General features: G+C 74.4%; 50 protein-coding genes (2 of these 50 running past the window's edge). 16 read left to right on the forward strand and 34 right to left on the reverse strand.

Features of this window, described 5'->3' with window-relative positions:
- Together KKR89_RS11025 and dusB are read right to left on the reverse strand one after the other, a co-directional pair.
- Positions 1-833: the 5' portion of a carboxylate-amine ligase gene (locus tag KKR89_RS11025; protein ID WP_208195744.1), read on the reverse strand. It extends 262 nt beyond the left edge of the window; the window shows 833 of its 1,095 coding nt (coding positions 1-833); it begins with the start codon at positions 831-833; the stop codon falls past the left edge of the window.
- Between the two features lie 73 nt (positions 834-906).
- On the reverse strand, positions 907-2,100 hold the full coding sequence (gene dusB / locus KKR89_RS11030; protein ID WP_251140855.1) for a tRNA dihydrouridine synthase DusB: 1,194 nt from the start codon (positions 2,098-2,100) through the stop codon (positions 907-909).
- 116 nt (positions 2,101-2,216) lie between these two features.
- On the opposite strand from dusB, the gene KKR89_RS11035 reads away from it, so the two are divergent.
- The gene (locus tag KKR89_RS11035) at positions 2,217-2,543 is read left to right on the forward strand and encodes an ArsR/SmtB family transcription factor (protein WP_208195388.1); all 327 of its coding nucleotides are present in this window, start codon (positions 2,217-2,219) and stop codon (positions 2,541-2,543) included.
- Complete coding sequence (locus tag KKR89_RS11040) at positions 2,540-3,064, forward strand: SRPBCC domain-containing protein (protein WP_208195389.1); 525 nt, start codon at positions 2,540-2,542, stop codon at positions 3,062-3,064. The genes KKR89_RS11035 and KKR89_RS11040 overlap by 4 nt, the downstream gene beginning before the upstream one ends.
- A 37-nt stretch (positions 3,065-3,101) precedes the next feature.
- Here KKR89_RS11040 and KKR89_RS11045 read toward each other — a convergent pair whose 3' ends face one another.
- The gene (locus tag KKR89_RS11045) at positions 3,102-3,803 is read right to left on the reverse strand and encodes a TetR/AcrR family transcriptional regulator (protein WP_251140856.1); all 702 of its coding nucleotides are present in this window, start codon (positions 3,801-3,803) and stop codon (positions 3,102-3,104) included.
- Between the two features lie 107 nt (positions 3,804-3,910).
- Here KKR89_RS11045 and KKR89_RS11050 point away from each other — a divergent pair, with 107 nt between their 5' ends.
- Positions 3,911-4,957 carry an NAD(P)-dependent alcohol dehydrogenase gene (locus tag KKR89_RS11050; protein ID WP_208195390.1) on the forward strand — a complete coding sequence of 349 codons (1,047 nt, stop codon included), beginning with the start codon at positions 3,911-3,913 and terminating at the stop codon, positions 4,955-4,957.
- 66 nt (positions 4,958-5,023) lie between these two features.
- Here KKR89_RS11050 and KKR89_RS11055 read toward each other — a convergent pair whose 3' ends face one another.
- Entirely contained in the window at positions 5,024-6,412 is a 1,389-nt protein-coding gene (locus KKR89_RS11055) for a glycine--tRNA ligase (protein WP_208195391.1), read from the reverse strand.
- Positions 6,413-6,561: 149 nt separating this feature from the next.
- Here KKR89_RS11055 and KKR89_RS11060 point away from each other — a divergent pair, with 149 nt between their 5' ends.
- From KKR89_RS11060 to KKR89_RS11075, 4 genes are read left to right on the forward strand one after another with little or no spacing between them, the layout of a single operon-like run.
- A complete protein-coding gene (locus KKR89_RS11060; RefSeq protein WP_208195392.1) occupies positions 6,562-7,461 on the forward strand; it encodes a metal ABC transporter substrate-binding protein in 900 nt (299 codons plus the stop codon).
- Positions 7,458-8,228, forward strand: coding sequence for a metal ABC transporter ATP-binding protein (locus KKR89_RS11065; RefSeq protein WP_208195393.1), 771 nt, complete (start codon positions 7,458-7,460; stop codon positions 8,226-8,228). The genes KKR89_RS11060 and KKR89_RS11065 overlap by 4 nt, the downstream gene beginning before the upstream one ends.
- Positions 8,225-9,190, forward strand: coding sequence for a metal ABC transporter permease (locus tag KKR89_RS11070; protein ID WP_251140857.1), 966 nt, complete (start codon positions 8,225-8,227; stop codon positions 9,188-9,190). Before KKR89_RS11065 ends, KKR89_RS11070 begins: the two co-directional genes overlap by 4 nt.
- A gap of 30 nt (positions 9,191-9,220) precedes the next feature.
- Entirely contained in the window at positions 9,221-9,823 is a 603-nt protein-coding gene (locus tag KKR89_RS11075; protein ID WP_208195394.1) for a DedA family protein, read from the forward strand.
- A 14-nt stretch (positions 9,824-9,837) separates the two neighbouring features.
- On the opposite strand, the gene KKR89_RS11080 is transcribed toward KKR89_RS11075, so the two are convergent.
- The 19 genes from KKR89_RS11080 to KKR89_RS11170 all read right to left on the reverse strand — a co-directional run bounded on the left by KKR89_RS11080 (position 9,838) and on the right by KKR89_RS11170 (position 36,997).
- Entirely contained in the window at positions 9,838-10,197 is a 360-nt protein-coding gene (locus tag KKR89_RS11080; protein WP_208195395.1) for a VOC family protein, read from the reverse strand.
- A 35-nt stretch (positions 10,198-10,232) separates the two neighbouring features.
- Positions 10,233-11,027, reverse strand: coding sequence for an isoprenyl transferase (locus tag KKR89_RS11085; RefSeq protein WP_208195396.1), 795 nt, complete (start codon positions 11,025-11,027; stop codon positions 10,233-10,235).
- Positions 11,028-11,061: 34 nt separating this feature from the next.
- Positions 11,062-11,793 carry a DNA repair protein RecO gene (recO, locus tag KKR89_RS11090; protein WP_208195397.1) on the reverse strand — a complete coding sequence of 244 codons (732 nt, stop codon included), beginning with the start codon at positions 11,791-11,793 and terminating at the stop codon, positions 11,062-11,064.
- Between the two features lie 69 nt (positions 11,794-11,862).
- Complete coding sequence (gene leuA / locus KKR89_RS11095) at positions 11,863-13,650, reverse strand: 2-isopropylmalate synthase (protein WP_208195398.1); 1,788 nt, start codon at positions 13,648-13,650, stop codon at positions 11,863-11,865.
- 168 nt (positions 13,651-13,818) lie between these two features.
- Entirely contained in the window at positions 13,819-15,276 is a 1,458-nt protein-coding gene (locus KKR89_RS11100) for an outer membrane protein assembly factor BamB family protein (protein ID WP_208195399.1), read from the reverse strand.
- Positions 15,277-15,320: 44 nt separating this feature from the next.
- Positions 15,321-15,698: a VOC family protein gene (locus KKR89_RS11105; protein WP_208195400.1), complete on the reverse strand. Its 378-nt coding sequence runs from the start codon at positions 15,696-15,698 to the stop codon at positions 15,321-15,323.
- A gap of 104 nt (positions 15,699-15,802) precedes the next feature.
- The gene (locus tag KKR89_RS11110) at positions 15,803-17,023 is read right to left on the reverse strand and encodes an FHA domain-containing protein (RefSeq protein WP_208195401.1); all 1,221 of its coding nucleotides are present in this window, start codon (positions 17,021-17,023) and stop codon (positions 15,803-15,805) included.
- On the reverse strand, positions 17,020-19,410 hold the full coding sequence (locus KKR89_RS11115; RefSeq protein WP_208195402.1) for a DUF3488 and transglutaminase-like domain-containing protein: 2,391 nt from the start codon (positions 19,408-19,410) through the stop codon (positions 17,020-17,022). The genes KKR89_RS11110 and KKR89_RS11115 overlap by 4 nt, the downstream gene beginning before the upstream one ends.
- A gap of 19 nt (positions 19,411-19,429) precedes the next feature.
- Positions 19,430-20,578 (reverse strand): DUF58 domain-containing protein, encoded by a 1,149-nt coding sequence (locus KKR89_RS11120; protein ID WP_208195403.1) that lies wholly within the window; start codon positions 20,576-20,578, stop codon positions 19,430-19,432.
- A gap of 3 nt (positions 20,579-20,581) precedes the next feature.
- Positions 20,582-21,538, reverse strand: a complete 957-nt coding sequence (locus KKR89_RS11125) for an AAA family ATPase (RefSeq protein WP_208195404.1) — start codon at positions 21,536-21,538, stop codon at positions 20,582-20,584.
- A gap of 49 nt (positions 21,539-21,587) precedes the next feature.
- Positions 21,588-27,752, reverse strand: a complete 6,165-nt coding sequence (locus KKR89_RS11130) for an Ig-like domain-containing protein (RefSeq protein ID WP_251140858.1) — start codon at positions 27,750-27,752, stop codon at positions 21,588-21,590.
- Entirely contained in the window at positions 27,749-29,248 is a 1,500-nt protein-coding gene (locus KKR89_RS11135; RefSeq protein ID WP_208195405.1) for a serine/threonine-protein kinase, read from the reverse strand. The genes KKR89_RS11130 and KKR89_RS11135 overlap by 4 nt, the downstream gene beginning before the upstream one ends.
- Positions 29,245-30,678, reverse strand: coding sequence for an FHA domain-containing protein (locus tag KKR89_RS11140; protein WP_208195406.1), 1,434 nt, complete (start codon positions 30,676-30,678; stop codon positions 29,245-29,247). Before KKR89_RS11140 ends, KKR89_RS11135 begins: the two co-directional genes overlap by 4 nt.
- Positions 30,675-31,568: a PP2C family protein-serine/threonine phosphatase gene (locus tag KKR89_RS11145; RefSeq protein WP_208195407.1), complete on the reverse strand. Its 894-nt coding sequence runs from the start codon at positions 31,566-31,568 to the stop codon at positions 30,675-30,677. Before KKR89_RS11145 ends, KKR89_RS11140 begins: the two co-directional genes overlap by 4 nt.
- Before the next feature lie 88 nt (positions 31,569-31,656).
- Positions 31,657-33,246 carry an alpha/beta hydrolase family protein gene (locus KKR89_RS11150; protein WP_208195408.1) on the reverse strand — a complete coding sequence of 530 codons (1,590 nt, stop codon included), beginning with the start codon at positions 33,244-33,246 and terminating at the stop codon, positions 31,657-31,659.
- Between the two features lie 7 nt (positions 33,247-33,253).
- Positions 33,254-34,174 carry a GTPase Era gene (gene era / locus KKR89_RS11155; protein ID WP_208195409.1) on the reverse strand — a complete coding sequence of 307 codons (921 nt, stop codon included), beginning with the start codon at positions 34,172-34,174 and terminating at the stop codon, positions 33,254-33,256.
- Positions 34,171-35,550, reverse strand: a complete 1,380-nt coding sequence (locus tag KKR89_RS11160) for a hemolysin family protein (RefSeq protein ID WP_208195410.1) — start codon at positions 35,548-35,550, stop codon at positions 34,171-34,173. The genes era and KKR89_RS11160 overlap by 4 nt, the downstream gene beginning before the upstream one ends.
- Positions 35,547-35,999, reverse strand: a complete 453-nt coding sequence (ybeY, locus tag KKR89_RS11165; RefSeq protein ID WP_191782013.1) for an rRNA maturation RNase YbeY — start codon at positions 35,997-35,999, stop codon at positions 35,547-35,549. The genes KKR89_RS11160 and ybeY overlap by 4 nt, the downstream gene beginning before the upstream one ends.
- Positions 35,996-36,997 carry a PhoH family protein gene (locus tag KKR89_RS11170; protein WP_208195411.1) on the reverse strand — a complete coding sequence of 334 codons (1,002 nt, stop codon included), beginning with the start codon at positions 36,995-36,997 and terminating at the stop codon, positions 35,996-35,998. The genes ybeY and KKR89_RS11170 overlap by 4 nt, the downstream gene beginning before the upstream one ends.
- 231 nt (positions 36,998-37,228) lie before the next feature.
- Between KKR89_RS11170 and ppdK the strand changes: the two genes are divergently transcribed.
- Positions 37,229-39,943, forward strand: a complete 2,715-nt coding sequence (gene ppdK, locus KKR89_RS11175; protein WP_208195412.1) for a pyruvate, phosphate dikinase — start codon at positions 37,229-37,231, stop codon at positions 39,941-39,943.
- 83 nt (positions 39,944-40,026) lie between these two features.
- Here the strand turns inward: ppdK and KKR89_RS11180 are convergent, their stop codons facing one another.
- The 3 genes from KKR89_RS11180 to hrcA all read right to left on the reverse strand — a co-directional run bounded on the left by KKR89_RS11180 (position 40,027) and on the right by hrcA (position 43,016).
- Positions 40,027-40,785, reverse strand: coding sequence for a 16S rRNA (uracil(1498)-N(3))-methyltransferase (locus tag KKR89_RS11180; protein WP_208195413.1), 759 nt, complete (start codon positions 40,783-40,785; stop codon positions 40,027-40,029).
- Positions 40,782-41,906, reverse strand: a complete 1,125-nt coding sequence (gene dnaJ, locus KKR89_RS11185; protein WP_208195414.1) for a molecular chaperone DnaJ — start codon at positions 41,904-41,906, stop codon at positions 40,782-40,784. Before dnaJ ends, KKR89_RS11180 begins: the two co-directional genes overlap by 4 nt.
- Positions 41,907-41,993: 87 nt before the next feature.
- Positions 41,994-43,016 (reverse strand): heat-inducible transcriptional repressor HrcA, encoded by a 1,023-nt coding sequence (gene hrcA, locus KKR89_RS11190; protein WP_208195415.1) that lies wholly within the window; start codon positions 43,014-43,016, stop codon positions 41,994-41,996.
- A 184-nt stretch (positions 43,017-43,200) separates the two neighbouring features.
- On the opposite strand from hrcA, the gene KKR89_RS11195 reads away from it, so the two are divergent.
- A complete protein-coding gene (locus tag KKR89_RS11195) occupies positions 43,201-44,070 on the forward strand; it encodes a DUF3097 domain-containing protein (RefSeq protein ID WP_208195416.1) in 870 nt (289 codons plus the stop codon).
- Between the two features lie 55 nt (positions 44,071-44,125).
- Here the strand turns inward: KKR89_RS11195 and KKR89_RS11200 are convergent, their stop codons facing one another.
- Positions 44,126-45,106, reverse strand: a complete 981-nt coding sequence (locus tag KKR89_RS11200; RefSeq protein ID WP_208195417.1) for a hypothetical protein — start codon at positions 45,104-45,106, stop codon at positions 44,126-44,128.
- 207 nt (positions 45,107-45,313) lie between these two features.
- Between KKR89_RS11200 and KKR89_RS11205 the strand changes: the two genes are divergently transcribed.
- Together KKR89_RS11205 and KKR89_RS11210 are read left to right on the forward strand one after the other, a co-directional pair.
- The gene (locus KKR89_RS11205) at positions 45,314-45,691 is read left to right on the forward strand and encodes a DUF4870 domain-containing protein (protein ID WP_208195418.1); all 378 of its coding nucleotides are present in this window, start codon (positions 45,314-45,316) and stop codon (positions 45,689-45,691) included.
- Positions 45,688-46,068, forward strand: a complete 381-nt coding sequence (locus tag KKR89_RS11210; RefSeq protein WP_208195419.1) for a DUF4870 domain-containing protein — start codon at positions 45,688-45,690, stop codon at positions 46,066-46,068. Before KKR89_RS11205 ends, KKR89_RS11210 begins: the two co-directional genes overlap by 4 nt.
- 36 nt (positions 46,069-46,104) lie before the next feature.
- Here KKR89_RS11210 and hemW read toward each other — a convergent pair whose 3' ends face one another.
- On the reverse strand, positions 46,105-47,343 hold the full coding sequence (gene hemW, locus KKR89_RS11215; RefSeq protein WP_208195749.1) for a radical SAM family heme chaperone HemW: 1,239 nt from the start codon (positions 47,341-47,343) through the stop codon (positions 46,105-46,107).
- A gap of 31 nt (positions 47,344-47,374) precedes the next feature.
- Positions 47,375-49,276: a translation elongation factor 4 gene (gene lepA / locus KKR89_RS11220; protein ID WP_307802205.1), complete on the reverse strand. Its 1,902-nt coding sequence runs from the start codon at positions 49,274-49,276 to the stop codon at positions 47,375-47,377.
- Between the two features lie 161 nt (positions 49,277-49,437).
- On the opposite strand from lepA, the gene KKR89_RS11225 reads away from it, so the two are divergent.
- Together KKR89_RS11225 and KKR89_RS11230 are read left to right on the forward strand one after the other, a co-directional pair.
- A complete protein-coding gene (locus KKR89_RS11225; RefSeq protein ID WP_208195420.1) occupies positions 49,438-50,175 on the forward strand; it encodes a maleylpyruvate isomerase family mycothiol-dependent enzyme in 738 nt (245 codons plus the stop codon).
- Between the two features lie 58 nt (positions 50,176-50,233).
- On the forward strand, positions 50,234-51,115 hold the full coding sequence (locus KKR89_RS11230) for a class I SAM-dependent methyltransferase (RefSeq protein WP_208195421.1): 882 nt from the start codon (positions 50,234-50,236) through the stop codon (positions 51,113-51,115).
- Here the strand turns inward: KKR89_RS11230 and KKR89_RS11235 are convergent.
- From KKR89_RS11235 to KKR89_RS11245, 3 genes are read right to left on the reverse strand one after another with little or no spacing between them, the layout of a single operon-like run.
- Positions 51,099-51,938, reverse strand: coding sequence for a transglutaminase family protein (locus KKR89_RS11235; protein WP_208195422.1), 840 nt, complete (start codon positions 51,936-51,938; stop codon positions 51,099-51,101). The two genes, KKR89_RS11230 and KKR89_RS11235, sit on opposite strands and share 17 nt — an antisense overlap.
- Complete coding sequence (locus KKR89_RS11240; RefSeq protein ID WP_191781985.1) at positions 51,935-52,864, reverse strand: alpha-E domain-containing protein; 930 nt, start codon at positions 52,862-52,864, stop codon at positions 51,935-51,937. The genes KKR89_RS11235 and KKR89_RS11240 overlap by 4 nt, the downstream gene beginning before the upstream one ends.
- A complete protein-coding gene (locus KKR89_RS11245; RefSeq protein ID WP_208195423.1) occupies positions 52,858-54,438 on the reverse strand; it encodes a circularly permuted type 2 ATP-grasp protein in 1,581 nt (526 codons plus the stop codon). The genes KKR89_RS11240 and KKR89_RS11245 overlap by 7 nt, the downstream gene beginning before the upstream one ends.
- Positions 54,439-54,573: 135 nt before the next feature.
- On the opposite strand from KKR89_RS11245, the gene KKR89_RS11250 reads away from it, so the two are divergent.
- Together KKR89_RS11250 and rpsT are read left to right on the forward strand one after the other, a co-directional pair.
- On the forward strand, positions 54,574-55,092 hold the full coding sequence (locus tag KKR89_RS11250; protein WP_251140859.1) for a type II toxin-antitoxin system PemK/MazF family toxin: 519 nt from the start codon (positions 54,574-54,576) through the stop codon (positions 55,090-55,092).
- Positions 55,093-55,236: 144 nt separating this feature from the next.
- A complete protein-coding gene (gene rpsT, locus KKR89_RS11255; RefSeq protein WP_191781979.1) occupies positions 55,237-55,497 on the forward strand; it encodes a 30S ribosomal protein S20 in 261 nt (86 codons plus the stop codon).
- A gap of 107 nt (positions 55,498-55,604) precedes the next feature.
- Here the strand turns inward: rpsT and KKR89_RS11260 are convergent, their stop codons facing one another.
- Together KKR89_RS11260 and KKR89_RS18480 are read right to left on the reverse strand one after the other, a co-directional pair.
- Positions 55,605-56,933 (reverse strand): helix-turn-helix domain-containing protein, encoded by a 1,329-nt coding sequence (locus tag KKR89_RS11260; RefSeq protein ID WP_208195424.1) that lies wholly within the window; start codon positions 56,931-56,933, stop codon positions 55,605-55,607.
- A gap of 159 nt (positions 56,934-57,092) precedes the next feature.
- Positions 57,093-57,221 (reverse strand): hypothetical protein, encoded by a 129-nt coding sequence (locus tag KKR89_RS18480; protein ID WP_013117450.1) that lies wholly within the window; start codon positions 57,219-57,221, stop codon positions 57,093-57,095.
- Between the two features lie 194 nt (positions 57,222-57,415).
- Here KKR89_RS18480 and KKR89_RS11265 point away from each other — a divergent pair, with 194 nt between their 5' ends.
- Positions 57,416-57,671: the 5' end (the start) of an EAL domain-containing protein gene (locus KKR89_RS11265; protein WP_208195425.1), read on the forward strand. 473 nt of this gene lie beyond the right edge of the window; 256 of the gene's 729 nt are visible here — the first part of the coding sequence; the start codon lies at positions 57,416-57,418; its stop codon lies beyond the right edge, outside the window.

Genomic DNA, 57,671 nt, shown 5'->3' on the forward strand with positions numbered 1-57,671 from the left:
GTCGCCGCGCGCAGCGGTTCGACCCGCGTGAGGACGGGCCGCACCCCCTGCGTCGCCTGCCGTGCCGCCGTCTCGACGAGCCCCCGCGCGAGTGCCGCGACGAGCACGGCGTCGTCGGCTCGCAGGCAGACGTCAGCGACCCGGATCTCGACCGTGGGGTACCGCGGCGAGAGCCGCGCGTCGAAGTAGATCATCGCGGGGTCGAGCGCCGCGCCCGTCGCCACGAGCCCGGCGACCGTGTCCCGGTACGCCTGGGCCGACCCGAAGGGCGCGGTCGGGCCCGCCGTCGGCCAGCGGTTCCACAGCTGCGAGCGGATCGAGGCGTACCCCGTGTCCTCGCCGCGCCAGTAGGGCGAGTTCGCGCTCAGCGCGAGCAGCACCGGCAGCCACGGTCCGATGCCGTCGAGCACCGCGACGCCCTCGTCGTCGTCCTCGACGGACACGTGCACGTGGCACCCGCTCGTGAGCTGCTCACGGACGGTCAGCGCGTAGGTCTGCGCCATCGCCTCGTAGCGCGCACCACGGGACAGCGTCGTGGGGCCCGGTACGGGCGACGTGGCGACGGCGACGAGCCGCCCGCCGGCCTGCTGCGCGGCACCCGCCGCGCGACGGCGACCCTCACGCACCTCCGCGGCGAGCTCGGACAGGTCGACGCACGGGTGCGTGCCGGTCTCGATCTGCTGCTCCTGCAGCTCGTGCTCGAGCCCCCCGCCGGGCTCGCCCTCGTCGGCGGGCTCACCACCGCCGCGCTCGTACGCGCGCACCGCCGCGTCGGCCACACCGGTCGGGACGCCCTCGGCGTCGACCAGCAGGTACTCCTCCTCCACACCCATGGTTCGCACGCGCAGAAGTCTGCAGTGCGACGGCCGGACGCGCCCGTCGAGGACGCGCGACGACGGACCGCCGTCAGCCGCCCGAGACCGAGAGCTCCGCCTCGTGCAGGTCGCGGCGGAAGTCCTCGGACAGCTCGCGGGAGTCCAACCAGCCGTACGGGAGGATCGGGCGCTTGGGCGACCCGGCGCGTCCCCGCGGACCCTCGGAGGCCTCGCCCGGGTACGGCTGGTCGAGGTCCAGCTGTCCGAGCAGGTCGTCGAGCTGCGTGAGGGACGACACCAGGCCCAGCTGCGCGCGCAGCTCGCCACCGACCACGTACCCCTTGAAGTACCAGGCCATGTGCTTGCGCATCTCGCGCAGCGCCTTGTCCTCGTCGCCGAAGTGGTCGACCATCAGCTCGGCGTGGCGCCGCACGACGCCCGCGACCTCCCGCAGACCGGGCCGGATGCGCGCGTCCGACCCCGCGAAAGCCGCGGCCAGGTCGGCGAAAAGCCACGGCCGCCCCTGGCAGCCGCGCCCGACGACGACGCCGTCGCAGCCGGTGTGGGCGACCATCGCCAGCGCGTCCTCGGCCGACCAGATGTCGCCGTTGCCGAGCACGGGGATGTCGGTGACGGCCTGCTTGAGCGTCGCGATCGCGTCCCAGTCGGCCGTGCCGGAGTAGTAGTCCGCCGCGGTGCGGCCGTGCAGCGCGACGGCCGCGACACCCGCGTCCTGCGCCGTCAGGCCCGCCTCGACGTACGTCAGGTGGTCCTCGTCGATGCCCTTGCGCATCTTGACGGTCACCGGCACGCCCGCCGGCTGTGCCGCGCCGACGGCGGCCCGCACGATCGACGCGAACAGGTCCCGCTTCCACGGCAGCACCGCACCGCCGCCGCGACGGGTCACCTTGGGCACCGGGCAACCGAAGTTGAGGTCGACGTGGTCCGCCCGGTCCTCCTCGACGAGCAGGCGCACGGCGGCTCCGACGGTCGCGGGGTCGACGCCGTAGACCTGGACGGAGCGCGGCACCTCGTCGGGCTCGAACGAGATGATCCGGAACGACTCCGGGCTGCGCTCGACGAGCGCCCGGCTCGTCAGCATCTCGGCGACGTACAGCCCGGCACCCGACTCGCGGCACAGCCGGCGGAAGGCGGCGTTGGTCACGCCGGCCATGGGCGCGAGCACGACCGGCGTGTCGACGGTGATGGGACCGATGCGCAGGGGCGGCAGGACCGCGGAGGTCGTCCGCGGGCTCTCGTGCGGCGTCGTGGTCGTCTCGGGCACCGCCCCATTGTCCACCGGCCCGGCGACACCTGGCTCCCCCGCCGCCGTCCACGCACCGCGCGAGGCGTCGGACTCATGCCTTGCGGGATATATGTCCGTCTGGGCATGATTCGTGGATGAACGTCTTCGAGGTCGTCGCCGAACCGCGGCGCCGGCAGATCCTCGACGAGCTGCGCGCGGGCGAGCGTTCCGTCGGCGACCTCGTCGACACGCTCGGGATGACCCAGCCGGCCGTCTCCAAGCACCTGCGCACCCTGCGGACCGCCGGGCTCGTCGACGTCCGCCCGGACGGACGGCTGCGTTGGTACCGCCTGCGCCCGCGCCCGCTCGCCGAGCTCGACGCGTGGCTCCTGCCCTACCGAGCCGCGTGGGCGGACGCCTTCGATGCCCTCGCGGAGCACCTCGACGCCCTGCCCTCCCACACCTCCGAGGAGCACCCATGAGCACCACCGACCCCCGGCTCGGGACCGTCCTGCGCGACGAGGACCGCTGCGGGCTGCGCTTCGTCCGGACGTTCCCGCACCCGCAGGAGACGGTGTGGGCCGCGCTCACCGAGTCGCGGCACCTGCGGCACTGGTTCCCCGCCGACCTCGTCGGTGAGCGCCGCCCCGGCTCCGCGCTGCGCCTGCCGTTCTGGCCCGAGCACGTCGCCCGGTACGCGATCGCCGACGCGGTCGTGGACGGCACCGTGCAGGCGTGGGACCCACCCTCCCGCGCGTCGTGGACGTGGGGTGGCGACCTGCTGGTCTTCGAGCTCGAGGAGGCCGACGACGGCACGCGGCTGACGTTCACCACCTGGCTCGCCCCGACGTCGGCCGAGGACGTGACCGGCACGGCGGCCGGCTACCACGTGTGCCTCGACCTGCTCGAGGCGCTTCTCGCCGGGAGGCCGCAGCCGCCGGGCGGGGCACCCGCGGAGGTGGCGGTCGCGACGCGCGCGCGCTACCGGGACGCCGTCGGCTGACACGCAGGGGCGGCGGACCGGCGCTCCGCCAGGAACGTCAATCCGCGGCCGACGATCCGCGGGCGAGACGGTCGAGACCGTCGAGGACGAGGTCGAGACCGAACTCGAACTCGGTCTGGTCGTCGCACCACCCGAGCGTCGTGGCGCCGTCGTGCGCGACCTCGGCGAGCATGGCGGCGAGGTGCGGCACCAGCTCGGCCATCCCGGCGAGGGCCTCCGCGCCCTGCTCGTCACCGGCGTCGGGCTCGGCGATCTCGGGGCTGAACCCGAACATCCGGCTGCCCAGCGCGTGCAGCCCGTGGTGCACGAGGTCGTACGACAGCCCGCCGGCACGCATGAGGCCGACGACGGCGTCGACGTGCCGCGCCGCGCCCACGGTCATGACGCTGCGCGCCGCCATGACGTCGGGCGCCCACGGGTGACGCAGCATGACCGTGCGCGCGGCGACGAGCCGGGCACGCACCGCGGCGCGCCACCCGCCGTCCTCGGGCGGCACCGCGCTCGCGTCGGCTGCGGCGGCCAGCTCGTCGAGCACGAGCTCGACGGCGCCGTCGAGGATGCCCCCCTTGCCGCGCACGTGGTGATACAGCGACATGGCCTCGACGCCGAGCTCGTCGGCGAGCCGCCGCATCGTCAGGGCCTCGACGCCCGCGGCATCGGCGATGTCGACGGCGCGGCGCAGCACGCGCTCACGCGTCAGCCGCGGACGCGACGCGCCGGCGGCGGGAGCCTCGACCACGCCACCACCCTCTCACCGCCCCGGCCGACCGTTGACGCGCCGCACCGACGCATGCCACCCTTACAGCGTAAGGCTTACGCCGTGAGGCCCGACCCCCGGAGGCGACCGTGCCGACCACGCCCCACCGCAGCGACCCCACGAACCCGACCGCCTCCGGCGTCGGCCACCGCATGCGCGCCGCGGTGTACGAGCGCTACGGCGGGCCGGAGGTCGTCCGCCTCGCCGACGTCCCGGTGCCCGCACTTGGCCCCGGTGACCTGCTCGTGCGCGCGTACGCCTCGGACGTGAGCGTCGCGGACCACCGGTTGCGCGCGCGAGACCTGCCCCGCGGCATGGGCGCGCTCGCCGGCCCCGTCGTCGGCTTCCGTCACCCGCGGCGGCAGGTGCTCGGCATGGAGGTCGCCGGCGTCGTCGCCGCCACCGGCCCCCGGGTGACGGGCTTCCGCCCCGGCGACCGCGTCGTCGCGGCGACGGGGTCCGGGTTCGGCGGCCACGCCGAGCTCGTGCGGGTGCCCGCGTCCGGCGTCGTCGCGCACGTCCCCGACGCCCTGCGGCTCGACCAGGCCGTCGCGCTCGTCTTCGGCGGGCTCACGGCTCACAAGTTCCTGCGCCGCGCCGACGTGCGGCCCGGCGTCGAGGTGCTCGTCAACGGCGCGTCGGGCGCCGTCGGGACGATGGTCGTCCAGCTCGCCGCCGCCAGCGGCGCACGCGTCACCGCGGTGTGCAGCGCACCGAACGCCGACCTCGTGCGCTCTCTCGGGGCCACCGACGTCGTCGACCACCTCACGCAGGACGTCACGGCACTCGGACGGCGCGTCGACGTCGTCGTCGACTGCGTCGGCACGCTGCCCGTCGCTCGAGCCCGCCGCGTGCTGCGACGCGGCGGAACGCTGCTGCTCGTCGTCGCCGACCTGGCCGGCACCGTCGGGACGCCGTTCGCCCGGCTCCGCGGCGTCCGAGCCGTCACCGGCGACCTGCCGACGTCGGCCGCCGACCTCGACGAGCTCCTCAGGCTCGCGGCCGAGGGCGCCGTGCGGCCGGTCGTCGACCGGACGTACGCGTTCGAGGACGTCGTCGAGGCTCACCGCTACGTCGACACCGGTCGCAAGCGCGGCACGGTGGTGCTGCGGATCCGTGCCGAGGAGCAGTCCTGACGGGACCGGCACGAACGGCCGCGGGCCCGGGTGCCGAAGCACCCGGGCCCGCGGTCGTGGGACGCCTCAGGCGCCGACGAGGCGCTGCGCGAGGTACCCGGTGACCTGGTCGAGCGCGACACGCTGCTGCGACATGTCGTCGCGGTGGCGGATCGTCACGGCCTGGTCGTCGAGCGTGTCGAAGTCGACCGTGATGCAGAAGGGCGTGCCGATCTCGTCCTGACGGCGGTAGCGCCGGCCGATGGCACCCGCGTCGTCGAACTCCACGTTCCAGCTGCCGCGCAGCTCCGCGGCCAGGTCCCGGGCCTTGGGGCTGAGCTGCTCGTTGCGCGACAGCGGCAGGACGGCCGCCTTGACCGGCGCCAGCCGCGGGTCGAGCTTCAGCACGGTGCGGGTGTCGACGCCACCCTTGGTGTTGGGTGCCTCGTCCTCGGTGTAGGACTCGACGAGGAAGGCCATGAGGGAGCGCGTCAGGCCTGCGGCCGGCTCGATGACGTAGGGCACGTAGCGCTCGTTCTTGGCCTGGTCGAAGAACGACAGGTCCTGGCCGGAGTGCTCGGAGTGCGTCCCGAGGTCGAAGTCGGTGCGGTTGGCGATGCCCTCGAGCTCGCCCCACTCGCTGCCGCTGAAGCCGAACTTGTACTCGATGTCGACCGTGCGCTTGGAGTAGTGCGACAGCTTCTCGGCCGGGTGCTCGAAGAGCCGCAGGTTGTCGCGCTGGATCCCCAGGTCGACGTACCAGTCGGTGCGGCGGTCGATCCAGTACTGGTGCCACGTCTCGTCGGTGCCCGGCTCGACGAAGAACTCCATCTCCATCTGCTCGAACTCGCGCGTGCGGAAGATGAAGTTGCCCGGCGTGATCTCGTTGCGGAACGACTTGCCGATCTGGCCGATGCCGAACGGGGGCTTCATGCGGGCGGCCGTGTAGACGTTCTTGAAGTTCACGAAGATGCCCTGCGCGGTCTCGGGCCGCAGGTAGTGCAGCCCGGACTCGTCCTCGACGGGGCCGAGGTACGTCTTGAGCATCATGTTGAAGTCGCGCGGCTCGGTCCACTGGCCACGCGTGCCGCAGTTGGGGCACGCGATGTCGGCCAGTCCGTTCTCCGGCGCGCGGCCCTTCTTCGACTCGAAGTCCTCGAGGAGGTGGTCCTCACGGAACCGCTTGTGGCAGGACAGGCACTCGGTCAGCGGGTCGGTGAAGACGCCGACGTGACCGGAGGCGACCCAGACCTGCCGGGGCAGGATGACCGACGAGTCGAGACCGACGACGTCGTCGCGGCTCGTCACCATCGCGCGCCACCACTGGCGCTTGATGTTCTCCTTGAGCTCGACGCCCAACGGTCCGTAGTCCCACGCGGAGCGGGTGCCCCCGTAGATCTCGCCGCTCGGGAAGACGAACCCCCGGCGCTTGGCGAGGGAGACGACGGCGTCGAGACGGGAAGGTGCGGCAGCCACGGTGGATCTCCTGGGTCGAGGAAGTCCGCGGCTGGGTGCCGCGGGACACAACGGCCCAGGCTATCGGTCGTCGGCGGACCGCGGGCCCGGGTGTGCACGGGACGCGCCCGTGTTGACAACGGTTCTCGGAGTCATTGAGAATTGCTCTCATGTCCAGGTCTCCCCGCCGCTCCCGCCTGCTCGCCGCCGTCCTGGCCCTGCCGGTGCTGGTGACCGCGGCGTGCTCGGCGAGCCCCGGCGAGGACGGCACGGTGCAGGCACTCGCGTCGTTCTACCCGCTGCAGATGGTGACGCAGGAGGTCGGGGGCGACCGCGTGACCGTCAGCTCCCTGACCCCTCCCGGTGCCGAGCCGCACGACGTCGAGCTCTCCCCCGCCCAGGTCGCGTCCGTCGGCGCCGCCCAGCTCGTCGTCCACCAGTCCGGCTTCCAGCCGGCCGTCGACGACGCCGTGGCCCAGGCGTCACCCGAGCACGTCGTCGACGCCGCCGTGCACGCCGACCTCGCGGACGACGCCGAGGACGTGGACGACCACGGCGCCGACCCCCACTTCTGGCTGGACCCCACGCGCCTGGCCGCGGTCGCCGACGACGTGGCCACCGCGCTCTCCGAGATCGACCCCGACGGGGCCGACGTCTACCGGGCCAACGCCGACGCCCTCACCGCGCGCCTCACCGCCCTCGACGAGGCGTACACGGCCGGGCTCGCCACGTGCGAGCGCCGCGTCGTCGTCACGTCGCACGAGGCGTTCGGCTACCTCGCGGACCGCTACGACCTCGAGCTGGTCGGCATCTCGGGCGTCGACCCCGAGACCGAGCCGTCGCCCGCACGGTTGCGCGAGGTGGGGGACGTCGTGCGCGACGAGGGGGTCACGACGATCTTCTTCGAGACGCTCGTCTCGCCCAAGGTCGCGCAGACGCTGGCCGCGGACCTCGGGGTCGAGGCGGCGGTCCTCGACCCGATCGAGGGGCTCAGCGACGACACCCAGGACTACTTCTCGATCGCCGAGGCCAACCTCGAGGCCCTGCGCGTGGCATTGTCCTGCTCGTGAACGCGATCGAGGCCACCGACGTCCACGTGACGCTCGGCGGTCAGCCCATCGTGCGGGGCGTGGACCTGACGGTCCCCACCGGCCAGGTGCTCGCGCTGCTCGGCGCGAACGGGTCCGGCAAGTCGACGCTCGTGCGCGCCCTGCTCGGCGTCGTGCCGCACGTGTCGGGCAGCGTGCGCCTGCTGGGCCGGCCCCTGGGCCGCGACGTGCCCTGGCGGCGCGTCGGCTACGTGCCCCAGCGCATGGCCGCCGGCGGCGGCGTGCCCACGACGGCACTCGAGGTCGTGGTGTCCGGGCTGCTGGACGGCCGCCGCCTGCGCCCCCCGCGCGACGCGCGGGCGCGCGCACTGGCCGCGCTCGACGCCCTCGGCGTCGCCGACCTGCACGACCGCCGGGTGCAGGACCTGTCCGGCGGGCAGCAGCAGCGCGTCCTGATCGCACGGGCGCTGGTGCGCGAGCCGTCCCTCCTCGTGCTCGACGAGCCGACGTCCGGGATCGACCTGCCCACGCAGGACACGTTCGTCACCGCGCTGTCGTCCCTGCGCGACGCCGGGACCACCGTCGTGGTGATCCTGCACGAGATCGGGCCGTTCGCGCCGCTGATCGACCGTGCCGTCGTCCTGCGGCACGGGCGTGTCGTGCACGACGGCGCCCCACCGCCCGCACGCGGCGAGCACGGGGAGGCCGGGCACGACCACACCCACCCGCACGCCGACCCCGAACCGCCGTCCGAGGGACCCGACCTGACGCTGGAGGTGACCCGGTGACCGGGTGGGAGCAGGTCGTGGAGCTGCTGACGTCGCCGCTCATGCAGCGCGCGCTCGTCGCGGCCGTCCTGGTGGGTGCCGCCGCGCCCGTCGTCGGCACGTTCCTCGTGCAGCGCCGCATGGCCCTCATGGGCGACGGCATCGGCCACGTCGCGCTCACGGGCGTCGCCCTGGGCTGGCTCGTGGGCAGCTGGGCCGCGGTCGCGCCCGCCGACGCGCTCGCCGTGCCCGGCGCCGTGCTCGCCGCCGTCGTCGGCTCGGTCGTCATCGAGCTCGTCCGCGAGCGCGGCCGGACCAGCGGTGACCTCGCGCTGGCCATCATGTTCTACGGCGGCATCGCCGGCGGCGTCCTGCTCATCAAGGTCGCGGGCGGCACCAACGCGAACCTCATGAGCTACCTCTTCGGCTCGATCTCGACCGTGTCGACCACCGACCTGTGGTGGACGGCGGCGCTGGCCGTCCTCGTCCTCACCGTCGGGGTCGGCCTGCGCTGGGCGCTGTTCGCGGTGAGCCACGACGAGGAGTTCGCCCGCGCCAGCGGCGTCCCCGTCCGCGCGATGTCGATGGTCATCGCCTGCCTCGCAGCGCTCACGGTCACCATCTCCATGCGCGTCGTCGGCCTGCTCCTGGTCAGCGCGCTCATGATCGTGCCGGTCGCCGTCGCACAGATCTTCGCCCGCTCGTTCGGACGCACCATGGTGATCGCCAGCGCCCTCGGGGTCACGGTCAGCGTCGTCGGACTGGTCATCACGTACTGGAACGACGTGCCGCCCGGCGCGACGATCGTCGTGCTCGCGATCGCGCTGTACGCGGCGGCGGCAGTCGTGCACCCGGTGATCGCGCGGCGGCGCGCCGCCCACGACCCGCACCCCGACCTGTCCGACGACGTGCTGGTCCCTGCCACCGACGCCGGCTGCGAGGACGCTCTGCCCGCCGTGCGGGCCGCCGGCGACCACCGGTAGGGCGCCTCACCCCCGGCGTAGGATCAGGCGGTGTCGTCGAGCGAGGTGCTGGCCGTGTACGGCCTCGACGGTCTGCCCGTCGCGGTCGCGCTGGCGTGCCTCTTCACGATCGTCATGGCGCGCTCGCACCTGACCTACTGGGCGGGGCGAGCGGTCCAGCGCGGAGCCCGGTTCGAGGGTGAGCGCCGGCACGGTCCGCGCTGGTGGCAGCGGACCGTCGAGCGCACCGCCCGCCTCGCGTCGACGCCGTCGGCGCGCCGCGGCGTCGCGCTCGTGCACCGCTGGGGGCCGCTCGCGGTCACGCTGGCCTACGCGACCGTCGGCATCCAGACCGCCGTCTTCGCCGGCGCCGGGCTCGTGCGCATGCCGTACCTGCGCTTCACGGTCGCCTCGATCCCCGGCGCTGCCCTGTGGGCGGTCATCTGGGGCACCGTCGGCGCGGGCGCGGTGTGGGGCGCGGTCACGCTCGCCGCGGGCTCCGCATGGGCGCTCGCCACGATGGCGCTCGTCGCCGTGCTCCTCGCCGTCGTCGTGGTCGCCGCAGTGCGACGTCGCCGCGCGGCAGAACCGCACCTGGCGATCACGGCGCGCGACGCCCGCACCGAGCGGACGACGTCCGGCGAGCGCGGCTGAGGGCACCTCGCACGTCACGCGGCGTGGGTCGCCGACACGCAGAACTGGTTGCCGTGCGGGTCCGCCAGCACCGTCCACGCGAACCCGTCCGGGAGCGTGTGCTCCGCCACCCTCGTCGCCCCGGACGCCACGAACTCCTCGACGGCTCGCGCCGGGTCGTCCGCGCCCAGGTCCACGTGGACCCGGTTCTTGCCCGGCGTGGGGTCGTCGACGCGCTGGAAGCCGAAGGCCGGCAGGCCGGGCCCACCGGGCAGCACCATCACGAACTCGTCCTCGTGGCCCTGCACCTGCCCACCGAGGTGTCCCGCCCACCAGGCCGCCAGCGCGGGGGCGTCGTGCGTGTCGAAGGTCACCATGCTCACCGTCAGTCCCATGGCGGGAACCTAGCGCCCGCCTCGGACGTCCGGCATCAGCTCCCGGCGGGGACGTCGACCGCCCCGCCGTAGCGCCGGTCACGCCGCGCGTACGTCTCGACCGCGCGCCACAGGTGCCGCCGGTCGACGTCCGGCCACGGCTCCTCGAGGAAGACCATCTCGGCGTACGCCGACTGCCACAGCATGAAGTTCGAGATCCGCTGCTCCCCCGAGGACCGCAGGAAGAGGTCGACGTCCGGCAGGTCCGGCTCGTCGAGGTACTTCTGCACGGTCTTCTCGTTGACCCGCTCGGGCTTGAGCCGGCCCGCGGCGACCTCGCGCGCGATGGCCTGCGCGGCGTCGGCGATCTCGGCGCGGCCGCCGTAGTTGACGCACATCGTCAGCGTGCAGGTCGTGTTGTCGACGGTCTGCCGCTCCGCCTCCTCGAGCTCGGCGATCACCGAGCGCCACAGCCGGGGTCGCCGGCCGGCCCAGCGCACCCGCACGCCCCACGAGTCCATGAGGTCGCGCCGCCGACGCAGGACGTCGCGGTTGAAGCCCATGAGGAAGCGGACCTCCTCGGGCGAGCGCGACCAGTTCTCGGTCGAGAACGCGTACGCGGACACGTGCTGCACACCGATCTCGATCGCGCCGGCCACGACGTCCAGGAGCGACGCCTCACCCGCACGGTGGCCCTCGACACGGGGCAGCCCCCGCGCGTTGGCCCAGCGGCCGTTGCCGTCCATCACGACCGCGACGTGACGCGGCACGAGGGCCCGTGGGATCTGGGGCGGCCGGGCGCCGGACGGGTGCGGGTAGGGCGGGACGGTCTCGCGTGGCACGTCCCACATCGTGCCACCCGGTGCGCGCACCGGTGCCCGTCCGTCAGACGCGTTCGACCATCGGGAGCGAGCGCAGGCGCCGCTCGAGGTGGAACTGGCAGAACACCGCGACCAGGCCGTTGCCCTCGGCCCGGTGCCGCTCGGCGCTCGCGTCGGCGACGCCCCAGTCGCCCGAGAGCAGCGCGGCGAGCAGCGTGAACGTCTCCGGCGCCGGGGCTGCGGCGCCCGGCGGCCGGCACGCGCCGCACACCGCCCCGCCGACCGCGGGCGCGAACGCGTGGTGCGGCCCGGGCGCACCGCACCGCGCGCAGTCGGTGAAGCTCGGCGCCCACCCCGCGACCGCGAGCGCGCGCAGCAGGTAGGAGTCCAGGACGAGACCCGGTGCGTGGGCGCGCGTGGCGAGCGCGCGGACCGCACCGACCAGCAGCCGGTACTGCTGGACCGACGGCTCGCGCTCCGCCTCGACGAGCCGTTCGGCCGTCTCGAGCATCACCGTGCCGACGGTGTACAGCGCGTAGTCCTCGCAGATCTGGCGACCGTACGACCCGAGCGCCTCGACCTGCGTGACGACGTCGAGGTTGCGTCCCGTGCTCAGCTGCACGTCGATGTGCATGAACGGCTCGAGCCGGGAGCCGAACCGGGACGTCGTGCGGCGCACGCCCTTGCCGACGGCGCGCACCTTGCCGTGCTCGCGCGTCAGGAGGGTGACGATGCGGTCGGCCTCCCCCAGCTTGTGGGTGCGCAGGACGATCGCCTCGTCGCGGTAGAGGCTCACGGTGCCATTGTCCCCCGCGGCACCGACAGGTGGGCCGCGGCGCGCACGTGGCGCACCGCGGCCCGTCCCTCAGCGCTCGTGCCGGTTGACCGCCGAGACGATCGCCTTGAGCGACGCCGTCGTGATCGACGGGTCGATGCCGACGCCCCACAGGATGTCGTCGCCGATGGCGCACTCGACGTAGGCGGCGGCCGTCGCGTCACCGCCGGCGGACAGCGCGTGCTCGGCGTAGTCGAGCACCGCGACGTCCACCCCCGTGCTGCGCAGGGCCGCGACGAAGGCCGCGACGGGGCCGTTGCCGGTGCCGCTCAGGGTCTTCTCGACCCCGCGGTCCACCACGTCGACCTCCAGCGTGTCCTGACCGCCCTCGGTGCTCGTGGCCCGTGTGCCGCGCAGCGCGAACCGGCCCCACGGCTCCAGGGGACCCTCGGGCGGCGCGGGCAGGTACTCGTCGCTGAAGATCGACCAGAGCTCGTCGGCGGTGACCTCGGTGCCGTGCTGGTCGGTGTGCTGCTGCACGACCTGCGAGAACTCGATCTGCAGGCGCCGCGGCAGGTCCAGGTCCTTCTCGGACTTCAGCAGGTAGGAGATCCCGCCCTTCCCGGACTGGGAGTTCACCCGGATGATCGCCTCGTAGGAGCGGCCCACGTCCTTGGGGTCGATCGGCAGGTACGGCACCGCCCACTCGACGTCGGCGACGTCCTTGCCGGCCGCGGCGGCGCGGACCTCCAGGGCGTCGAGGCCCTTCTTGATCGCGTCCTGGTGCGAGCCGGAGAACGCCGTGAACACCAGGTCCCCGCCGTACGGGTGGCGCTCGTGCACGGGCATCTGGTTGCAGCGCTCGACGGTGCGGCGGATGCGGTCGATGTCGGAGAAGTCGATCTGCGGGTCCACGCCCTGGCTGAACAGGTTGAGGCCCAGCGTGACCAGGTCGACGTTGCCGGTGCGCTCACCGTTGCCGAACAGGCAGCCCTCGATGCGGTCCGCACCGGCCAGGTAGCCCAGCTCGGCGGCCGCCACCGCGGTGCCGCGGTCGTTGTGCGGGTGCAGCGAGAGCACGACCGACTCGCGGTGGTGCAGGTGGCGGCTCATCCACTCGATCGAGTCGGCGTAGACGTTGGGGGTCGCCATCTCGACGGTGGCCGGCAGGTTGATGATGACGGGGCGCTCGGGCGTCGGCTCCAGCACGTCGAGCACCGCGTTGCAGACCCGCACCGCGTACTCCAGCTCGGTGCCGGTGTACGACTCGGGGCTGTACTCGTAGAGCACCTCGGTGTCCGGGACCAGCTCCTCGTACTTCTTGCAGTAGCGCGCTCCCGACACGGCGATGTCGGCGATGCCGTCCTCGTCGGACCGGAACACGACCTCGCGCTGCAGCACGGAGGTGGAGTTGTACAGGTGCACGATCGCCTGCTTCGCACCCGCGATCGCCTCGTAGGTCCGCTCGATGAGGTGCTCACGGGCCTGGGTCAGCACCTGGATCACGACGTCGTCGGGGATGCGACGCTCCTCGATGAGCATCCGCACGAAGTCGTAGTCCGTCTGCGAGGCCGAGGGGAACCCGACCTCGATCTCCTTGTAGCCCATGTCGACCAGCAGCTCGAACATCTCGAGCTTGCGGGCGGGGCTCATGGGCTCGATCAGCGCCTGGTTGCCGTCGCGCAGGTCGACCGCGCACCACCGGGGCGCCCGGGTGATGCGCTGGTCCGGCCATGTGCGGTCGGGCAGGTCGACGCGGATCTGCTCGTGGAACGGGCGGTACCGGTGCACGGGCATGCCCGAGGGCTGCTGCGGGTTGCGCTCGGCGGCCGGCGCCTGGGTGATCGGCGCGGGGGTGGCGGGGCTCTGGCTGCTCATCGGGTGGTCCTTCATCGCGGGTCTCGGCGGGCATCAGCCGGGCACGACACACACCGCGACGAGGAGCCGGCCTAGAGGGCCTCGTCGCGGCGACGAAGAAGCAGCGAGCGTGCGCGCACGGGACGACCTTACCCCCGCGGGCACCTGCCGCGGCAACCCGCGGCGGGATCACGCGAGGACGATGACCGCGTCGTCCGTGACCACGACCAGACGGCCGCCGATGCCCGTGAGCTGGCGCACGTCCGAGGGCAGGCCGAGCCGCCACGCCTCCACACCGTCGCGCAGCCCCCGGGCGACCAGGTGCCTGAGGCCCTCACGGGCGGGCTCCGCGGTGAGCACGTGCAGCCCGTCGGTCACCGGCGGGACGCGCTGCTCGGCGACCAGCTCCTCCTCCCAGAGCAACCGCCCGTCCGCGCCGTCCACAGCGCCGACCGAGCCCTCGCCCGCCATCACCACGACGCGGTGCGCCACGGCGACCGGCGACATCGACGACGGCAGCCGCCACGTCGCGACGCCGTCCTGCGGCCGCACGGCGACCACACGGTTGCCGATGTCCATCAGGAGCTCGTCGACCGACGCGTCGCCCACGACGTCGAGGGGCAGCCCCGGGACGCGCGCGCGCATCTCGCCGTCTGCGTCGCGCAGCGTCCCGCCGTACCCCGACTCCCACGTCGCGAAACCGCCGTCGGGCAGGCCCGTGACCAGGATCTGCCGCCCGGGCGGACCTGCCTCGAGGACCGCGCCCGTGCCCGCGTCGAGCAGCGTGGTCGTCATGGCCACGAGCCCCACGACGCGGTCGTCCCCGACGAGCCGGGGAGCGGCGCGCACACCGCCGTTGTCGACCAGCGGGATCGGCGAGGTCCACGACCAGCGCACGGTCCCGTCCGTGCCGTCCCGACGCTCGACCAGGACGTGCCGGTCGCGCAGCCCCGTCGCGACGACGACGTCACCCTCGGCGCGCACGAGGCCGAGCAGGCTCCCCTCGATCTCCCACGTCCCCCGCTGCTCACCACCGTCCGGGTCCAGCGCGAGGACCTGCGTCGGCGGCACGTACGGCGTGGACTCCCCCGAGCCGCCGTAGACGACCCCCGGCTCCGTCCAGGTGCACAGCAGCAGCGCCGCCGGGTCCGCCGTCGCCGAGCACGCCACCGCCACGGACTCGAAGCCCGAGCCGGCCTCGTCGACGACCGGTACCTCCCAGCGCAGCGCGCCGGTCGCCGGCTCCCACGAGCGCACGGTCCAGCGCCCCTGAGCGCCGGCGACGGTCACGATCGCGCCGCCCGCGCTCAGCACGGGTGTCGGTCCGTCCGCGACCGTCCGCCAGCGCTCGACGGGCACCTGCTCCAGCGGACGCACGACGCCGGGCAGCGCGGCGAAGGCGTCGGCCCGCTCGTGCGCGGCCCGCTCGGTGACACCGGTCGCGACGGCCGCGGCGCCGACCACCACGACGAGGGCGCCCACGACCCACGGCCACCGGCGTCGGCCGTCCCCCGGGGCGCCCATGGCGTCGGCAGCGGCCCGAGCACGCGCGTCGTCGCGCGCCGAGGCGCCGCCGGTCCCCGAGGGGTCGTCGTCGTCGACAAGCTCGACCGGCCGCATCTGCGAGGCCGGGCGTACGCCACCCATGGGCCGAGCCTAGGCCACGCCCGCCCCGCGGGCCGGGCGTGCGGTCAGACCCACTGGACGAGCTGCCAGACGATCCCGTTCGGGTCCGCGAACTGGCAGTAGCGCTCGCCCCACGGCTCGGTCTCCGGCGGCGTGACGACCTGGGCCCCGGCCGCGGCGATGCGCGCGAACTCGGCGTCCACGTCGTCGACCACGAACGCGAGCAGCAGGCCCTGCCCGGCGGGCCCGGCGATCCGCTCGGGCTTGAAGCTCGACAGGCCCACGCGCAGCAGCGCCAGCTCGAACCCGGCGTCCGGGTGGTTCAGGGACACGAAGCCGTCGGCGGACATCTTCTCGCTGAAGCCCAGGTGGGTGCGGGCGAAGTCCGCCGACGCGGCGACGTCGGGGACGTTGAGGGAGACGGCGGACGCGGTGATGTGCATGACGGTCCTCTCACGGGCGGTGCCCCGTGCGCGCGAGCCGGGGTCCTTGCGGCTGATTCTCCGGAGGAGCGCAGCCGCGCGCGACCCGGGGGCCTGGCGCCCGGTCAGGCGACGGGGCTGCGTCCCTGCGTGACGACCGGCATCGTGACGACCCGCAGGGACCGGTCGCCGAACACGACGACCGCCCCCTCGCGCAGCCGCACGGGATGGTCCACCGGGCACACGACCTGTCCGCCGTCGGGCAGCGTCACCAGGGTGCCGTTGGTCGAGCCTCGGTCCACGACCCACGCACCGCCGGCGGAGTCCACCGCGAGCTGCAGATGGGTCTTGGAGACCGATCGCGTCGGGTCGGCGACGCGCACGACCTGCAGGCCGGGGCCGGGCGAGGGGTTGCGACCGACGAGCGCGAGCCGCTCCACGGTGAGCACGCGACCGTCGTCGAACGCGACCCGCAGCCCCGGCGTGGGCTCGGGCCGCGGCTCGGGGATCACGTCCGTGCGCGGCGCGGCGGGGCGTGTCGTCTCGAGCTCAGGCGCCAGCCCGAACGCCAGCGTCGGCGCCGAGCGCACCGCCGGGATCGCGCGCGTGTCGAGGTCGGGGGCCGAGCGCTGAGGGTGCAGCGGTGCCAGGACCAGGCCGCCCGCCGGGGTCGCGAGGGCCGATGCGACGGGTGTCGGCACCTCCGGGGCCTGCGGACCGCGGACGGCGGTCGCCACGACCGCCGGCCGCTCGGGCACGGGCCGCTCGCCCGCAGCCGCACCGGCGGGGGCCGCGTCGGTGCCGGCCACGTGCCGGTGCGCGCCTTGGCCGCGGCGCGACGACGTGGTCACCCGCAGCACCTCCGCGTCGACCGCGCGGTCGTGCCAACCGCGCCGCCGGCCCGTCCGGTCGAGCAGCGGTGACAGCAGCACCACGTACTGCCCGACGGCGCAGACCAGCGTCCCCGCCGCCACGACGAGCCCGCGCACGAGCACACGACCCGCACCGACAGGACGGCGGCTGTGCACGTCGACCGTCCGCACACCCACCAGCCGCCGACCGAGGGTCCAGCCCAGGCGACCGTGCGCGAGCCACTGCGCGACCGTGACGACCGTGGCCAGGACCACCGCGGCGAGGAGCAGCGGCACCGGGACGGCGGGGGCGTCCGGCGCCGCGGCACCGTCCCGCAGCGCGGCGCTGGCGCGCAGGGCCGCCACGAGGACGACCCCGCCGCCGAGCACCAGCAGGACCACCTGGTCGACGAGGACCGCGAGGAACCGCCGGCCCAGGCTCGCCGGCCGGTCGTCCAGCCTGCCGTCCGGCGCGGTCGCAGGTCGGGCGGTCATCGTTCACCTCGGCGGGCTCGGCGGGTCCGACGGGTCCGTCGGGTGGGTGCGGCCGGCGCCGTCGACGGTAGCGCCACCTGCTGCCGGGGGGCGCGCGCCGGGGCGGACGGCCGCCGCAGCGACGCCGGCGAGGCGTGCGACCGTACGCGCCGTCGCCACGGCAGGGTCCGGCGCAGCGCCTCGACCGTCGCGTCCACGTCGGCCCAGTACGCCTCGACCTCCGCGCGCTCGGGCGAGCCGGCCGCGAAGACCGCGCGGTCGGCGCGGCGGGCGAGCGCCTCGACACGCGCCGCGACGGCCGGGTGCCCGCCGGCGATGGTCGTGCTCCACAGCCGGGCCGTCTCGCGGCGCGTCGCCGCCGCCGCGGGGACGCCGCCCATGTCCCGCGCGGTGTCGACCACCTCGTCCCAGCCGCCGGCGACCCGCCGCACGGGGTCGGCCGCGCGTCGGCGACGACGCCGCCGACGCGCCTTGAGAGCGACCACCACGAGCACCGGCGACAGCAGCACCAGGACCCCGCCGAGGCCGATGCCGGTCCACGCCGCGATGCGCAGCCACAGCGCGAGACCGGAGTCGTCCGCGGGCGGGTCCTCCGTCTGCGGCTGCTCGGTGTCGTCGTCCGGCGGCGTCACGCGGTCCGGCGGGAGCGCGGGCGGCTGCACGACCTGCGGCTGCGGGTCGGTGTCCGTCTCCTCCTGCTCCTGCTCGGGGGTGCGCGAGCGCGGCGGCGTCACGTCGAACGGCACCCAGCCACGCCCCGCGAACGCCACCTCGACCCAGGCCTGCACGTCACGGCCGCGGATCTCCACGGCGCCGCCCTCGTCGGTGGGCACCGTGACCTCGCCGTCACCCTCGGCGTCGTCGCCCGAGCCGGGCACGAAGCCGAGCACGACCCGTGCCGGCAGCCCCCTCTCGCGGATCATCAGGGCGGCTGCGGCCGCGTACTGCTCGCCGTCACCGACCATGACGTCGCCGACCAGCAGGTCCGCCAGCCGCGCGGCGCCGTGGCCGGACAGCGACGGGTAGTCCCCGGCGTCGGTCAGGCCGTGGCTGAAGTACCCCTCCTCGCTCAGGTGCGTCGCGATGGTGCGCGCGACCTGCACGGGCGTGCCGGCGTCGCGCGCCACGTCGGCGGCGGCGACCGCGACGGCCTGCGGCGTGCCGCCGGACGCCGGCTGCACGACCGCGCCGGCCCCGGCGCCCCCGATCGCGTCGTCGTCGGGCACCGGAGGCACGACGACGTCCAGCGAGTACGTCATGCCCTCCCGGACGCCCGACGTGACGACCGCGGCACCGCTCGCGTCGTTGAAGCGCAGGTCGGCGGTGGCCCGACCCAGGTCCACCGACCGGGCGTGCCCGACGGTCGGCAACCAGACGCCCTGCAGGGCACCGATCGTGACGTCGACGCGCGCCGACTCCCCCCGCACGGGGACGTCGATGACGTCACCCACGCGCCGGAACTCCCCCGACGCCTCCGCCGAGCCGTCCCCGGCCACGTTGAAAACGACGCCGTCGTAGCGGTCGAACGTCGCGAGCCGCACGCGCGCGCCCTGCGGCAGGCCGTCGACCGTCAGCAGCACCGTGTCGTCGAGCTTGACCAGGCGCCGGAAGGACGCGAGCGGGCTCGGGTAGTCGCGCGGGTCGAACGGCGGCACGATCTCGTCGCGGACGACGACGCGCGGCTGGTCCGCCAGCACCAGCGGAGCCCCCACGAGCCCGCCCGCGGCCGCGACGGCCGCGAGCGCACCTGTCGCGACCACGCGGCGCGGCCGCCACGAGCCGTTGCGCCACGCGGCCCAGCTGAGGCCGACCGCCGCGAGCACGGTGCCGATGACCACCGGCGGCACGGGCGGCTGCCGGGTGCCCAGCACGACCGCGCCGGCGAGGACCAGGACGGGCACGACCGCCGCGAGCGACGCGACGGACGGCCGGCGCACCCGCAGCGTCAGCGTGAGCGCGGTCGCGGTGCCGACGAGACTGAGCAGGAACGCGGCCACGAGCAGCGTGCCGCCCGTGCCGACGGGCGGCTGCAGCGTGAGGACCTGCTTCCACGTCGAGGCCGCACCGCGTGCCAGCGCGGCGAACGTCGCGGGCGTCGGCACGACCCCGGCGACCGTCGTCGTGGGCGCCGCGAGCGCACCACCCGCGATCGCGTACACCGCGACGAGGACCGCGACGACGACGAGCGCGGACCAGCGGCGCAGCGCGCCGACGACCGTGACCGTCGCCGCGAGCAGCACGCCGCCGAGCAGGGCCGGGAGAACGGCCGAGGTGCCGTACACCGGCAGCAGCGGCGTCAGCGCCAGCGCCACGGCGGCGACCAGCACGAGCACGTCGCGCGCGGCGTCGGCGGGCTCGCGGACCCCGATCCGCTGCCCCGGCCTCACGAGACGCCTCCGGACGCGCTCATCCGACGACCCGTCGCAGCGCACGCGGCAGGTCCTCGAGGCGTCCCACGGTCCCGAGCGTCAGGGACCCCTGCGTGCGGACCGCGACGTCCTGACCCAGCGCGCAGCGCAGGACGACCGCGCGGGTGCCTGCGGGCAACGCACGTGCGCCGAGCCGGAGGTCGGCGTCCGAGGGCGCTCCCCCGGTGACGAGGAACGCGACGGACGCGTCGGGCGTCTCGCGCACGACGCGGCGTCCGAGCAGCACGGCCCCGGCACCCGCGGGCGACCACGACAGGCGCGAGCAGTCGTCGAGCAGCAGCGGCGGGGTCACCGTGCGCAGCCGACCGGCACCGGCCAGCAGCTCGACGTCGCGCTCGTCGCGGATCGCCTGGACCGCGATCGACGCGGCCACCGAGACGGCCAGCTCGAGCTCGTCGGGGTGCGTGTAGTCGCCGACCGCCGTCGCCAGGGCGATGGACGTGAGCGTGCGGCGCGTGTCCTCGAACTGCTTGACCATGAGCTTCCCGCGGCGCGCGGTGGTGCGCCAGTGGATGTAGCGCCGGTCGTCGCCGGCGACGTAGTCGCGCAGCGCGTGGAAGTTGAGGTCCGAGTCGGACAGGTCGCGCGTCGCCTGGCCCTCGAGGTCGCGCAGCAGCCCGGCGTTGGCCCCGCCGAGCGCGACGACCTCGGGGTGGACGAAGAGCTCGGCCGGCTCCGTCCAGCGCAGCCGGCGCTGCAGCAGCCCGAGCGGGTCACCGCGGCGCGACACCACGGGGCCCACGACGATCACCGCGCGCCGGTCCGTCGGCACCGCGAACAGGTCGTCGTGCGTCGCGCCCGGCGCGAGGCTCGGCACCGACAGCTCGACGACGCGGTCCCCGACGGGCAGGTCGACCTGCGACGGCAGCGAACGCCGTGAGGCGGCGTTGCGGACGTCGACGCGGCCCACGGCGCGCTGGCCGATGCGCACGCGGTGGTCGGCGAGGTCGAGGACGACGCGGTAGCGGGTGCGGCCGACCGTCATGGCCAACGCCGCGACGAGCACGCCGAGCAGCGCCACGCCGAGCGCGGCGAGCTCGCCCCACCCGAGCAGGCGTCCCGCCCCGAGGGCCAGGAGCGCCACGACGGCGACCCCCCACCCGAGGGGCGCGACGCGCAGACCCATGCCTCAGCCCTGCCGCAGGGCCGGCGGCGCGACCTGGTCCAGGACGCGCGCGACGACCTCGGTCGCCGTGACGCCGGCGAACTCGGCCTCCGAGTCCAGCATCAGCCGGTGGGCGAGCACGGCCTGGCCGAGCACCTTGATGTCGTCGGGCAGGACGTAGTCCCGGCCGTCGGCGGCGGCGGCGACCTTGGCGCACCGCACGAGCGCCAGACCGCCGCGGATGCTCGCGCCGAGCGACGTCTGCGGGTCGTCGCGCGTCGCCTCGAGCAGCCGGGCGACGTAGTCGAGCACGGCCTCGTCGACGTGGACGGTCAGCGCGAGGTCGGACATGGTCCCCACGGCCTGCGTCGTGATGCGCGGACGCAGGGCGGCCGTGCGGTCCTTGACGCCCGCGAGGATCTCGACCGACGACGCGCGGTCCGGGTACCCGAGCGACGTCTTGAGCAGGAACCGGTCCAGCTGCGCCTCGGGCAGCCGGTAGGTGCCGGCCTGCTCGATCGGGTTCTGCGTCGCGATCACCATGAACGGCCGCCCGACGGGGTGCGTGACGCCGTCGACGGTGACGTTCGCCTCCTCCATCACCTCGAGCAGCGCGGCCTGCGTCTTGGGCGAGGCACGGTTGATCTCGTCGGCCAGCACCACGGACGCGAAGATCGGGCCCGGGTGGAACTCGAACCGCTGGGACGACTGGTCGTAGATCGTCACGCCCGTCACGTCCGAGGGCAGCAGGTCGGGCGTGAACTGGATGCGGTGGTGCGAGCCCTGCACGGTCGCCGAGATCGCCTTGGCGAGCGACGTCTTGCCGGTGCCCGGGGCGTCCTCGAGAAGCACGTGCCCGTCGGCGAGCATCGCGATCAGCACGAGCCGGACGGTCTCCTCCTTGCCGAGGAGCGCTTGCCCGACGTTGGCCACCAGGGCGTCGAACGTCTCGGCGAACCAGGTGGTCTGCTCCGGGGTCATGTGCGGGGGCTCCAGTCGGTGGGGGTGGACGTGCGGGGCGGGCGGGGCATCATCCGCCGTCACCGGGGTCCGGCGTGGGTGGGGCGGCCGGGACCGTCGCGACGGCCGACTCGGCCCAGCCCGACGACGTGCCGAACTGGTTGACGGCCCGGACGCGGATGCGGACGGTGGTGCCCGCCGCAGCAGGCGAGGGCAGCGGCGCGTTGTCGAGCCGGTCGGTGGTGGCGCGCGGCATGTCCTGCCAGCCCCCCGTCGCGGTGCGGACCTGGACGTCGTAGCCGAGGATCGCCGCTCCGCCGGTGTCGCCGGGAGGCGCCCAGTCCGCGGACAGCGACGCACCGTCCGCGGCGACGGACAGGGCGAACCCGCCCCCCACGTCGCCCGGCTCGCTCGCCCGGGTGATCGTCCGCTCCGCGGACCCCGCACCGCCCTGCCCGGCCGCGTTCGACGGTGTGACGACGACCCGGAACGAGGCGGACCGCTTGAGGAAGCTGTAGCTCGGCATGCCGGACGACGAGGAGGCGGAGGTCCCCGTGACGTTGCGCTGCACGTCCGTCTGCCGACCGTCCACCCAGAACTCGACCGTGTAGCCGCCTGTCGCACCGCCCCACTGGACGTCCGCCCACGACGCGGAGATCGAGCTGATCTGGCGCGAGTCGGTCCACTGCGGGTCCGCGATGACCACCGAGTCGACGCTCGACGGCGCCGTGACGGGATTCGGCTGGGACGTCGCCGCGGCGCTCCACTCCCCGCACCCGGCGGCGTTGCACGCCATCACCTGGACGCGCACGGGCTCGCCGCCCCGCAGCGCACCGACCTCGAGCGACGTGCCCGGGCCCGCATCGCGGTCGACGTCGTTGACCTTGACCACGTGGCGCGTGACGGGCGAGCCGCGGTCGTCGGGACGCTGCCACGAGATGAGCACCGACCCGTCGCGGAAGGCCCCGCCGGACCGCCCGGTGACGGAGACCCCGCTCACCGCGACGGGCACGCCGAACGCCGATGCGCTCGCCGTGGCCGCATCGCCCGGCCCGACCTTGTTCACGGCTCTGAGCTCGAACGTGTAGCTCTGCCCGTTCACCGCACCGGTGAACGCGTAGTCGCGCGCGTCGGCGCTCGGGATGTCGACGGTCTTCCCGCCCGGTCCACGGATCGCGAGCTGGAAGCCCTTGAGGGAGTCGCCGTTGGCCGCCGCGTCGCCCCAGGCGACGTTGATCTGCCCGCCGACGGGGGTGTCGTGGCGCGTCGCGGTGAGACCGGTGGGCGCGCCCGGCGGCCCGGCCGGGACCTCCGTCGCGGACCACAGGCTCCAGCCGCTCGGCTCGGGCGCCTTGTTGTGCGCCCGCACCCGGACGGAGTAGGCGACGCCGTTGCGCAGCCGGTCGAACGTGTAGCTCGTCGACGTGGTGGTGCGCGTGGCGGCGCCGGACTCGGGTGCCGGGCTGATCTCCAGCGAGTAGCTGGTCACCTGCGACCCCTGGGACACCGGCGTCTCCCATGACGCCGTCACCGCCTGGTTGCCGAACACGAGGCGCGGCGCGCCGGGGATGTCGGGCACGGCGTCCGGACGTGCCGGCGCCGACGACGGTGACTCCTCCGACCAGCCGACGCGGTTGCGGGCGGCGACGGTGAACGTGTACTCGACGTCGTTGGTCAGCCCGTCGATCGTGCACGTCGTGCTCGCGCACGAGCGTGCGATGCCACCCGGTGACGCAGTGACGCGGTACTCGGTGATCGGCTCACCGCGGTTGTCCGGTGCCGTCCACGACACGACGACCGTGCGGTCGCGCACCTCGCCGATCCGCGGCGGGACGGGTGCGAGCGGGACGCCGCTGACGCGGACGGTCACGCGGCCCTCGACCTCGCGCCCCGGGTCGCCCGTCACGTCGCGCACCCGGTAGCGCACGACCATCTGGCCGATGAAGTCGTTGCTCGGACGCACCGAGACGCTCGTGGACGTCGCCGACGCCGTGCCGGCGCCGGCCGTCTCGACGACCGCACCGACCACCGTCAGCGGGCCCTGGTCCGGGAACGGGTTGGAGGACCCCGCGAGCACGTCGACCGTCGACTCGCGGCCCTGCGCGCCGTCGTCGACGGTGAAGTTCTGGACCGTCGCCGTGCGACGCGCGCTCGCGACGACGCGCAGGTCGACGGCGACGTCCATGACGCCGCTGCGGCCGTAGGTGAGCTGCATCTCGACCTTGCCGGTCGTGCCCTTGGGGGTCGTCGCGTCGGCGGAGACGCGCAGCTCGGTGCCGTCGAGGACCACCGCGAAGCCGGCGGGCACGCTCGACACGAGACGGAACCCGTACCGGTCGCCGGGCGTGGCGGTCCCGTCGGCCTGCTCCGGGCCACGGGTCAGCGCCAGGAGGTCGACGCGCGTCGGCGCCTCGCCCGGCTCGACCTCGACGGTCGTCCCGTCGAACGTCGGCGGGTGGTCGTCCACCGCGAACACCGTGATCTGCAGCGTGAGCAGCGCGGTCCGCGCCGTCGTGTCGGACGGGCCCGTCGCATCCGTCACGGGCACGGTGATCGAGGCCGGTCCCGCGTACCCGTCGGCCGACGCGAAGACCAGCGTCCCGGCGTCCTGGACCAGCTCGGCACCGCTGGAGCGGGTCGCCGTCACCTGCGTCGGGTCGGCGATGGTCGGCTCGCGTCCCGGCGCGACCTGCACGTGCTCCGCGAGCGGGATCACGAGCTGGTCACCGCTCGCGACGCGCAGCTCGGGCGCGCGTGGGCGCAGCTGCGGCGGGAAGAAGCCGAGCGCGGGCACGGTGATGAAGGCGTACGCGTCCGCGCCCTCGGCGGTCCGGTTGACCAGGCGGTACGGCACCGTCTGGGAGTGGTCGACCAGGGTCACGACGACGTCGCCCTGGGGGGTCACGCGCGCGACGTCGGCGTGCGACGCCGGCACCGAGACGTCGAGGTCCGACAGCGGGCCGGACGGGTTCTGGGCGACGGCCAGCACGTCGACGGAGACCTCGGTCTTGCCGATGGTGTCGATCGCCGGGACCAGCACGTCTCGCGCGACCGGGGGCTGCACCGGGGCGTCGTCCGTCACGGTCACGGTGAGCGCGCCGTAGTCGCGCCCGCCGCCGTCGTTGGTCACCACGTACGGGATCTGCACGACCTGCGGCGAGGACGGCGCGGTGACGACGACGCGCCGGCCCTGGATCTGCGCCTCGACCCCCTCGGGCACCTCGATCGAGTCGAGCGTCAGCTCGCGGCCCGTCGAGTCGATGTCGTTCGCCAGGACGCGGACCTCGACGCGCTGACCGGGGCGCAGCGTCACGGCGTCGTCGACGGCCACCACGCCGGAGGCACCCGACGGGCGCGGGGCGATGCCGACGCGCACGGAGGCGACCGCCCGCTGCCCCACCCAGTCCTCGACGGCGTACGTGAACCGGTCGGTCCCGCGCGAGCCGGGGAACGCCTCGTACTCGAGCCAGTCCGGGCCCACCTCGGTGATGCGTCCCAGCGCAGGCGCGGAAGCCGGCCCCAGCAGCGTCACGCCGTCGCCGTCGTCGTCGACGCCCACGAGCGGGACGGGGATGCGCACGGTGTCACCCTCGAACACGCGCGCCTCGACGTCCCGCGGCCGCGGGGGCGACTTGGTGGCGGGGTCGGACTCGTGCACCCGGACCGTGACGGTCGCGGCGGTGACGTTGCCGGCGGTGTCCTGGACCTGGAAGATCGCGCGCGCCGTCAGCGCACGGTCCGGCGCCTGGTAGCGCAGCACGTCACCCGACACGAACAACAGCCCGTCACCCTCGGCGAGCGGCTCGGGCAGGTCGCGCAGCACGGTCAGCTTGTCGCCGTCGGGGTCGGACGCGCCGGCGAGCACAGGGATGGTCACGACGCCGCCCGCACGCACCGTCGCCTCGACGTTCGGCACCACGGGTGGCTGCGACGACGCCGACGGGGGCACCGGCTGCACCACGATCTCGCCGACGGCCGACGCCGACCCGTTGGACACCTCGTACGCCAGCGCGATCGGCCCGTCGGGGGTGCGCTCGGCGCGGATCTGCACGTAGCGGTGCTCGATCACCGCCACCTGCAGCCCGGACCCCTCCGGGACGGTCACGGTCTGCAGCACGAGGACGTTGTTGGCCGGGTCCTCGTCGTTCGCCAGCGGGTCGACCGTGACCTCCCCGCCGGCCGGCAGCAGCGCCAGGTCGCGCACCGCGACGGGCGGCTGCGCCTGCTCCGGCCACTCGCGCACGTCGATCCGCGCGATCCCGGTGGCCTGCTGCGGCGCAGCCGTGACGACGAACGTCACGTAGTACGGCCCCGCGCGCGGCGCCTTGAACGTGAACGTGCCCGCCTGCAGGTCCGGCACGATCGTGGCACCCGGCGTGTCCGACACCGCCGCGAGGCGAGGCGGCTCGGAGGAAGCCGAGCGGACCGCGTCGAGCGGACGCAGGACGACCTCCTGACCCACGTAGGTCACGGCGTGCACGGGGTCGATCTGCGGGGGCACGGACCCGGCGGCGCGCACGTCGACCACGACCTCGCCGTCGACCACGTTCGTACCGTCCGACACCTGCACCTGCACGGTCGTGCGGCCCAGGCCGCCGCCGTCGGCGGTGAAGGTCAGGACCCCGTCCTGCCGGAAGCGCGCCGTGCCGGCCGCCGGGTCCGCGCTCGCCCCGACGAGCAGCAGGTCGTCGCCGTCGGCGTCCTCGAAGTCGGCGAGGACGCTGTGCACCAGCTGGCCGCCGGTCTCGATCGTCAACGACGACGTGCGCACCTGCGTCGGCGCGTTGTCGCCGTCGCTCACCGTGAGCCGCACCGTCGCGGTCGACGGCGCGTTGACGCCGCGTCCGTCGGTGACCGTGTACCGCAGCTCTGCCGTCCCCGCGGCCCCCTCCAGCACGTGCACCTGGAGCGCCCGTCCGCCACGGACCTGCTCGACCGTGCCGAAGTCGGCCGGGAGCGGGTCGAGCAGCGAGATGACGAGGATGCCGCAGTCGGAGGAGGAGTCGTTGTCGATGACGGGCAGCACGCGCGTGCGCCCGGCCCGCACACCGAACGCGTCGTCGACGGCGACGGGCGGCGCGCTCTGCTCGCTGCACTCCGTCACCGGCTCCTGCATGACCTCACCGGTGTCGGAGTCCTCCTCCGAGTCGTCGGGGTCCTCCTCGGGCACGATGTCGTCCCAGTTGGGGACGCGCACGGCCGTGTCCTCCTGCGGCAGCCAGACGCGCCCGCCGACGGTCTCGTTGAGGACCACGAAGCCGCGGTTGACGCGGAACGCCAGCTCGTCGGCCGCGGTCATGCCCTCGAGGTCCTCGACCACCGGGTCCTCGCCGTCGCACAGCCGGAGCGACGACCCCACGGCGGAGGCCCACGCCGCGTAGGCGCAGCCGCCCACGCGCACGGGGGCAGCCGGCACCCCGGAGCCGGTGGTGTCGTGACGGCGCGGTGTGCCGCCGTCGAGCGGCACCTCCCACAGCGCTGCGCTGCCCGACAGCAGCACGCTCGACGCCGCGGGGCCGGGCTGCTGCAGGACGAGGTCCGTGTCGTCGACCGTCACCTCACCGGTCAGCGTGCGGACGGTGCTGTCGGACAGCACGACGAGCTCGTCGCCGACGGCGGTCACCGCGTCGACGTCCACCGCGCCCAGCGCCCCGACCTCCTCGGGAGCCACCGGCTGGGTCGCCGGGACCCGCGTGACCGCGCCGTCCTCGGGCGCGACCGCCAGCACCGCGCCGCTGCGCGCCACGACCGCCGCGCCGCCCTCACCGAGCTGCAGGTCCGGGGCGCCGTCCGTCAGGTCCAGCACGTCGAGCTCCGCGACCTGGCGCACCCACGTGTCACCCGCGCCGTCGACGAACGCGACGCGCCCGGCCGCCATCGAGACCTTGGTGCCCGGCGTGGCGATCTGCGTGGTCGTCGCGACCGACGCCGGGTCCACCACCGACACCGCGTTCGGCTCGACGAGCAGCACCCAGCCCTGGTCCTGCTGGACGTCGAACGCGCTGCTGGTCGTGACGATGCCGCCGTCGAGCTCCTCGACCGGCACGTTGTAGCGCCCCAGGCTCATCTGGCCCGTCGCGGTGAGCCACACGCCGCCGTCGTTGAGGTCGACGCGCGCGAGCGGGAAGCCCCGGTCGACGAGCGCGAGGGAGAGCACGATCAGCGGGACGGTGACGATGGCGGCGGTCGTGGTCATCGGGCGCCGGCGCCACGTGCGCGGGTTCCACCAGGTCACGGCGCACACCCCTGCGCCGGGCGCGCCGTGCTGCTGCGGTCCGCCCGCACGATCGACACCTGGATGCACACCTCACCGGTCGCCTGGTCGGCGGGGACCGTGACGCGCTCCTCGTCGACCAGCGCGAGCGTCGGCTCACCGGTCACGGCGAGCACCCCCCAGAGGTACCGGTCCCCGTCCTGCGGGTCGGGATTCTGCCACGTGAACGTCACGGAGCCGTCCCCCGCGCGGGTGCCGGCGAGCGAGTGGGGGGCCGGCACGGGTCCCGCTGCCGGCCCCGTCTGCGGTGGGGCGAACGTGTCCGTGGGCGCGGGCGGCGGCGCGTCGCCGCCGCGCAGCGAGGCCACCACGACGCCCGCGACGGCGGCGAGCACGACCGCGCCCGCGATGACCGCCCCCACGCGCGCGCCGCGGCGCGTGCCCGCGCGGTCGGGGACGCCCGTGGGCGCGGGCTGCTGCACCGGGGCCGGTGCCACGAGCGTGGGACGCCCGACGACGACGGCCCGGGCTCGCGTCGCGTCCTCGTCGTGGCCGGCGAGCCCCTGGAGCGGACCGGGCAGGGCGATGCCGCGCAGCCGGGTGGCGTCCTCGTCGTCGGACGGCGCCGCGCCGAGGGCGGTGGGCGGCTCGTCGGGCAGGTCGAGCGGCGTCACCGGGAGCCGCAGCGCCGCCTCGACCTCCTGCAGGGCACGCGCGACGGCCATCGCGGAGGCGAAGCGCCGCGACGGGTGCTTGGCCATCGCGCGGTCGAGCACGGCCTGCAGCTGCGGCGGCACGTCCTCGCGCCCCACCGGGGGCAGCGGCGAGCGCTCGATGCGCGCCACGAGCTGCTGCGCGCTGTTGTTGCCGCCGGGCAGCTCGAAGGGCGTGCGGCCCGCCAGGAGCGAGTAGATGGTCGCCGCGAGCGCGTAGACGTCGGACCGCTCGTCGCCGGTCGGGTGCTCGGCCAGGAGCTCGGGGGGCGACCACGGGATCGACATGCCCATCGTCTGGGCGGGCGGACCGGTCGTCGCGGCGATCCCGAAGTCGGTGAGCGCGGGCCAGCCGAAGTCGGTGGTCAGCACGTTGGCGGGCTTGATGTCCCGGTGCAGGATGCCGGCCCGGTGCGCCGTCTCGACCGCCGAGGCCAGGCGCACGCCGATGCGCAGCACCTCGGGCACGGGCATCCGCTCGGCGCGGTACCGCTCCGCGAGGCCCGCGCGCGAGCAGTACTCCATGACGAGGAACGGCCGGCCGTCGGCGGCGATGGCGGCGTGGTGGATCGTGACGATCGACGGGTGGTGCGACAGCTGGGCCATGAGGTTGGCCTCGGTCTGGAACCGCTCGCGCACGTCGTCGTCGAGGCTGCCCGCCAGCAGCACCTTGACCGCGACGTCGCGCCGCGGCAGGTGCTGGCGGTACAGGAAGACGTCCGCGAAGCCGCCCAGGCCGAGCACGCGCACGTACTCGTACCCGGGCAGGTCCGGCGGCGCGGACGCCTCACGACGCGCCGTCACGACGCGCTGCGCTCCACGGTGAAGGTCACGCCGTCACCGAGGTCGACGACCTCGTCGGTCCCCACGACGCTCGGCTCGCCGGGGTGCAGGCGGCGCACGCCCTCGCCGGGACGCGACACGTGCACACCGTTGGTCGAGTCGAGGTCCGTCACGACGACGTGCTCGCCCTCGAGGCGCACCTCGGCGTGCGTGCGGGAGATGTCCTGGTTGGGGCTCGGGACGGTGACGAGCCGCGGCAGCTCCCGGTTCGTGACGCGCGCGACCTGCGGGGCGCGGCCCAGCAGCACCGCGCGGTCGAGCGCGACGACGAGGCCCGTGGACAGCACCATGCGGGCCGGCAGCGGCGCCACCTCGGGCGTCGGGAACGGACCCGGCACCGGGTCCTGCGACCAGGCGGGCAGGCGGTCGCGCAGGCGCGCCAGGTCGCTCGACAGGATCGTCATGCCGTCGTGGTCGTCCGACTCCTGCTCCCCCGGCTCGGGCTCCGCCGTGGCGAGCGCCGCCGGCACCGGCGCAGCGGCGGGGGTGCCGGCACCGGTCGTGGGCGCCAGGGGCCACCACGGGATGTCCGGCGCACCCTCCGCGTCGCCCGCGGTCAGCGGCTCGTCGAGGGCCGTGGTCTGCGGCACGGGCGTGGGCTCCTCGACGGGCGTCGGCGCGTCGAGGGCCGTCGCGTCGTCGGGTGCGACCGCCGCCAGGGGCGTCGGCTCCTCGAGCGACGTCACGCGCTCGGCCGGCGTCAGGTCCTCGAGCGGGGTCAGGTCCTCGAGCGGGGTCAGGTCCTCGAGCGGTGTCGGCTCGTCGACGGGCGTCACCGGGGCGAGCGCCGCCGCCGACGCGGCGAGGTCGGGGTGCGCGGCGGGGTCCTGCGACGACTCCGGCGCCGTCGCGTCGGGCTCGGGTGTCTCGCCGTACGCGCGCTCCGGCTCGGGCGCCGGGACGATCGGCTGCTCGTGCGTCGCGGTGTCGGGGGCGACGACCGCGTCCTCGGTCGCGCCGGTGCGCAGGCCGCCGGCCCGCACCACGCCGCCGACCAGCGGCCACCACGTCGCGTCCGCGGCACCGTCGACGAGGACCTCGAGCCCGTGCACGCCGAGCGCGCGGTGCTCGGTCCAGACCACCCCGTCCCGCGCGGCCACCTCCTGGGCACCGTCCACGCCGTGCAGCCGCAGCCGCACCGGCCCGCGCAGCACCGCGTAGACCGACCCGTCCGCGTCCGTCCGCACGAGCGCGAACTGCGGCAGCGCGGCGAACCCGTCGGCGGCGACCACGCCCAGCGCCCCGAGGACGTCGCCGTCCCCGCGCGCCACCTGCCACAGGCCGTCGACGAGCCGCCACGGCGCGTCGGGCTCGACGAGGGCGAGGAACCCGTCACCTGCGACGGCGGTCCACGGGCCGTCCTGGTACTCGTGGTGGGCGCGGTCCGTCATGCGGGGTCCTCCTGGACGTCGACCGGCTCGCGGGCCGGCGGGACGGGCGTGGGCAGGTCGTCCGGCGTGGGGGTGGCGCGCCGCGGGACGGTCGCGCCGTTGAGCATCTCGTCCCACAGGTGCGGCCCCAGGTCGGGCGCGGAGCGCGGCAGGGTCGTGTGCGTCTGCTCGGGCGTGCTGGTCGTCGCGACGTCGACGACGACCGCGCTCACGTTGTCGCGCCCCCCGCGCTCGAGCGCGTCCTGCACGAGGCGCGCGGCGGCCTCCTGCGGGTCGTCGAGCGCGCCGAGGACCTCGCCGATCTCCTCGTCGGCGAGCTCGCGCGTCAGGCCGTCGGTGCAGATCAGCAGCCGGTCGTCGGCGCCGGCGGGCAGCAGCCAGTAGTCGGGCTCGGGCTGCTCACCGGTACCGAGAGCGCGGGTCAGCACGTGCCGCTCGGGGTGGCGGCGCGCCGCGGCGGGCGTGAGGTCGCCCGCGTCCAGGAGCTCCTGCACCACCGAGTGGTCGACGCTGACCTGGGAGAGCTCACCCTCGGACCAGCGGTACACGCGCGAGTCGCCCACGTTGAACACCAGCCAGTACCAGCCGCCGTCGTGCTCGGTGACCGCCGCGCCCGCGACGGTGGTGCCGCCCTGCCGACCACGCGTGAACTCGGCCCGGATCCGCGTCGAGGTGCGCGCGAAGCACGCGTGCACGTCGTCCGACGACGCGGACGACTGCCCCGCGAGCTGTGCGAACTCCTCGACGGCGATGCGGCTCGCGAGGTCCCCTGCGTCGTGCCCACCCATGCCGTCGGCGACGAGGAACACCGGAGGGTAGGCGAGGAGCGCGTCCTCGTTCACCTCACGGACGCGTCCCCGGTCCGTCGCCGAACCCCACGACGTGCGCACGCCACCACCGTCCCTCGCTCAGAAGCAACCGGGGCACATGGTGCCTCACCCGGGGCGTGCGGTTCACGCACGTCCGTCCAGTTCACCCTCAGATGTTGAGCTGGAAGACGCCCCAGTAGGCCAGCACCGCCAGCAGGACCGCCGATCCGCCCAGCACACCGACCGCGGCGACGCGCCGGACACCGCCCGGTGCGAGCGCGACGCCGTCGAGCCGTGCGTCGTGCGCCCGGCGCGCGAGCAGCACCGCGGCGAGCACCGCGACGATCCCGAGGACCCGCACACCGAGCCAGCCGCCCTGCACGACCCACGCGTCGCGCTGGTAGTCGACCGCGAGCCGCGCGACCGCGACGAGGTACACGACGAGGCAGGCGACCGTCGCGACCGTCGCCCCGCCGAGCGCCGCGAGGCGCCACGCGACACCGGGGGCGAAGCGCCGAGGAGGCTGCGCGGGGTCACGGCGCGCCCGTCCCCACGGCGTGCGCTGCACGACGCGTGTCGCGCCGACCGCCAGCCCGCACAGGACCATGAGGATCGGCACCCCCAGGACCAGGACGAGCAGCGCGGTGCCGTCGCGGAGCCACCGCGGCTGCGGCACCGGACCGGCGAGGTACGCCTGCGAGGGTTCCGCACCCGCCACCCGCGGTGCCGCGTCACCCGTGGCGGGCAGGCCCAGCACCCAGCCCGACAGGTCGCGCAGGAACTCCGGCGTCGGGCTGCCCCCGACACGGATCCCGTGGTCCGCGCCCTCGTAGTAGCGGACGGTCACCGCGGTGTTGCCGGCGCGCGCGGCGTCGGACCGCACCTGCAGGGCCCCCTGGACGATGGGCATGGAGGCGTCCGCGGTGCCGTACACGACCAGCAGCGGCTGCGTCATGCGCCGCTGCCAGGGCGACACGTCGAAGTCGGCGTACTCGAAGCCGCCGCCCGGCATCGACATGCCCACCGCGCGCGGGATGGCGCGGAAGACCGCGTGCGGCACGTCGGTGTTGCGCAGGTAGGCGTCCACCGCGAAGGCGGCCTGCTGGCGCGGCGGCACGACCGGCGAGGACACGAGCACGACGCCCGCGATGCGAGGGTCCTCCGCCGCCATGACGGGTGCGATCCACCCGCCCTCGCTCTCGGCGTAGACGACCACGCGGTCCGGGTCGACCTCGGGCCGGTCGCGCAGCAGGTCCAGCGACCGGTGGTAGTCGCCGGCCATCGCGACGTAGTCGCGGTGCCGCGTCGTGTACGTGTCGAGCCGCTTGTCCGGGACCATCGCCACGACGCCCGCCTCGGCGAGCGCGTGCGCCTGCCGCTTGAACGCCTGCACGGACCTCCCGGTCCCGGCGCCGTGGACGAACAGCACCGCGGGCCCGGGCTCGGTGACCCCGACCGGCAGGCTGAGCCGGGCACCGACGCTCGCGCCGTCGAGGCGCACCGAGACGTCGACGGTGCGCACCTCGTGGCTGCCGAGCTCGGGGGCGCCGCCGATCGACGTGTCCGCCGTCGCGACCTCGATGCCCTCCTCGAGCGGACCGGGGTCCCAGTGGGGTCCCGTGACGGCACCGACGACGGCGAGCAGCAGCGACCCCAGGGCGACGCTGGCGACGAGGCGGTACACCGACGAGAGCCGCGCCGAGCGCGGGCCGCGTCCGTCCGGGGACGTCGCCGCGGGCCGCGTCCCCGTGCTCGTCACCGCCACCTCAGAAGCCCAGCCGACCGAGCTGCTTGGGGTCGCGCTGCCAGTCCTTGGCCACCTTCACGTGCAGGTCGAGGAACACGCGGGCGCCCAGCAGCGCCTCGATCTGGGTGCGGGCACGCGTGCCGACGTCGCGCAGCCGCGCGCCGCCGCGGCCGATGACGATGGCCTTCTGGCTGTCGCGCTCGACGAACAGGTGCACGCGCACGTCCAGCAGCGGGCGACCGTCGGGGCCCGGCGGCTGGTCACGGGGCACGATCTCGTCCACGACGACCGCGAGCGAGTGCGGCAGCTCGTCGTGCACGCCCTCGAGCGCGGCCTCCCGGACCAGCTCGGCCACCATCACCTGCTCGGGCTCGTCGGTCAGCTCGCCCTCGGGGTACAGGGCGGGGCCCTCGGGGAGGTGCCCGACGAGGACGTCCGCGAGCACGTCCACCTGGTAGCCGTCGCGCGAGGACACGGGGACGATGTCGGCCCACTCCCCCAGCTGGTCGACGGCCAGCAGCTGCTCGGCCAGCCGTGCCCGCGGCACGGTGTCCGTCTTGGTCACGACGGCGACCACGGGCGCGCCGGACCGGCCGGGCGTGCCGAGCCGCGCGAGCTGCTCGGCGATGAAGCGGTCGCCCGGACCGATCTTCTCGTCGGCCGGCAGGCAGAAGCCGACGACGTCGACCTCGCTGAGGGTGTCGCGCACGAGCGCGTTGAGGCGCTCGCCCAGCAGCGTGCGGGGGCGGTGCAGCCCCGGCGTGTCGACGAGCACGAGCTGCGCGTCGTCCCGGTGCACGATGCCGCGCACCACGTGCCGGGTCGTCTGTGGCCGACCGGACGTGATGGCGACCTTCTGCCCGACGAGCGCGTTGGTCAGCGTCGACTTCCCGGTGTTGGGCCGCCCGACGAAGCAGGCGAAGCCGGAACGGTGGGTCATCGGGTGGCCTCCGAGCCGTGGTCGCGCGCGGCGGGGGTGCCGCGCGCCGGGGTGCCCGCGGCCGTGGTGCCGCGGGCGGGGGTGGCGGGCGCGTCGTCGTCGGGCTCGTCGGCGCGGTGCACCAGGACCGTCGCGAGCCGCTTGCGGCGGCCCTCGACGCGTTCGGCCTCCAGGCGCAGCCCGTGGATCTCGCCCACCGAGCCCGGCAGCGGGACCTTGCCCAGCGCCTTGGCCAGCAGGCCCGCGGCGGTGTCGACGTCCTCGTCCTCGACGTCGATGCCGAACAGGTCGCCCAGCTCGTCGCGGCTCATGCGCGCCGGGACGCGGAAGCCGCCGTCGCCGAGCTCCTCGATGACCGGCGCGCTCGCGTCGTGCTCGTCGGTGAGCTCGCCGACGATCTCCTCCAGCGCGTCCTCGATGGTCACCAGCCCGGCGATGCCGCCGTACTCGTCGACCACGAGCGCGATGTGGCTCGACCCGTCGCGCAGCTCCAGCAGCAGCTCGTCGACCGGCTTGGACTCGGGCACGTAGACCGCGGGCCGCGCGAGCGACGACGCGGGCGCGTCCAGCGGGTCGTCGTCGCCGAGCGAGCCGTTCACGACGTCCGCGGCACCGCGCGCCGGGATGCGCCGCACGATGTCCTTGAGGTAGAGCACGCCGACGACGTCGTCGACCGACTCCCCCACCACCGGGACGCGCGAGAAGCCCGAGCGCAGCAGCAGCGCCAGCACCTTGTGCAGCGGCGTGTCCGCCTGCGTCGTGATCATGTCGGTGCGCGGCACCATCACCTCGCGCGTGAGCGTGTCCCCCAGCTCGAGGACCGAGCGGAACATCTCGCGCTCGTTCTCCTCGATCGCGTCGGACTCGCTGACCCGCTCGACCATGTCCCGCAGCTCGGCGTCGTCCTGCTCGCTCGTCGACGCCGACGGGTCGGCGCGCCGCCCGACGCCACCGGCCAGCACGGTCACGGCAAGCAGCAGGCGCGACAGGCTCGCCAGCACGCCGACGGGGTGGCGCCGGCCCATGCTGCGGGGGCTGACCCGCACCAGCAGGAACGCGACGACGGCGCACGCGGCGATCGCCAGGAGCGCCGTGGCCCACCACGACAGGCTGCCGGCACTGATGGCCAGCGTGAGGCACACGGTCGCCGTCATCTCGCCCAGGAGCCTGACGAACGCGGCCGCCGCCGTGACGCGCGTCGGGTCGTCGACGAGCCGGCGCACGCGGGCCGCCGCGCCCGGGCGCTCGCTCTCGAGCTCGGTGACGCGGGCACGCGTCACGCGCAGGACCGCGACCTCGCCCGCGGACAGCGCAGCGGCCAGGACGATCCCGACCAGCGCGACGGCGACGAGCAGAGCGACGGGGACGCCGCTCATCGGCCGGCCAGGAACGTCAGGAGCAGGCGCCGCTGCAGCGCGAACATCTCCTTCTCCTCGTCGGGCTCCGCGTGGTCGTACCCGAGCAGGTGCAGGATGCCGTGCGTCGTGAGCAGCAGCATCTCCTCGGCCGTCGAGTGACCCGCCGCGCGGGCCTGCGTGGCGGCGACCTCGGGGCACAGCACGACGTCGCCCAGCACACCGGGCCCGGCGGGCTCGCCCTCGCGGCCGGGCCGCAGCTCGTCCATCGGGAAGGACAGCACGTCGGTCGGCCCCGGCTCGTCCATCCACCGCACGTGCAGGTCCGTCATCGTGGCCGTGTCGACCAGCCGGACGAACAGGTCCGCCTGCGGGTGCACGTGCATGGCGTCCAGCACGTACCGCCCGAGGGCCGCGAACTCGGCCTCGTCGACCTCGACGCCCGACTCGTTGCTCACCTCGACGCTCATGACCTGTCCCACCTCGCGTACGCGTCGATGATCTCCCCCACCAGGCGGTGCCGGACGACGTCGGAGGACGTCAGGCGGCAGAACTCCACGTCGTCGACCCCGCCGAGGATCTGCTCGACGACCCGCAGGCCGGACGTGGTGCTGCTGGGGAGGTCGACCTGCGTGACGTCGCCGGTGACGACGACCTTCGACCCGAAGCCGAGCCGCGTGAGGAACATCTTCATCTGCTCGACGGAGGTGTTCTGCGCCTCGTCGAGGATGATGAACGCGTCGTTGAGCGTGCGGCCGCGCATGTACGCCAGCGGTGCGACCTCGATCGTCCCCGCCTCCATGAGCCGCGGGATGGACTCGGGGTCCACCATGTCGTGCAACGCGTCGTACAGGGGGCGCAGGTACGGGTCGATCTTGTCCGCGAGAGAGCCGGGCAGGAACCCCAGCCGCTCGCCGGCCTCGACCGCGGGCCGGGTCAGCACGATGCGGTTGACCTTGCGCGCCTGCAGCGCCTGCACGGCCTTGGCCATCGCGAGGTACGTCTTGCCGGTGCCCGCCGGGCCGATGCCGAACGTCACGGTGTTGCGCTCGATCGCCTCGACGTAGTCCTTCTGCCCCGCGGTCTTGGGGCGGATGGTGCGCCCGCGCGAGGACAGGATGTTGAACGTCAGGACGTCGGCGGGCCGCGCGGCGGCGGCGTCGGTCAGCATGACGACCGAGCGCGCGACCACGTCGGGGCTCAGCGGCGTGCCGGCGGCGGCCATCTCGACGAGCTCGTCGACGAGCCGCGTGACGAGCGCGACGTCGCCGGGCGCGCCCGCGAGGTTCACCTCGTTGCCGCGGACGTGGACGTCGACGGTCGGGAAGCCGTCCTCGATGCTGCGCAGCACCTCGTCGCGCAGGCCGAGCAGCTCGACCATCGACACGTCCGACGGGACGGTGATGCGGTGCTCGATGCGCGCGTGCCGGGACTCGGGGACGCTGGGTGCGGGGCTGGACTCGGCCATGTGCTCGGCGGTAGCCGTGCGCTCCTTCTCTCGACGCGTGCCCTCCGGCGGGCACGTCCCCATCCTACGGCTCCGCACACCGGTGAGGGATCCGCCGCCGAGGTGCACGGGTCGCCCCGGCGGCGCCGGATGGGCCCTTCGTCCCCAGGCAGCACGACCGGGTCGGGAGAACACTGGGTGGTGGACCTCGGGCGACGGAGCCCGGTGACTGCGTGCGACGGAGGAAGCCCCATGGCTCGGTACGTCAAGGACTTCAGCGAGGGCGACAAGGACCAGAAGGACCTGCTCGGCGGCAAGGGTGCGAACCTCGCCGAGATGACGCGGCTCGGCCTGCCGGTGCCGCCCGGCTTCACGATCACCACCGAGGCGTGCCGCGCCTACATGCGCACCGGCGCGGTTCCCGCCGAGCTGCGGGTCGAGGTCACCATGGCGGTGCGCCACCTCGAGGACCAGCTGGGCCGCCGGCTCGGCGACTTCCACGAGCCGCTGCTGGTCTCCGTGCGCTCGGGAGCGAAGTTCTCGATGCCCGGGATGATGGAGACGGTCCTCAACGTCGGGCTCAACGACGCGTCCGTCCAGGGCCTGGCCGAGCTGTCGGGCGACGAGCGCTTCGCGTGGGACTCCTACCGGCGCCTGATCCAGATGTTCGGCCGGACGGTGCTCGACATCGACGGCGACCTCTTCGCCGACGCGCTGGACAAGGCGAAGGCCGCGCGCGGCGCCACCGCGGACGTGGACCTCGACGCCGCCGACCTGCGCACGCTGGTCGACACGTACAAGCAGATCGTGCGCGACGAGTCCGGGCGCGAGTTCCCGCAGCACCCGCGCGAGCAGCTCGACATGGCGATCGTGGCCGTCTTCGACTCGTGGGGCACCGAGCGCGCGCAGCTGTACCGGCGCAAGGAGCGCATCCCCGACGACCTGGGCACGGCCGTGAACGTCTGCACCATGGTCTTCGGCAACCTCGGGCCGACGTCCGGCACGGGTGTGGCGTTCACGCGGGACCCGGCGTCGGGGCGCACCGGCGAGTTCGGGGACTACCTGGTCAACGCGCAGGGCGAGGACGTGGTGGCGGGCATCCGCAACACGCTGTCCCTCGCCGACCTCGAGGACGTCGACCCCGCGGCCCACGCCGAGCTGCTCCAGGCCATGCGTCGCCTCGAGACGCACTACCGCGACCTGTGCGACATCGAGTTCACGATCGAGCGCGGCAAGCTCTGGATGCTGCAGACGCGTGTCGGCAAGCGCACGGCGCCCGCGGCGTTCCGCATCGCGTGCCAGCTGGTCGACGAGCACCTCATCACGATGGACGAGGCGCTGTCCCGCGTCACCGGTGCCCAGCTCTCGCAGCTGCAGTTCCCGCAGTTCGGCGCCGCCGACGGCACGGACCGCGTGCTGCTGACGAAGGCGATGCCCGCCTCGCCCGGGGCGGCCGTGGGCATGGCGGTCTTCGACCCGGCGACCGCCCAGCAGTGGGCGTCCGAGGGCAAGGACGTCATCCTGGTCCGACGCGAGACCAACCCGGACGACCTCGGCGGCATGATCGCCGCGGTGGGCGTCCTGACGGCGCGCGGCGGCAAGACGTCGCACGCCGCGGTCGTCGCGCGCGGCATGGGACGCACGTGCGTCGTGGGGGCCGAGGAGCTCGTGGTCGACTCGACGGCCCGCACGATGACGGCCCCGGGGCACACGGTGACCGAGGGTGACGTCATCGCGATCGACGGCACCACCGGCGAGGTCTTCCTGGGTGACGTCCCGGTCGTCCCCTCCCCGGTGCAGCGCTACCTCGAGGACGGTCTGGACGTCGCGCTCGCGGAGGCGCCGGACGACGAGACGCGTGACCTGGTGCGGGCCGTCCACCGCATCCTCGAGCACGCCGACTCGACCCGCCGGCTGCGCGTCCACGCCAACGCCGACACGGCCGAGGACGCCCTGCGCGCCCGCAGCCTGGGGGCGGAGGGCATCGGGCTGTGCCGCACCGAGCACATGTTCCTCGGCGAGCGGCGCGTGCTCGTCGAGCGCGTGGTGCTCGCCGCGGACGACGCCGAGCGGACGGCCGCCCTCGACGCGCTGCTGCCGCTGCAGCGCCAGGACTTCACGGACCTGCTCGCCGAGATGGACGGCCTGCCCACGACCATCCGGCTCATCGACCCGCCGCTGCACGAGTTCCTGCCCGACCTCACCGAGCTGTCCGTCAGGGTCGCGCTGGCGGCGGAGCGGGGCAAGGTCGACGAGCGGGACGTCACGCTGCTCGCCGCCGTGCGTCGCATGCACGAGGCGAACCCGATGCTGGGGCTGCGGGGCGTGCGGCTCGGGCTCGTCGTGCCGGGGCTGTTCGACCTGCAGATCCGCGCGATCGCCGAGGCGGTCGCCGCGCGGCTCGCCGCCGGCGGACACCCGCACGCGGAGATCATGGTGCCGCTGGTGGCCTCGGTGCAGGAGCTCCGGCTGGTCCGCGAGCGCGCGCTGACGATCATGGCCGCGGTGAGCGCCGAGCACGGCGTCACCGTGGACCTGCCCGTCGGCTGCATGATCGAGCTGCCGCGCGCGGCGCTCACGGCGGACCGCCTCGCGACGCAGGCCCAGTTCTTCTCGTTCGGCACCAACGACCTCACGCAGACGACGTGGGGCTTCAGCCGGGACGACGTCGAGGGCGCGTTCTTCTCCCAGTACACCGCGAACGGCGTGCTGACGGTGTCGCCGTTCGAGACGATCGACGTCCGTGGCGTCGGGGAGCTCGTGAAGGTCGCGGCGGAGCGCGGCCGGGCGACCCGACCGGACCTCACGCTCGGCGTCTGCGGCGAGCACGGCGGCGACCCGGAGTCGATCCGGTTCTTCGACTCCGTCGGGCTGGACTACGTCTCCTGCTCGCCGTTCCGCGTGCCCGTGGCCCGTCTCGAGGCCGGACGTGCGGCCGTCGAGCACGACGGCGCGGACGCGCGCTGAGCCCGTCGCGCCCGGCCCCACGGAGCCGTGCGGGCGTGGACGGTCCCCGTCGACCACCACGCCCGCACGCCCTGCTCCCGGGGTCAGCCCCAGCGGCCGAGCCGGTCGGCGAGCATCGCGACGGCGACGGGACCGGCGGTCGACGTGCGCAGGACGTGCGGGCCGAGCCGGCACACGACGGCGCCCGCGGCGGTGAGGGCCGCGACCTCGCGGTCGCTGATGCCCCCCTCGGGACCCACGACGACCAGGACCTCACCGTCCGCCGGGAGGTCGACCCCGTGCAGCGGCGTCGTCGCCGACTCGTGCAGCACGACGGCGGCGCCACCGGCCGCGACGACCGCGCCGACGCGCGCGACGAGGCCCCCGTCGTCGAGCGCCTGCTCGACCACGGGCATCCGTGCGCGCCGCGACTGCTTGGTCGCGGTGCGGACGGTCCCGATCCAGCGGGCACGGCTCTTCTGCGCCCGCTCCCCGCGCCACACCACGACGGACCGCTCGGCCTGCCACGGCACGACGACGTCGACCCCGACCTCGGTGGCCGCCTCGATCGCCAGCTCGTCCCGGTCGCCCTTGGCGAGCGCCTGCACGAGCACGAGCTGCGGCGCGGGTGCGTCCTCCACGACGACGTCCTCGACGTCGATGCGCACGCCGTCGGGCCCCGCGGCGCGCACGCGCCCGACGAGACGGACGCCGGCGCAGTCCACCACGTCGACGCGCTCACCTGCACCCCGCCGCTGGACGACGCCCGCGTGCCGGCCCTCGGTGCCGTCGAGCAGGTACTCCCCGCCGGCTCGCACGCCGTCGAGCATGCCCGGCTCGACCACGAAGACCGGGGCGCTCACCGGCCGCTGAGCTTGTCGCGCAGCTTCGCGAACATCCCGGGGTTCGCCGCCGCGAGACGCGCCTCGGGGCGCTCCTCGCCGCGCAGCACCGCCAGGCGGCGCAGCAGGTCGGCCTGCTCGTCGTCAGCGGGTGAGGGCACCTGGACCTCGACGTGCACGTGCAGGTCACCGCGTCCGCCGACGTGCAGGTGACCGACGCCGAGCCCGCGCAGCGTGAGGATCTGCCCCGGCTGCGTGCCCGGGCGCAGGTCGACCTCCTGGGGCCCGTCGAGCGTCTCCATCGTCACGACCGTGCCCAGCGCGGCCGCCGTCATGGGCACCTGGAGCGTCGCGTGCAGGTCGTCCCCGCGCCGGACGAACGTCTCGTGCTTGCGCTCGCGCACCTCGAGGTAGACGTCCCCGGGCGGACCGCCCGCTGGACCGACCTCGCCCTGCCCGGTCATCTTGATGCGCGTCCCGGTGTCCACGCCCGCCGGGACGTCCACCGACAGCGTGCGCCGCGAGCGCACGCGTCCCTCGCCCGCGCACTCGGTGCACGGCTCGGGGATCACGGTGCCGAACCCGTGGCAGGCGGCGCACGGCTGCGTCGTCATGACCTGCCCGAGGAACGAGCGCGCGACGCGCTGCACGGACCCGCGCCCGCCGCACACCTCGCAGGTGCGCGGCGACGTGCCGGGACGGCAGCACGTGCCACCGCAGGTGGGGCACAGCACGGCGGTGTCGACCTGCACCTCGCGGTGGACGCCGAACGCGGCCTCGGCGAGGTCGAGGTCGAGACGCACGAGCGCGTCCTGCCCGCGCCGGGCGCGCGGCACGGGTCCGCGCGGAGCACCGCCGCCGGCCGCACCGAAGAAGGTCTCGAAGATGTCCTGGAAGCCGAAGCCGCCGCCCATGCCGCCGCCGGGCGACGAGGGGTCGGCACCCATGTCGTACGCGCGGCGCTTCTCGGGGTTGCCGAGCACGTCGTAGGCGCGCGACACGTCCTTGAACCGGTCCTCCGTCCCGGGCTCGGTGCCCGAGACGTCGGGGTGCAGCTCGCGCGCCAGGCGGCGGTAGGCCTTCTTGATCTGCTCCGGCGTCGCGTCCCGCGGGACACCGAGGATCTCGTAGTAGTCGGTCACGTGGCGTGCTGCTCGCTTCCTGCTCGTGCGCGGAGGGACCCGGCCCGCGTGCGGCGCACCGAGGGGCGCGGACGCGTGGCGCGCGGGTCAGCCCGCGAGGATCCGGGTGAGGTACCGGGCGACGGCTCGGACCGCCGCCATGGTCTGGGGGTAGTCCATCCGCAGGGGGCCGACCGACCCCAGGACGGCGACGGACGAGCCGTCACCGCCGTAGCCGCTGGTGACGATGCTCGTCTCGGCGAGGCCCTCGAGCTGCGTCTCCCGGCCGATGCGCACCGCGACGCCTGCCGAGTCCTCGGCCATCTCGGACAGCAGGCGCAGCAGGACGACCTGCTCCTCGAGCGCCTCCAGCACGGGACCGATCGTGTGCGGGAAGTCCGCACCGGCGCTGCGGGCCAGGTGCGAGGCGCCCGCGACGATCACGCGCTCCTCGCGCTCCTGCGCCACGGTCTCGGCCACGACCGCCACGACCGCGCGGACGAGGTCGGCACCGTCCGGCTCGAACTCCCCCGCCAGTGCGTCGAGCGCCGTGTCGAGGTCCGCGAGCCGCAGGCCTGCCGCCACGACGTTGAGGCGCAGACGCAGGCGCGCGACGACGCTCTCGTCGAGGTCCGCGGTCAGCTCGACCGTGCGCTGCTCGACGCGGCCCGTCGTGGTGATGATGACGACGAGGAGGTGGCGCGCACCCACGGGGACCAGCTCGACGTGCCGCAGAGCGGAGCGCCGCAGCGACGGGTACTGCACGACCGCCACCTGGTGGGTCAGCTGGGCGATCAGCCGCACGGCGCGGTCCATCACGTCGTCGAGGTCGACGGCCTCCTCGAGCAGCGTGCCGATGGCGCGCTTCTCGGCCGCCGACAGCGCCCGCACGCCCGAGAGCCGGTCGACGAACTCGCGGTAGCCCAGCTCGGTCGGCACCCGCCCGGCGGAGGTGTGCGGCTGGACGATGAGACCGGCCTCCTCGAGGGCGGCCATGTCGTTGCGGATCGTCGCGGGCGAGACGCCGAGCGCGTGCCGCTCGGCAAGGGCCCGCGACCCGACGGGCTCGCGGGTCGCGACGTAGTCCTCGACGATCGCGCGCAAGACGTCCAGCCGACGGTCCTCGCTCATGTCGCTCCCTCCGTCCCCCGGGGTCCACACCGTACGTGCGACCACCTCGTGCGGTCGCCTCCCGGCCGGCCGAGGTAGCACTCGGACGGACCGAGTGCCAATTCTACGCGGTCCGGCCGGTGGATCCGCGGCCGCACCGCGCGTCGCCACGACGGCCACGCGGCACGGCTCCTACAGTGCCCGCGTGACCGACGACCGATACGGCTCCGACGTGCTCGCGGGCGCCGGCGCCACGTCCCGTGCCGCCCACCACCGCGCCCCGCGCACGTCGCGCGAGCAGCCCGCCGAGCGCGGGCTGGTCGTCGAGGACGTCGAGACGGGCTGGGTCGGTGCGGTGGTCCGGGTCGAGAAGTCGGGTGGGCTGCACGTCGTCGTGCTGGAGGACCGCCGCGGCCGGACCCGCACGTTCCGGCTCGGGCCGGGGTTCTGGGTCGAGGGTGAGCCCGTCGTCCTGACGGCCCCCGTGACGACCAGGGCGCCGGTGCGCCCGACGCGCACCGCGTCGGGCTCGGTGGCGGTGCCCGACGCGCCCGCGCGCGTGGCGCGCGGCTCGCGCATCTGGGTGGAGGGCAAGCACGACGCCGAGCTCGTCGAGAAGGTGTGGGGCGACGACCTGCGCGTCGAGGGCGTCGTCGTCGAGCTGCTCGACGGGGTCGACAACCTGGCCGACGCGCTGCGCGACTTCGGTCCGACGGCCGACCGGCGGGTGGGCGTCCTCGTCGACCACCTCGTGCCCGGCTCCAAGGAGAGCAGGCTCGCGGCCGACGCGCTGCGCACCGTGCGCGCGGGCACCGTCCGCGTCCTCGGCCACCCCTACGTCGACGTCTGGCAGGCCGTCCGACCCGAGCGCATCGGCCTGGAGGCGTGGCCCACGATCGAGCGCGGCACCGAGTGGAAGCGCGGGATCCTGCGCGAGCTCGGGTGGCCGGCCGCGGAGCAGGCGGACGTCGCGCGGGCGTGGCAGCGCATCCTGCGGTCCGTGCGGTCCTACGCCGACCTCGAGCCCAGCCTGCTGGGCCGCGTCGAGGAGCTCATCGACTTCGTCACCGCCTGACGGCGCGGACGCGGGGCCCGTGCGCCGGACGGGCCCTGCGTGCCTGCGCCGACCGTCAGGCTGCGATCTGCCCGCCCGTCAGCCGCCGGTACGCGTAGACCATGATCAGCGCGCCCACCGGCAGCGACACGAGCACGCCGATGCCGCAGACCGCGCTCCCGATCCAGCTCACGACCGCCACGACCAGGTACACGAGCACCCCCGTGCCCAGGTCGCGCGTCTGCAGCGCCACGCTGGTCCGGATGGCCTCGACGGCGCTCTGGCCGCGATCGACGATGGCGACGACGGCGTAGAACACGAAGAACCCGACGACGACGAACGCGAGCTGGCCGATGATGGGGACGAGGCTCGCGACCAGGCCGACGGCCCCGAGGATGAGGGCCAGGACGACGAGCTGTGCGAGGTACGACGTGTCGAACAGGTAGTCCGCCGACAGCGCGCGCCCGTCCGCGACCCGCAGCGCCGCCTTGATGAACGCGGCGCTGAAGAGCACCAGCAGCAGCACGACGAGCGCCACGAAGATCGCGATGCCGATCGACGCACCGACGCCCGCCGCAGCGCCCGCGACCCCGTCCCTCCCGCCCGTGAGCGCCGCGACGCCCCCGACGAGGCTCATCCCGATGACGGCGACCACGATGATGACGACGAACCAGGCGAGCCCGCCCAGGACGAACGCCGCCCAGTTCTGACCGAACTTCGTGAACGCCCACGAGAAGCCGGCGCCGATGTCGACCTGGCCGGGCGGCGGGACGTACGGCTGGCCGTAGGGCTGCTGGCCGTAGGGCTGCTGGCTGTAGGGCTGCTGGCCGCCGGGCTGCCCGTAGGGCGAGCCGGGCGGCGGGTAGGGCGAGCCGGGCGGCGGGTAGGCGCCCGGCGCGCCGCCCGGCGTGCCGTACGCGGGCGGCGGGTAGCCGCTCCCGGCGGGGGGCGGCGTGGGCGGGACGCCGCCCGTCGGCTGCCCGTAGGCGGGCGGGGGCGGCGGCGGGACGCTCGCGTCGTCGTCGCTCGGCGGGGTCCCGCCGGTGTTCTCGGTCATGCGGGCCTCCTGGCACCTGGCGGGACGTGGACACGTCCCGCACGACAGCGAACCGAAACGTCTCAGAACGTGTCAAGGCACCGCGCCGCACGACGGGGCGCGTCCTGCACCGCGCCGGTACGCTGCGGGGCGCGGCGCCCGCGGCCCGCAGCCGACCTGCGACGACGCCGCGCCATGACCGCACCGCCGACGACCCCGGGAGCGCACGTGTCCTACGACCCTCGTCCCACCCCGCCCGCGCGGTCCGCGCAGGGCGCCACCCTCGCGATGGCGGCGCACCTCGGCGGCGTGCTGACCTACCTCTTCGTCGGGTGGGTGGCCTCGCTCGTCGTGTGGCTCGTGCAGCGCGACCAGGACCCGGCGGTCGCCCGGGAGGCGCGCGTGGCGCTGAACTTCCAGCTCACCGCGCTCATCGCCATGGTGGTCCTGCACGTCGTCGAGCAGTTCCCCGTCATCGGCGTCGTCGGGTGGATCGGCAAGCTCGCGGTCGGGATCGTCGCACTCGTGCTGTCGATCCTCGCCGCGGCAGCCGCGTACCGCGGCGGTTCCTACCGGTACCCGTTCAGCCTCGAGCTGGTCCGGTGAGCGCCGCACCCCCGGCGTGGACACCGCCACCGCCGGCACCGCCGCTGCGCCCCGACGAGGAGCGCACGTGGGCGATCCTCGTCCACGTGCTGCCGCTGCTCGGACCGGGCTTCGTCGTGCCGCTGGTCGTCTGGCTGGTGTTCCGTGGCCGTGGCGCGTTCCTCGAGCACCACGCCAAGGAGTCGCTCAACTTCCAGATCACGGCGCTGCTCGCGCTCGTCGCCGCGGCCGTCCTCACGGTGGTCACCTTCGGCCTGGCGACGCCGCTCCTCCTCGGCGTGCTCGTCGCCTGGGTCGTGCTGTGCATCGTGGCCGCCGTCGCGGCCAACCGGTGGGAGTGGTACCGCTACCCCGCCACGCTGCGTCTGGTCACCTGAGCTCCCGCGGGTGGGGGACGTCCGGGCGCCGGCCCGTCAGACGACGAGCGCCCGGACCACGGCGTCGGCGAGCAGGCGGCCGCGCCGCGTGAGCACGACCCGCCGCGGCCCGTCGGCCCCCAGCGCGGCCCGCGCGTCGACGAGCCCGTCGGCGACGAGCCCGGCCACCGCGGGCCGGGTGGCGGCGGGCACGTCCTGCAGCGGCAGGCCGTCGGCGATCCGGACGCCGAGCATGACCCGCTCGAGCGCCGCCGTGTCACCGGCGACGAGCTCGCGACCGGCGGCCGGGCTCAGCCCGCGCGCCAGCCGGTCGGCGTAGGCGCGGGGGTGCTTGACGTTCCACCACCGGACGCCGCCCACGTGGCTGTGCGCGCCGGGCCCGACGCCCCACCAGTCGTCACCGCGCCAGTAGCCCAGGTTGTGGCGTGAGGCGTCGTCGGGCGTGCGCGCCCAGTTGCTCACCTCGTACCAGCGCAGCCCCGCGCCCGTCAGCAGGTCGTCCGCCAGCTCGTACTTCGCCGCCTGGTCGTCCTCATCGGGCAGGGTCAGCTCGCCGCGGCGCACCTGCACCGCCATCCGCGTCCCCGCCTCGACGACGAGCGCGTAGGCGCTGACGTGGTCCACGCCCGTGGCGAGCGCGACCTCCACGGAACGCCGCCAGTCGTCCAGCGACTCTCCCGGTGTGCCGTAGATGAGGTCGAGCGAGACCCGCAGGCCCGCGTCGCGCGCCCACCGCACGACGTCGGGGACCCGCGCCGGGTCGTGCGTGCGCTCGAGGGTGCGCAGGACGTGCGGCACGGCGGACTGCATGCCGAAGGACACGCGCGTGAAGCCCGCGGCCGCGAGCCGCGCCAGGCCGTCCGGTGTCACCGAGTCGGGGTTGGCCTCGGTCGTGACCTCTGCCCCCGGGGCCAGTCCCCAGGTGCTGCGCACACCGTCCAGGAGCCGGACGAGGTCGTCGACGGGCAGCAGCGTCGGGGTGCCGCCCCCCACGAAGACCGTGGCGACGGGCCGCGCCGGCAGCCCCGCCGTGCGTAGCACGCGGTCCGCGAGCGCCATCTCCCCCAGCGCCGTCGTGGCGTACGCCGCGAGGCTCGCGCCGCCGCCCAGCTCGGTGGCGGTGTAGGTGTTGAAGTCGCAGTACCCGCACCGCACCGCGCAGAACGGCACGTGCAGGTACACGCCGAACGCGCGCGCGTCCGCGCCCCGCGCGGCCGAGGCGGGCAGCGCGCCGTCCGGCGGCGCCGGGTCGCCCTCGGGCAGCGCGGGGCTCACCGCAGGCCCCCCGCGCGGGGGTGCCACCGGCTCACTTCTTCTTCGCGTCCTTCGCGTCCTTGCTGCTGCTGCTGCCCGCGGCGTCGGACGACAGCGCGGCGATGAAGGCCTCCTGCGGCACGTCGACCCGACCGATGGTCTTCATGCGCTTCTTGCCCTCCTTCTGCTTCTCCAGCAGCTTGCGCTTGCGGGAGATGTCGCCGCCGTAGCACTTGGCCAGGACGTCCTTGCGCATGGCCCGGATCGTCTCGCGCGCGATGATCCGCGAGCCGATGGCCGCCTGGATCGGCACCTCGAACTGCTGGCGCGGGATGAGCTCCTTGAGCTTCGCGGTCATCGAGACGCCGTAGGCGTAGGCCTTGTCCTTGTGGACGATGGCGCTGAACGCGTCGACCTGCTCGCCCTGCAGCAGGATGTCGACCTTGACGAGGTCGGCCGCCTGGTCGCCCGTGGGCTCGTAGTCGAGGCTCGCGTACCCGCGCGTCTTGGACTTGAGGTGGTCGAAGAAGTCGAACACGATCTCGGCCATCGGCAGGACGTAGCGCATCTCGACGCGCTCCTCGGACAGGTAGTCCATGCCCTGCAGCTCGCCGCGCCGGCCCTGGCACAGCTCCATGATCGTCCCGACGAACTCGCTCGGCGTGAGGATGGTGGCCCTGACCATCGGCTCGCGCACCTCGCGGATCTTGCCCGCCGGGTACTCGCTGGGGTTCGTGACGACGATCTCGGTGTGGTCCTCGAGCGTGACGTCGTAGATGACGTTCGGCGCCGTCGAGATGAGGTCGAGGTCGAACTCGCGCTCGAGGCGCTCACGCACGATCTCGAGGTGCAGCAGGCCCAGGAACCCGACGCGGAAGCCGAAGCCCAGCGCCACCGAGGTCTCGGGCTCGTAGTTCAGGGCCGCGTCGTTGAGCTTGAGCTTGTCGAGGGCCTCGCGCAGCACCGGGTAGTCCGAGCCGTCGATGGGGTACAGCCCTGAGAAGACCATGGGCTTCGGCTCGGAGTACCCGCCCAGCGCCTCGGACGCGGGCTTGGCGTAGTTGGTGACCGTGTCGCCGACCTTCGACTGACGCACGTCCTTCACCCCGGTGATGAGGTACCCGACCTCGCCGACGCCGAGGCCCTTGGTCGGCACGGGCTCGGGCGACGTGACGCCGATCTCGAGCAGCTCGTGCGTCGCACGGGTCGACATCATGACGATCTTCTCGCGCGGGTCGAGGCGGCCGTCGATGACGCGCACGTAGGTGACGACACCGCGGTAGGTGTCGTACACCGAGTCGAAGATCATGGCGCGGGCCGGCGCGTCCGCGTCGCCGACGGGCGGCGGCACGAGCTCGACGATCCGGTCGAGGAGCGGCTCGACGCCCACGCCGGTCTTGCCCGAGACCCGCAGCACGTCGGCGGGGTCCCCGCCCACGAGGTTGGCGAGCTCCTCGGCGTACTTGTCCGGCTGCGCGGCGGGCAGGTCGATCTTGTTGAGCACCGGGATGATCTGGAGGTCGTTCTCCATCGCGAGGTACAGGTTCGCGAGCGTCTGCGCCTCGATGCCCTGCGCGGCGTCGACGAGCAGCACGGCCCCCTCGCACGCGGCGAGCGAGCGCGACACCTCGTAGGTGAAGTCCACGTGGCCGGGCGTGTCGATCATGTTCAGCGCGTACGGCTGCACGGTGCCTGAGGCGTCCGCGACGCCCCACGGCATGCGGACGGCCTGCGACTTGATCGTGATGCCGCGCTCGCGCTCGATGTCCATGCGGTCGAGGTACTGCGCACGCATGGCGCGCGCGTCCACGACGCCCGTCAGCTGCAGCATCCGGTCGGCCAGCGTCGACTTGCCGTGGTCGATGTGCGCGATGATGCAGAAGTTGCGCAGCAGCTCGGGAGCGGTCGCCGAGGGGCGGATGGCCTCGGCGGCGGTGGCGGACGGGATCGGCAACTCGGCGTTCTCCGGCTTCTGGACGGGTGGGTCGACGGTCGGGCGACGGTGGCGCTGGGCACCGCGGCACCCGCGGGCGTCCGGCGCCGTCGGCAGGAAGCCGACGCCCGGAGGCCGACGCCACCCTGTCGGGTGTCGGTGGCGGACCCCACCATGGTCCCATGACGCACGACGTGGGCGGCGCATCGCCGGCCGTCGATCTCCAGGCCCCGGATCTGCGGGCCCTCGCCGCGCTGCAGGACGCCTTCCTCGTGTCGGTCGACGAGGTCGACCCGACGGTGCGCGTCCCGTGGTGCGGCCGCTGGCGCGTGCGCAACCTCGTCGTGCACCTCGCCCGCATCCACCACTGGGCGGCCGGCCAGGCACGACGCCGGCAGGAGACCCCGCTGGGACGCGGGCCGTTCGTCCTCCACGAGCTCTACGCCACGCAGGCCGCCGAGCTGCGCGCCGCCCTCGAGACGCTCGATCCGGACTCGCCCGCGTGGACGCTCGACGACAGCGGCGTCGTGCGGTTCTGGCACCGGCGCCAGGTGCACGAGACGCTCGTCCACCTGTGGGACCTGCGGACGGCCGGAGGGCTGCCGATGGACGTCCCCGCCGCGCTGTGGGCCGACACGGTCGACGAGGTCGTGCACGTGATGCACCCGCGCCAGGTGCGCCTCGGCCGGTCCGCGGCACCGCCCGTGCGGGTCCGCCTCGTCGCGACGGACGCGGACCGGACGTGGACCGTGCACGCCGACGACGACGCGCCCGCGGCCCCCGTCGGCGAGGTGGCCGGTCCGGCGGCCTCGCTCGCGCTGCTGCTGTGGGGGCGCACGACGCCCGACGACCCGCACCTCGCGGTGACGGGCGACCGTGCCGCCCTGCGGACGGCACTGGGAGGCGGCCTGACCCCCTGACCTCCTCGCACGCGCAATCCTCGCGCGCGGCGGACCGCAGCGGGACTACGGTCCCCGCATGGACGACTACCTGGCGATCAACCGCGCCAACTGGGACGCGCGGGTGCCGGTGCACCTCGCGAACGGGTACGGGACGCACGAGCTCGTCGCCGACCCGACGGCGCTGTCGGGTGTCGTGCGGTTCGACCTGCCGCTCCTCGGCGACATCGACGGTCTGGACGCCGTGCACCTGCAGTGCCACCTCGGCACCGACACCCTGAGCCTCGCGCGGCTCGGGGCCAGGGTCACCGGCCTCGACCTGTCGGGCGACGCGATCGCGGCCGCGCAGGACCTGGCAGCCCGCGCCGGGACCGACGTCGAGTACGTCGTGTCGGACGTGTACGACGCGGTCGAGGTGCTGGGGCCGGCGCGGTTCGACCTCGTGTACACCGGCATCGGCGCGCTGTGCTGGCTGCCGAGCATCGACCGCTGGGCGAAGACCGTCGCGGGGCTGCTGCGCCCGGGCGGGCGGCTGTTCGTCCGCGACGCGCACCCCGTCCTGCTCGCGTCCCTGGGGATGGTGGTCGGCGCCGAGCACCCCGACCGGTCGCAGCAGTCCTGGATCAGCGGTCCCGGCACGGCGACGCCCGCCCTGGAGCTGTCGTACTTCGAGCAGCCCGAGCCGCTGGAGTGGAACGACACGTTCACCTACACCGGCGGCGAGCCCGTCGCGGCCCCGCTGTCGGTCGAGTGGAACCACGGCCTCGGAGAGATCGTGACGGCCGTGCTGGGTGCCGGCATGGAGATCACCGGGCTGCACGAGCACGACAGCGTGCCGTGGGAGTCGCTCGCCGGCCTGATGACGTACGACCAGGAGACCGGCGAGTGGCGCCTGTCGGACCGGCCCGAGCGGCTCCCGGCGTCGTTCACGCTCACCGCCCGGCTCACGCCTCGCGGGTGATCTTCACCTTCACCACCAGGTCCTGCGTCTGCAGGCCCGCGTAGATGCCGCGCAGGGGCGGCACGTCGTCGTAGCACCGCCCGCGCCCGAGCACGACGTGCTGCTCACCGGCGCGGACCCGGTTGGTCGGGTCGTACCCGGTCCACTCCCCCGTCCACCACTCGACCCACGCGTGCGACTCGCCCGTGACCGTCGCCCCGATCTCGCCGGACGTGTCGGGGTGCAGGTAGCCGGACACGTAGCGCGCCGGGATGCCGACCGACCGCAGCGCACCCAGCGTGAGGTGCGCCATGTCCTGGCAGACACCGGTGCGCTTGGTCCACGCCTCGGCGGCCGGCGTGTGGACGGTGGTCACGCCAGGGATGTACTCGAGCTCGTCCCGCACCGCGAGGCACACCGCCTCGGCGGCCTCCGACGGCGCGAGGTCGGCCGCGGCGCGGCGCGCGATCGCCGCGACCTCCTCGGGCACCTCGGTGGTGGTGGTGTCCGCAAGGTGCTCGGACAGCCGGTCGCGCACCTCGGGACCGTGCAGGACGTCCCAGCCCACCGACGACGAGGGACCGGGGCGCTCGACGACCTCGACGAGGTGCTCCGCGGTCAGCAGCAGCGACTGGTGGGGCGCGAGGACCTCGAACGCCGTGACCTGCGTGCCCCAGTAGTCCCGGTAGTCGTGCATCCACGTCTGCGGGTGGATGTCGAGGCGCGTCTCCAGGACCGACTGACCGGGCTGGGACAGCGGGGTCATGCGCGCCTCGTTGTACGACGCGACCACGGGGTCGGTGTACCGGAACATCGACGTGTGGACGATCCTCAGCCTGCTCACAGCGCCTCCCCGACCCACGTCAGCTCTGCACCCGACGGGAAGTACCGCGCGCGGATCGCGTCGGACGCCGCCGAGCACGCCCGCTGCACGAGCTCCATCTCGCGCGGGAGCGCGTCGACGATCTCGAGCAGCGGCCGGTACTCCAAGTTCGTGCGCACGAGGCCGATGTGCCGCCGTGCGTCGTCGATGGTCGTGCGGTCCACGACGGGCTCGAGCGCCGACAGGGACGCCTCGGCCTGGTTCAGCGAGTAGACGATCGAGCGCGGGAAGAGCCGGTCGAGCAGCAGGAACCCCGCCGCGCGCTCGTCCGACGTGTTGCCCCGGTAGGTCCGCAGGAACGCCTCGTGCGCACCGCACGAGCGCAGCAGCGTGGCCCAGCTCGGCCCCGCGGATCCCGCCAGCGCGCGCGTCGTCAGCAGCCGCGCGGTCATGTCGGCACGCTCGATCGAGCGGCCCAGGACCATGAAGTGCCACGTGTCGTCGCGCGACGTCGTCGACTCCACGATCCCCGTGACGATCGCGGCGCGCTCGCGCACCCACGTGAAGTAGTCGTGCGGTCGCGCCGGACGCATCTGCGACGGCAGCTGGTTCCAGCTCGTGTTGAGGCACTCCCACAGCTCGGTCGAGACGATCTCGCGTGCGCGCCGCGCGTTCTCCCGCGCGGCGACGAGCGCCCCGGCGATGGACGAGGGCGAGAACCGGTCGTAGCCGAGGACGTCGAGCACGTGCTCGCGTCCCACGTCGAGCTCGGCAGGCGGCGCCGGGCGGTCCATGACGGACAGCAGCGACCGGCAGGCGAGGTCCTCCTCCGCCCACGGGTCCTCGAGCAGGATCTGCACGTGCACGTCGAGCAGGCGCGCCGTGTCGTCGGCGCGCTCGACGTACCGGCCGATCCAGAACAGCGACTCCGCGATGCGGCTCAGCACGTCGTGCCTCCCGTCGTGCGCTGCTGCTGCTGCTGCATGACCTGCGGGCGCGTGTCCGACGGGTGGGAGTCGATCGGTACCGACGCGTCCTTGGGCACGGCCTGCGGCAGCGACTGACGCTGCGACTGCGCGCGGCGTGGGACGCGGCCGCCCAGCACCCACGTGTCCTTCGACCCGCCGCCCTGGGAGGAGTTGACGACCAGCTCGCCCTCGGGGAGCGCCACGCGCGTCAGACCACCGGGCAGGACGTAGACCGAGTCGCCGTCGTTGACGGCGAACGGGCGCAGGTCGACGTGCCGCGGGCGCAGGCCGTCCTCGACGAGCGTCGGCACCGTCGACAGCTGCACCACCGGCTGGGCGATCCAGCCGCGGGGGTCCTCGCGCAGCCTGCCCCGCAGCACGTCGAGCTCGGCGCGCGTCGCCCGCGGTCCCACGACCAGGCCCTTGCCGCCCGACCCGTCGACGGGCTTGACGACCAGCTCGTCCAGCCGGTCGAGGACCTCCTCGAGCGCGCCCGGGTCCTCCAGGCGCCAGGTGTCGACGTTCGGCAGGATCGGCTCCTCACCCAGGTGGTACCGGATGAGGTCCGGGACGTAGGTGTAGAGCAGCTTGTCGTCGGCCACGCCGTTGCCGATCGCGTTCGCGATCGTCACGTTGCCGAGCCGCGCGCACGTCATGAGCCCGGGGCACCCGAGGAACGAGTCCGAGCGGAAGGTCACCGGGTCGATGTAGTCGTCGTCGACGCGCCGGTAGATGACGTCGACCCGGCGGCGTCCCTGGGTCGTGCGCATCCACACCCGCCCGCCCGAGACGTACAGGTCGCGGCCCTCGACGAGCTCCACGCCCATCGTGCGGGCCAGGAGCGTGTGCTCGAAGTACGCGGAGTTGAACACGCCCGGTGTCAGGACCACCACGGTGGGGTCGTCGACGCCGTGCGGCGCGGCGGCCGTGAGCGCAGCGAGCAGCCGGCGGGAGTAGTCGACGACGGGCCGGATGCGCAGCGCCGCGAAGAGCTCGGGGAAGGTCTGGGCCATCGCGCGGCGGTTGGACAGCACGTAGCTGACGCCCGACGGCACGCGCACGTTGTCCTCGAGCACGCGCCAGCCGCCCAGGGAGTCGCGGACCAGGTCGATGCCGGAGACGTGCACCCGCACGCCGTTGGGGGGCTCGATCCCGCGGGCAGCGCGGTGGAAGTGCGTGGACGACACCACGACCGACCGCGGCACGACGCCGTCGGCGATCGCCTTCTGCGGCCCGTAGACGTCCGCGAGGAACGCCTCGAGCGCACGCACCCGCTGCGACACGCCGGGCGCTACGTGCTCCCACTCGTCGCCGGCCATCACACGGGGGACGACGTCCAGGGGGAACGGTCGCTCCTCGCCCGCGAAGTCGAACGTGACGCCCTGCTTGAGGTAGGAGCGCGCGAGCGTGTCGGCCCGGGCGCGGAGCTCATCGGCCGACAGCTGCGCGAGCGCCGAGTGCACGTGCCGGTACGCCGCACGCACCTCGCCCCCGGGGCCGATCATCTCGTCCCAGGCGGTCCCGGCCGGGTAGTCGTCGAAGAGGTCCGCCATGTCGCGAATGTAGTCCGCTCGTGTCAACGTCGCGTTACGTGGCGCGAGGGCCGCGACCCGTGTCGGCCGGACCGCGCCGCGTGCACCGGGCCACGCCCGTGGGCGGGCCGTCGGGGCGGGCTACGCTCGACCACCGTGACCGACCGACGCTGGGGCGCGACCCTGCGGGACGTGGCCCGCAGGCTCCTGGCCGCGGGCTCGCCGGCGCGAGCGCGGCAGGCCCGACCAGCCGGTCCCCCGGCGTCGCGCGCGCCCTCGAGGGCGACCGACGCCGTCCCCGCCGCGTACGCGCCCAGGCCCGACGGCAGGCCGGATCCCGGCGAGGTCGTCTGGACGTGGGTCCCGTACGAGGACGACCCGGCGCGAGGCAAGGACCGCCCCGTGCTCGTGCTCTCGGTCGAGCGCGGGACCGTGGTGGCGCTGATGCTCACGAGCAAGGACCACGACCGCGACGCCGCCGACGAGACGAGGCACGGACGCGTCTGGCTCGACGTCGGCACGGGCGGGTGGGACCGGCAGGGACGACCGAGCGAGGTGCGCCTCGACCGCGTCCTGCGGCTGCCTGCGGCGGACGTCCGCCGCGAGGGGGCGGCGCTGGACCCCCACCGGTACGCCGCGGTGGTGCGTGCGGCCGGTCGCCTCCACGGCTGGTAAGATGTCGAACCGCGTGCCCGTCCGGGTCGGCGGGCGCGGGCGCAGGCCTTTCCCGAGGGTGTCCCCACGCCCCAGTCCCGGCGCTGCGCATGCCCTCTACGACCTGTCAGATCGCTTCGGCGACCTAGCCAAGAGAGTTCACACGTGGCGAACATCAAGTCCCAGATCAAGCGCATCGGCACGAACGAGAAGGCCCGGCTGCGCAACAAGGCAGTCAAGTCGGAGCTGAAGACGTACGTGCGGCGCGTCCGCGAGGCCGTCGCCGGTGGCGACAAGGAGGCGGCGAGCACTGCGCTCGTCGTCGCAGCCCGCAAGCTCGACAAGGCGGTGTCCAAGGGCGTGATCCACGCCAACCAGGCCGCCAACCGCAAGTCGGCGCTGTCGAAGGCCGTCAACGGCCTCTGAGGCCGGTCGCGCAGCTTCCACCTGCGCAGGGACCGCGAGGTCCCGTACGAACAGCGGAAGGGCGGCACCCCGAGGGGTGCCGCCCTTCCGCTGTCGTCCGACGGCGGTCAGCCGCCGAGCGACCACGTCTCGCGCGGCGCACCCGTCGGCACCGACGGCTGGAAGCCAGCCTCGCGCAGCGCCCGGTCGAACGCCCGGGCCGCCGCCTCGACGTCACCACGTCGCAGGTACCGGTCCCCCAGGTCGCGCCACACGCCGGCCGAGTGCCGGGTCGCCGCCATCATGCCCAGCATGTCGGCGCCCCACTGGAACGCCTTCGCCGCCCCCTCGTGGTCGCCGCGCGCGTCCAGCACGTCACCCAGAGCGATCTGCGCCGTCGCCGTCTCGAGCCGCGGCGCATCCCCCAGACCGGCCAGCGCCGCCCGGGCATCGGCCTCGGCCGCCGCCTCGTCACCGAGCATGAGGTGCGCGCGGGAGCGCTCGACCTGCAGGCGCGCGACGTCGAGCGACGACCCGACGGCCTGCAGGCCCGGCTCCGCCTTGTCGATCTGCGCCAGGGCCGCGCGGGGGTCCGCCGGCTCGGACCGCAGCAGGAGCCACGCGTAGTTCAGCCGCAGCCGCGGCAGGTCGCGGTCCGGCTCGCCCTCGGAGAGCAGCGCGAGGGCGCGCTCCGTGTACCGCTGCGCGAGCTCGTAGTCGCGGCGCTGCTCGGCCACGAGCGCGGCGTTCCAGTACACGCTCCCGCGACCGCGCGGCGTGCCCAGCGACTCCGCCAGGCGGACCAGCTCGGCGGCCCGGTGCGTCGCGTAGAGCAGGTCGCCGCGCTCGACGTAGGCCCACAGCACCGTCGAGGCCAGGCGCAGGTGCTCGTCCGTCCCGACGAGGTCGGCGCTGTCGAGGTCCGCCAGCGTGCGCTCACCGACCTCCACGGCACGGTGCAGGTCACCGGCCTCGAGGTAGCACCCGACGAGGGCCGTGGTGAGGACCGCGGCGCGGAGGTGGTCGGGACGCTGCTGCGTCTCGGCGAGCAACGGCTCGAGCAGGGTGATCGCCGTCTCGAGCTCCCCCAGGAGCTCGTGGGCACGCGCCAGGGTCGTGAGCGCCTCCACCCGGAGCACCGGCGTGACGACCGTCAGGTCGAGCCCCGCGATGCGGTGCGCGGCCCCGGCCGCGTCGCCGCTGGCAAGGTCCAGTCGCGCGTAGTCGAGCTCCAGCCGGGTGCGGGCCTCGTTCGGCCCGTCCTCGCCGTGCTTGAGGAACTCGAGGGTGGTGCCCAGCCGTTCGGCCAGCACGCCGAGGGCCGCGTCCGTGGGTTCGCGGTGCCCCGCCTCGATGAGAGAGATGTAGCTGGGCGAGAAGGCGCTGCCCGCCAGGGCCGTCTGGGAGAGCCCAGCAGCCAACCGCGCCTCGCGCACACGGTCACCGATAGTCGTCATGAGAAGTCATTGTACGTATGACGTCCGTGAATACCATCCCCCTGTCGCGCACGGCACGTCGTACGCGCGGCGTGCCGCCGGAAGACTCCCGACATGACCTGGTACCGGACGGGTGCGGCGCCCGACGGACGTCGCGCGCCGCACCCATCGGTACCTCGCTCAGACGAAGTCCTTGCAGCAACCGCTTGCCCCGCCGCTGAGCGAGACGGAGGCGGTGACCGCGGGGGCGCCGACGACGAGCGAGCCGACGATGGCGAGGGCGGCGATCGCACTGGTGAGGGGCTTCATGGCGTTCTCCTGTCAAGGGGCTCCGTGCTCCCTGGGGACGTCACGTCGACGGCCCGCCAGGGTCGGGACACGTCGCCGACAGGGTGACACATCCACCCGATCCGTGCGAACACCCCGGCACCCGAACGGGTACGTCCGGATTCCACCCTGCGACCAGATGATCACATGTCCGGACTTGTGGTGTCATAGACGCCATGACATCCGACGACCCGGATTCGACGCTCGCGCAGCTCGGCGCGGCGGTCGACGCGGCGATCCCGCGCGCGCTGCGGCGTGCCTGGGAGCAGCACGTGGCGCACGAACCGGTCCTCGTGGCCCGCCAGGGCATCTACTCGGCGCACGGTCGGCCGTTCGCCTACCAGTTCTCCTACCGCGCACCGGGGCACCACCCCGAGGTCGCGCGGACCTGGGGCCGCGCCGACCACGAGCGCGCCACCGACCACGTGCTGC

It is taken from the genome of Cellulomonas dongxiuzhuiae (assembly GCF_018623035.1).
GTDB lineage: Bacteria > Actinomycetota > Actinomycetes > Actinomycetales > Cellulomonadaceae > Cellulomonas > Cellulomonas dongxiuzhuiae.

Coding starts and splice junctions, on each gene's coding strand:
- KKR89_RS11035 (WP_208195388.1), top strand. CDS start 2,217: ATGAACGTCTTCGAGGTCGTCGCCGAACCGCGGCGCCGGCAGATCCTC.
- KKR89_RS11040 (WP_208195389.1), top strand. CDS start 2,540: ATGAGCACCACCGACCCCCGGCTCGGGACCGTCCTGCGCGACGAGGAC.
- KKR89_RS11060 (WP_208195392.1), top strand. CDS start 6,562: ATGTCCAGGTCTCCCCGCCGCTCCCGCCTGCTCGCCGCCGTCCTGGCC.
- KKR89_RS11080 (WP_208195395.1), bottom strand. CDS start 10,197: ATGGGACTGACGGTGAGCATGGTGACCTTCGACACGCACGACGCCCCC.
- KKR89_RS11085 (WP_208195396.1), bottom strand. CDS start 11,027: ATGTGGGACGTGCCACGCGAGACCGTCCCGCCCTACCCGCACCCGTCC.
- leuA (WP_208195398.1), bottom strand. CDS start 13,650: ATGAGCAGCCAGAGCCCCGCCACCCCCGCGCCGATCACCCAGGCGCCG.
- KKR89_RS11100 (WP_208195399.1), bottom strand. CDS start 15,276: ATGGGTGGCGTACGCCCGGCCTCGCAGATGCGGCCGGTCGAGCTTGTC.
- KKR89_RS11105 (WP_208195400.1), bottom strand. CDS start 15,698: ATGCACATCACCGCGTCCGCCGTCTCCCTCAACGTCCCCGACGTCGCC.
- KKR89_RS11110 (WP_208195401.1), bottom strand. CDS start 17,023: ATGACCGCCCGACCTGCGACCGCGCCGGACGGCAGGCTGGACGACCGG.
- KKR89_RS11120 (WP_208195403.1), bottom strand. CDS start 20,578: ATGGGTCTGCGCGTCGCGCCCCTCGGGTGGGGGGTCGCCGTCGTGGCG.
- KKR89_RS11125 (WP_208195404.1), bottom strand. CDS start 21,538: ATGACCCCGGAGCAGACCACCTGGTTCGCCGAGACGTTCGACGCCCTG.
- KKR89_RS11140 (WP_208195406.1), bottom strand. CDS start 30,678: ATGACGGACCGCGCCCACCACGAGTACCAGGACGGCCCGTGGACCGCC.
- era (WP_208195409.1), bottom strand. CDS start 34,174: ATGACCCACCGTTCCGGCTTCGCCTGCTTCGTCGGGCGGCCCAACACC.
- KKR89_RS11160 (WP_208195410.1), bottom strand. CDS start 35,550: ATGAGCGGCGTCCCCGTCGCTCTGCTCGTCGCCGTCGCGCTGGTCGGG.
- ybeY (WP_191782013.1), bottom strand. CDS start 35,999: ATGAGCGTCGAGGTGAGCAACGAGTCGGGCGTCGAGGTCGACGAGGCC.
- KKR89_RS11170 (WP_208195411.1), bottom strand. CDS start 36,997: ATGGCCGAGTCCAGCCCCGCACCCAGCGTCCCCGAGTCCCGGCACGCG.
- ppdK (WP_208195412.1), top strand. CDS start 37,229: ATGGCTCGGTACGTCAAGGACTTCAGCGAGGGCGACAAGGACCAGAAG.
- hrcA (WP_208195415.1), bottom strand. CDS start 43,016: ATGAGCGAGGACCGTCGGCTGGACGTCTTGCGCGCGATCGTCGAGGAC.
- KKR89_RS11200 (WP_208195417.1), bottom strand. CDS start 45,106: ATGACCGAGAACACCGGCGGGACCCCGCCGAGCGACGACGACGCGAGC.
- KKR89_RS11225 (WP_208195420.1), top strand. CDS start 49,438: ATGACGCACGACGTGGGCGGCGCATCGCCGGCCGTCGATCTCCAGGCC.
- KKR89_RS11230 (WP_208195421.1), top strand. CDS start 50,234: ATGGACGACTACCTGGCGATCAACCGCGCCAACTGGGACGCGCGGGTG.
- KKR89_RS11245 (WP_208195423.1), bottom strand. CDS start 54,438: ATGGCGGACCTCTTCGACGACTACCCGGCCGGGACCGCCTGGGACGAG.
- KKR89_RS11260 (WP_208195424.1), bottom strand. CDS start 56,933: ATGACGACTATCGGTGACCGTGTGCGCGAGGCGCGGTTGGCTGCTGGG.
- KKR89_RS18480 (WP_013117450.1), bottom strand. CDS start 57,221: ATGAAGCCCCTCACCAGTGCGATCGCCGCCCTCGCCATCGTCGGCTCG.